We start from the raw sequence: 56,955 nt of genomic DNA on the forward strand, positions 1-56,955 counted from the left end.
AATGCCGCCCTTCTTATTTTTTCGTCTGATAAATCTTACTGCGTCACGAAGCAGCTACCGCCGGCAGTCTTGAAGCGACCGCAAAGTGCATTGGCATCGTCTTTCGAACCTGCCTGGACACGAACACGGTAATAAGTGCCCTTGTTTGGAATATCTGCGCGTTTGATATCCACAGCCCGGCCACCGATCACGCTGCCATAACGCTGTGCCATGTTGGCATAGGACTTCTGTGCCAGTTCAGCAGATGGCTGCGAAGCAATCTGGATGAAATATCCACCACCGGCAGCAGAAGCGACCTGAGGTGCAGCGGCCGCAGGCGCCTGAGCCTGCGCGCGTTGTGGCACGTTGCCAACAATATTGGTTGGCTGTTCAGCTGGACGCGATGGCACGACTGGCGCACGAACTGGCGCTGCTGGTGCCTGAGCCGCAGGTGCTGGCTGCGTAGCCGGTGTGTTTACGACAGGCTCCTGCGGTGCGTTGCCAGCCGCAAGCGCTGCAATTTCATCAGTGTCTGCTGGTGGCGCAATTGGTGCGTCATTGCCTGCCGAGTTTGTTGGGCTTGCGGTATTTGTTGGATTGACTGTGTTGGTTGGCGCTGGTGCTTGAGTCACAGGTGCAGGTTGCTGTGCCTGAACGATTGTGCCATCGGGACGAACGATCATCGTTTCGACTTCACGCGGCTGGATCAGCGGTGCATCCTGACCGGAGTTCGATGGTGCTTCAGCCGTCTGATTTGGCTCAGGGAAATCATTCGCACCCGCATCATTATCCTGCGCACCCAAATCAACCGGCTCTTCACCAGCAGAGATCAAAGCTTTCTGCTCTGGATTGTTCGGCAATGTGCCAGCAACGCGATCATAGACAGCCTTGTCCTGATTGGGGACAGTCGCTCCACCCGGATTTTCCGGCTGCACTTTGATCGGCTGATTATCAGCACGAATCACAACTGGCTCGCCCGAACCGCTTCCACCAAGGAAGTGGTAGCCGATGCCGCCAATAAGCACTGCAATGCCTGCAACACTTGCGAGGATCAGACCACGACGACCACGAACCGGACGATTGCGGTAAGCCTCTGCAGCGCTACCGAGATCGTCTTCGGGCTGCATGGCTGCTCGTGTGCCGAATTCGCCGCTCTCTATCGTCTGGGCGCCCTGTGCTGCCCAATGATTGTAGAAATCATCGCTGCTACCACCGGCATCTGCCACATTAGACTGTGGTGCCGCAGGCTGCGCTGTTGGATTTGCGCGTCCATAAGCGGCCGTAGCTGCAGCGGTTGCCGCACCAAGACCGAGAGCAGCACCAGCCGCCACGCCTGCATTTGGCATGTAGGACGAAGCGCTTTCACGGAAAATATCTTCAAAAGCCTTGTCGGCTTCGCTCTGCGCATCCGTTTTTGTGGCTGTCTCATCAACACCGATAGTGTTGAACACTTCCGCAAATTCGGTTTCCAGATCAGTCAAACCAGCATTTGCTTCTTCTTCGCCATAACTGACTTCCGGCAAATCCAGTGAATGCGTCTGTTCAACCTTGCTATCAGCGACACTCAGCGTTTCAATTTCCGGTGCAGGCGCAACGAAAGCAGAACGTGGGTCCGCGTAATTGGTGAAAGATGGAGCTGCTGGATGCGCCTCTTCTTGATCATAGGTCGCGTGGGCATAGACAGGCTCACCGACCTGTTCGTCTTCAACTTCTGACGCCAAATCGAGATCATCTGCATTGAAGAAGTCTTCTTCACTAAAGAAGTTCGAATCATTTGCAGCGACAGACGACTGCGCGTCGCCTGACGGTTCAAATCCGAAATCATCTTCGCTCAAAGAGATTTCATCAAGGCCTGAGAGATCATCTTCCGTCGCCTCAGCGGCGACAGGCACAAAGGTCTGCTCATTTTCAAGCGAAAAATCATCGTCGAACGAGAAGTCGTCGTCGAGTGCAGCTTCTTCTGGTTCGTAGCCAGCGGTTTCTGCCCGGGCCGGTTCAGACGCAAGAACACCTGTTGTAGCAGCACCGGCAGCGAAGTTGCTCAGCGTGTAATGCGGGTAGATAGGAGCCTGAGTCTGCGATGTGGCTTCGCGCGCATCATATGGCTCAGGCGCAAAGTTCGCCGCCGTTTCTACAGGCTCATAGGCCTGTGGGTCATCAAGCTGAAAGTCGTCAAACACCGGCTCGGAATCACCATGATGAGCAGGCTCAGCATACGACAGCGCTTCTGCGACAGGTTCTTCGTAACGCGGCGTATATGCTGTGAACTGCTGTGGTTCATCCTGATAAACGGCATCGGGTGCGGAGGCAGGCTGTGGTTCATCACCAAACAGCAGGCTTTCCAGCTCATCTTCAAGCGAAAGCGCCTGATGGGCGGGTGCTGCGGCATAGCTGGTTTCGAACGGCTCGGCAGACTGGACTTCCCAATCATTGCCTACAGCTGCGTTCACCGCTGGCTCGCTCGCATATGGATCAACATACGGCACTTCTGACGGCTGGTATGTGGCGGGGCTGTAGTCGACATAGCCCTGCTCCAAAGGCTCATGCGCCGCATTGATGGCGTGAGGCTCGGCATAGCTTGGCTCCACATGGCTTTCTTCATAAGCCGTGCGCGCTTCGGAATAATCATTGTAGTCGAACTGCGGCACAGGTTCAGAGCGATCCGTTTCGACGAAATCAAACGATTCGGTTGGAGCAACCGGTTCATTTGCGTCCATGTGAATATCAAACTCTTCTTCCAGAGCAGACGCGAGATCGTCTTCCTGAAGCTGAGGCTCTGCATTTTGATAGGAATGTGCGTCCTGATATGGCGTTTGCGCCAACGAAGCCAATTGCTGTTCCGGCTCCGCGAAATCGCCGAAATCACCAAGAAGTTCGCGTTCAAGATCAAAAGAGAGCGCGTCGTCACCAGAATCAAAATTTGGCTCAGGACGATACTCACTTCGCGCAACTTTGTTATCAGCAGACGCGCCGAAGTCCATGATCCGTGAAAGTTCCATCAGCGGATCGTCTTCATGCAGCGGACGCTCGCCGTAATTACGGGGATTAGCACTGCTGTCCGTCATGGTGTGTTCCTAACTCAAACCCTGGACGCCGCAAGACGTCTCGATACATTACGTTGTAGCGAGGCAATGTGGGCAAAAGTTGACGGAAGTTTCCTGCGCCTGAAGGAAGATCGACGACTTGCACCCTCGTTGATCTTCCATCTTTTTGACTTGCCGACATCCGCACAACACCTTGGTTGAACTTGCGGATGACGAAACCGTCCTAGCGCATTTCCGTTGGAGCATCCGCACCGATTATTGTTAAACCGGACGTCAGCACATCGGAAACGACCTGTACTAGCCCTAGCCTTGCTAGAGACAATTCTGGATCGTTAACCTTAATAAAACGTAAGTCTGTGTTCTCGGTGCCCTTATTCCACTGAGAATGGAAGGCGCTGGCGAGGTCATAGAGGTAAAAAGCGAGGCGATGTGGCTCCTGATGCGTCGCCGCAGCTTCGATCAGGCGCGGATATTCTGCGAGCTTGCGAACGAGTGCTATTTCACTCTCATCGGTCAGCTTGTCGAAGTGTCCGGCCATCGATACGCGATCAAGATCGCTCAGCCCCAGCTGATCGACTGCCTGACGGAAAACCGAATGGCAACGTGCCGAAGCATATTGCACGTAGAAGATCGGATTGTCCTTGGACTGCTCAGTCACTTTCGCAAAATCGAAGTCGAGCGGCGCATCGTTCTTCCGATAAAGCATCATGAAACGAACCGGATCGCGGCCAACCTCATCCACCACTTCACGCAGCGTGATGAATTCACCCGAACGCTTCGACATACGCACAGGTTCGCCATCGCGGAACAGCTTCACCAGCTGGCAAAGCAGAACGGTGAGCTTTGCTTTGCCGTCAGAAACAGCTCGTGTAACAGCTTCGAGACGCTTGACGTAACCGCCATGATCGGCGCCCAGCACATAAATCATCTCATTGAAGCCGCGATCATACTTGTCTTTGAAGTAAGCAACGTCAGCAGCAAAATAGGTGAATGTGCCGTCAGACTTCATCAGTGGACGATCGATATCATCCCCCACTTCGGTCGAGCGGAACAAGGTCTGTTCACGATCTTCCCATTCTTCCGGCAACTGTCCCTTTGGCGGAGGCAGCTTTCCCTTGTAGACGTGGCCCTTTAGCGTCAGATCATTAATCGCAGCGCGGATGACGCGCGCATGATCGGCATGAAGATTACGCTCGGAATAGAAGACGTCATGATGCACATTCAGCGCTTCCAGGTCGGCGCGGATCATCACCATCATCGCAGCGATGGTGCGTTCTTTTACGATAGCAAAAGCCTCTTCTTCCGGCATTTCGAGAAGCTTGCTGCCAAACTCCTTGGCTAGGGTTTCGCCAACTGGAACGAGATAATCGCCCGGATAAAGGCCTGCTGGAATCTCGCCAATCTCTTCACCAAGTGCTTCGCGGTAACGCAGAATAACCGAACGCGCCAGCACGTCGATCTGTGCACCTGCATCGTTGATATAATATTCTTTGACGACGTCGAAGCCCGCAAATTTCAACAGATTTGCCAGCACGTCACCGACGACCGCGCCACGGCAATGGCCAACATGCATTGGACCTGTCGGGTTCGCTGAAACGTATTCGACGTTGACTTTGGTGCCCGTGCCAAGCTTCGAGCGTCCAAAATCGGTGCCTTCATTGAGCATCGATGCCAATTCGCGCTGCCAATAGGTGTCTTTCAGGCGCAGATTGATGAAGCCCGGACCTGCAACATCAACCGTGGCGACATCCTTGTCGGACTTCAGCGCATCGGCGATCGCAGTGGCAAGTTCACGCGGGTTCTGACCCACAGCTTTGGAAAGCACCATGGCGGCATTGGTGGCAATATCACCATGCGACGCGTCGCGCGGTGGTTCCACACTGATACGCGACAAATCTAGATCGCAGCCATCTTTCGCTTTCAGATCAATATCTTGCAACGTTTTTTTAATACGCGCGTCGAAATCTGCAAAGATATTCATGGTTCGTCCTGTCAGGCTTCCGTCCGGTTATAGTTATGATTTCCGGCGTCGGCTCGTCATAAAAATAGCAAAGATCCCGACGCTTTTAAGCTCCAGGACCCGCTTCGTCCCGACCCGATTAAGCTAAATCGGGTGTATGGTCAAACAATCGTCGGTGTTCTCGCACTGCATAATTGTCAGTCATACCGGCCAGATAGTCGGCGACACGACGAGCACGGCCCGCCTCATCAAGCGTTTCGCACCCCGATTGCCATTCCGCTGGCATGATGGTGGTATCATCAAAACAAATATCGAACAGGTCTTGCACGATTTTATCGGCTGCATGCCTGCGAACAACGACGCTGTCGTGAAAATAGAGGTTCTTGAACAAAAAGCGCTTCAGGACTTTTTCTTCGTCCCTCATCGTATCCGAGAAGCCCACAAGCGCGCGCGGTTGTGCGTGCACATCCTCTAAATTCTGAGGATTGGCAGCAGTGATACGACGCTGAGATTCAGCAATCACGTCTTCGACCATGATGGTGATTTGCCGACGGACCAGTTCATGGCCCGTACGCACAGGATCAAGCGCGGGATAGCGCGTCTTTACCAAATCGAGCAAGCGCTTGGTCAACGGCACTTCGTCGAGACCTTCTAGCGTCAGCAGGCCGGAGCGCAGGCCGTCGTCGATATCATGAGCGTTGTAAGCAATATCGTCTGCGATGGCAGCACATTGCGCCTCAAGGCTCGCAAAGCGCGACAATTCGAGATCATAGCGTTCATTAAAATCGAGGATGGGCAGTGGAACCGGCTCATCTGAATGTGAGGCAAAGGGACCGACCAACGGACCATTATGCTTTACCAGCCCTTCGAGGGTTTCCCACGAGAGGTTTAGCCCGTCAAAATCCGCATAGCGGTGTTCAAGCTTCGTCACAATACGCAGGGACTGCGCGTTATGGTCAAAGCCACCATAGAGCTTCATACGCTCATTGAGCGCTTCTTCGCCGGTATGACCGAACGGCGTATGTCCAAAATCATGCACAAGGGCCACGGCCTCCGCGAGATCTTCATCCAGTCGCAAAGCACGCGCCAGCGCGCGGGCAATCTGCGCCACCTCGATGGTATGGGTCAGACGGGTTCGATAGTGATCGCCTTCATGGGCAATGAAAACCTGCGTCTTATGTTTGAGGCGACGAAAGGCCGTCGAGTGAATGATTCGGTCGCGATCGCGCTGGAAAGGCGTTCGCGTTGCGCTTTCAGGCTCAGGAACCAGCCGTCCACGGGTCAGGGCAGGATTGCAGGCGTAGGGCGCGCGTTCGCGATAACCGAAGCCAATTCCTTCCAGCGATCCAATTCCTTCCGGGGACATTGCGATGCATTCCTCACTGTAATATGATTACGCTAAATTCAGGTGGACATTGACTTCCACACGTTGCGTTCATAGCTATCAGTTAAACATGAAGGCAAGTACGCGTTTGTTGGAAATTCTGGACAATTCCCAATTGGTTCAATCCAGCATAGGCGACAGCAAGCGGAACAAGGCAGATGACAGACATTACCGTTTCTGAATCCGCAGCCAAGCGGATTGCAAAAATTATCAGTTCCGAACCGGGCAAAACCGCACTTCGCGTTTCTGTCGAGGGCGGCGGCTGCTCTGGCTTTTCTTACAAGTATGATCTGGTTGACGATCAATCCGATGATGACATCGTCATCGAAAAGCTTGGCGCCAAGGTACTGATCGACTCGATCTCCGTTCCTTACATGGATGGTTCCCAGATCGATTTCGTCGACGACCTGATGGGACAATCGTTTCAGATCCGCAATCCGAACGCCACGGCATCCTGCGGTTGCGGCACAAGCTTCGCAATCTGATTAATTCCAAAGTTCGAAAAGAAACCGGCTGCATAATGCAGCCGGTTTTGTTTTATCAGGCTTTAAAGCATTTCCAGCAAAAGTGCGAAGCGGCTTTGCGTTGGATAATGCGTAAAAACAAAAATTAAAGCGGCTCCTACGATTCAGTCTGGACTGGAGCCGCTTTAACAGATGAAACCGTCGCATCGATATGGTCGACCAGCGCATCCGGTAAACCAAGACGACCAGCCAGCATATCGAGATATCCACGCTCTGAACGGCTGTCGGGGTCGATGGTCAGACGCGAAGCGGTATAAAGCTCGACCTTCTGTTCTTCAGTCTGAGCAGCGGCTACCAACGCATCGATATCAATCGGATCAGCGAGTTCCTTCTCAAAGAAAGCTTCCGCTTCATCATCAAGGCCTGAAATCTGAACCTTTTCCATGATGCGTGCGCGTTCCGCATCATCGATATGGCCGTCAGCCTTCGCAGCAGCAATCATTGCCTGCACAAGCGTCAGTGCAAAACTGTTGCTCATGGTCGGCGACTGCGGATGAAACGGAGAATCTGCCGGTGGCGGCGGAAGCAATACAGGCTGCCCTGCTGCCTGTGGTTCTGCGGTCTGCGGCGCGGTTTCTGCGGTCTGCGGCGCTTGGCCAGACTTGTAATTCTTGTAGGCGAGATAACCCAGACCAGCGATAGCTGCGATACCGCCTGCTGTCGCTACATTACCGGCGAGCTTGCGTCCGGTCTTTGTACCGAGAATTGCGGCAGCAATTGCGCCAGTAGCCAAGGGGTTTTTCTTGGCCAGATCGGTGGCCTGCCCTGCCTTATCGCGAACGCTTCCAGACATGCCGGGAATTTGTGATCCCAGAAACTGATCGAGAAGCTTTTTGGCGTCGAACATTCAAATCTCCTGTTTGGCTACTGTTGTTGGGAGATAGGAATGCGAAAGCGGCAATACAAATGGCCTTTGAATAATAATCGGACCAATTCGAAATTCTGTGATGGAGCGAGGGCAGCGCTTGCCCTCACCTCGTCTTCCGCCTAATCATTTGTTCATGAAAATCGCGACATGGAACATTAATGGCGTCAAGGCGCGTATCGAAAACCTCCAGCATTGGCTGAAGGAATCGTCGCCTGATATCGCCTGCCTTCAGGAAATCAAGTCGGTGGATGATCTGTTCCCGCGACTAGAGATTGAAGCGCTCGGCTATCACGTCGAAACTCATGGTCAGAAGGGCTTTAACGGGGTCGCTATCCTTTCCAAAAAATCGCCTGATGAAGTCAATCGCGGGTTACCCGGCGATGATAGCGATGAACAGGCGCGCTTCATTGAAGCCGTTTTCTCGACGGAAAAGGGTGTTCTCCGTGTGGTGTCGCTATATTTGCCCAACGGTAATCCGGTAGATACAGAGAAATTCCCTTACAAGCTTTCCTGGATGCAGAGGCTGGAAAACTGGGCGAAGAGCCGACTTGAACTGGAAGAGCCACTTGTTCTCGCTGGCGATTATAACGTCATCCCGGAGCCTAACGACGCGAAAAACCCGCAGCAATGGCTCGGTGACGCGCTGTTTCAGCCGCAATCACGTCAGGCATTCCGTCGGCTTGAAAATATGGGCTTTACCGAAGCAGTTCGTGCGGCGACGGATGAAGACGGCGTCTATACATTCTGGGATTATCAGGCCGGTGCGTGGCAGAAGAACAATGGCATTCGCATCGATCATCTGATGTTGTCGCCGGAAGCGGCAAACCATTTCGTTTCAACAGATATCGAAAAACACGTCAGAGCGTGGGAAAAGCCGTCAGATCATGTGCCTGTGACGGTAACATTGTCCGTCTGATCTTACGATTGGGAGCTTTGTTAAATGCAAAGCTCATTCTTCAGTTGTTAGAGCATTTCCAGCAAAAGTGCGAAGTGGTTTTGCGTTGGATAATGCGTAAAAACAAATAGATAGAGCGGTTCCAACGATTCATTCTTAACTAGAGCTGCTCTAAAAGTCGCCTTTGGCAACATAGTTGCTGGAGAGAGCTATGGCATTGCGGCGGTCAGCTTCACCGGCGATTGAAAAAGCCTGTTCCTGCATATCGCGAATCCAAGTGCAATCCTCCGTCGGGCAACGCTCGAACGCTGCGGTGAGCATGGCAAGGCCGCGAACGGTCTTTCCAGCCTGAAACAGCATATTGCCCAGCATGGCCTGCGCGCTTGCATTCCCCTTCTTGGCTGCAAGCTGGAACCAACGAGCCGCCTGCATTGAATTGCGTTCTCCGCCCTCGCCGTCCAGTAGCATCTTGCCAAGTTCATACTGAGCAGCAGGATCGCCAAAGTTGGATGCAGCCTGCACATAGAGGTTACGTGCGAACTTTGGATCAGAATCAACCGGGGAACCCGGAATACCGCGCCTTACATAGCCTGCGAGTGCGACCAGCGCATCAGCGACATAGGGTTCGTTCTCAGAACCCGGTTCTGCACCGTCGCGGACGATCTTTTCAAAAATCTGATAGGCTTCATAATCGTTCTCTGCAACGCCGTCGCCATCGGCATACATGCGAGCCAGCTTCCACTTGGCACCCTGATGACCACGTTCCGCTGCATAACGCAACGCCTTGATGGCTTCGTCCTTGTGGCCGCTCTTATAGGCAGAGAAACCGAACTTGAAGAGTTCGAACGGGCTCCGTGACTTTTCAGAGTCATCGTTCAGATCAAATGCCGAAGCGCTGTTGCAGACAATGGCCAAGCCAAGTGCCGCAGCGATAAGGGGATATGAAAAACTGCGAATACGCATCACAACGCTGGTCTTTCACATTGGGTAGAAGTTGATGACATAAGTGACAGAGTACATTGTCTTTTCGTCAACACTGCGACCCGATTTTGACGGAATAAAGCTCGGCTATTGCCAGAAACACGAAATGAAAACAGAGCAGTCTTTTCGCTGCTCAAAAACGGATCGTTGTGAAACAATGCGTCTTTCTTCATTTCTTCCTGTCCTGAGGGAACTAACGTTTCCCGGAGTTGTTAATAGCTTTTGCCTTTCCTATCCGGTGACGCTTCTTTGTGGCGGGAAATGGGCAAAATGTGTCTCCCGTCTTTCTAGCCTAAAGCAATGGTAAAGACTGTTGCTGAATCAACACAAAATGAAATGTTGTTGGCCCCAATTAGTTGTGGTGACCCATTGGTGCATGAGCGATGGAATTTCGCAAAGCCGCCGGATGAGTTATGATCTGACGAAGGTCGGGGGCAGCAGATAATGAGCAACAGACGGCGCTATTACCGGCGGCCATATCAGACAGGACAAGGAAGAAGAGGTGGAGCTTTCCGCAGCATCTTCTTAACTTTGCTTATCTTTTCCGCTCTCGTTGCAATTATCGTATCTCTGCCAGTCAACCGTCAGCCCAAAGAATCATTGGCGGGCACCGTCTATGTTATTGACGGCGACACCGTCATTCTCAACAAGGTTCACATCCGCCTTTTGGGTATCGACGCACCGGAGATGGAGCAAAGCTGTCAGACCGGTGAACGCACCTATCTCTGCGGTCGGGAAGCGCGCAATGCGCTGCGCGGCAGAATCAGCGGAGCTACGATTCGCTGCGAAAAAGAAGGGCTTGATAAATACGGGCGAGATCTCGGGCGATGCTATCTTGGTGAGACCGATCTTAACCGTTGGATGGTGGAACAGGGCTGGGCTGTCTCTTATGGCGACTATAGAAGCGAAGAGGTCGTCGCCCGCCGTGAAAAACTTGGGTTATGGGCGGGTAGCTTTGAAGCACCTTACCAATGGCGCAAAGAGCATCAGAAGCCAAATGTAGAGGCGGAAACGGGCCACGAGGCGCCCTCATCCGATGCAATCAGCGATGTGATCAACTATATCAGAGGCTGCGTCTCTGCCCTGTTCAACTCTCTCTGGTCTGGAGCCCAATAGGAATAATGGAAAATCTGGACGAGCTAAGGCACTCGATCCGGGCCTGTCGGATTTGCCGTGACACGCCTCAGTTTCTGCCACCTCTGCCGCACGAACCCAATCCGGTATGTATAATCTCGGATACTGCACGCATTGCGATCTGTGGGCAGGCTCCGGGCATTCGAGTGCATAACAGCTCCCTGCCGTTTAACGACCCTTCCGGTGACCGCTTGAGGCAATGGCTCGGCACAACACGCGAAGAGTTTTACGATCCGGCGCGTTTCGCAATTGTGCCAATGGGTTTCTGCTTTCCTGGTTATGACAAACAGGGCGGTGATCTTCCCCCGCGCCGCGAATGTCGTCAGACTTGGCACGACCGCGTCTTTGCTTCTATGCCGCAACTCGAGTTCATTCTTGTCGTCGGGCAGTATGCACTCGCCTATCATTTGCCCGAATGGCGCAAAACCAGCCTCACAGAAACAGTCCAGAACTGGCGCAGCTTTATGGAAACGCCGAATTCTGCCGGACGAACAGTTTTACCTCTGCCGCACCCATCCTGGCGCAACAGCGGCTGGCTCAAACGGAATCCTTGGTTTGATCAGGAAGTCGTTCCTCTCCTTCGCCAAAAAGTCCGTCACCTGATCGACGTTAGAAAATAAATTTTAGATCCTTTATTTTCATTAGAATAAATTTCCTGTAATTTCGGATGAATGCGAACCATAAGGTATGAAGTTTCATTGATCCGGAAAGTTCGGGAAACGATTTCTAATACCGGGATAAAAAACGTATGGACAGGCTCGACAGAAAAATACTGCGCTTACTGCAGGAAGACGCAACACTGGCGGTAGCAGATGTCGCCAAGAAGGTTGGCCTCTCCACAACCCCTTGCTGGCGCCGCATCCAGAAACTCGAGGAAGACGGCGTCATTAAGCGCCGCGTCGCAATCCTCGACCCTGTACGCGTCAACACACGCGTTACCGTATTCGTATCAGTGCGTACCAGCTCGCACAGCAATGAATGGTTGAAGCGCTTCTCGGAAGTGGTTCAGGAATTCCCTGAGGTCATCGAATTTTACCGCATGAGCGGTGATGTCGATTATCTGCTGCGTATAGCAGTGCCAGATATTGCGGCCTATGACGCGTTTTATAAGCGCCTTATCAGCAAGATCGAAATTCGTGATGTGTCCTCATCCTTTGCTATGGAGCAGATCAAGTACACGACCGAACTGCCGCTCGACTACATGGTTCTGGACAAAGAAAACAATTAAAAGCTTTCATCACAGATGAAAAAGCCCGGAAAATTCCGGGCTTTTTTGTGTTCATTTTGTGGTGCTTGTGACACCAGCTTGTTCAAATGTTGCCATTCCGCTATGGCAAAGCGCCGCGGCCTTGACGATACCAGCGGCCAATGCGGCACCTGTACCTTCACCAAGACGCATCCCAAGATCAAGAAGCGGCTTCTTGCCCATCTTTTCAAGCATCAGTCGATGACCGGGTTCTGCCGACACATGGCCGAAAAGGCAATGGTCGAGCGCTTCAGGATTTGCGGCGTACAGCACGGCAGCAGCCGCACTGGCCACAAAACCATCAACGATCACTGGAATTTTCTCCATGCGCGCGGCAAGAATTGCACCAGCCATAGCAGCAACCTCACGTCCGCCGAGACGACGCAGAACTTCCAGTGGATCTTTAAGATGCGCCTGATGAAGCGTGATAGCAGCACGAACTGCAGCAAGCTTGCGTTCCAAAAGATCACCCGTCGACCCCGTACCCGGCCCAACCCAATCTTCAGCAGTACCGCCGAAGAGTGCTAGGGCAATGGCTGCTGCAATCGTTGTGTTGCCGATGCCCATTTCGCCGATGCAGAGAAGATCAGTGCCGCCGGCAATGCCTTCCATGCCAAACGCCATTGTCGCCGCACAGGTACGTTCATCCATTGCCGGTTCTTCGGTGATGTCTGCGGTCGGATGTTCCAGCGCGAGGTCGAAAACCTTGAGACCAAGATCGTTGGCAATGCATATCTGGTTGATTGCTGCGCCGCCCGCAGCAAAGTTCTCGACCATCTGTGCCGTCACACTTGATGGGAACGGCGTGATGTTTCTGGCAGTCACTCCATGATTGCCTGCAAAGACAGCGACCAGCGGGCGATTGATCTGCGGCACCGATTTGCCAGTCCATGCGGCAAGCCACGCAACAATCTCTTCAAGCTGCCCAAGTGAGCCTGCTGGCTTGGTCAGTGTCGCTTCCCGCGCACGTACAGCCGCTTCTGCACCAAGATCAGGCCCGGGCAGATTGCGGATGAGTTCACGGAAATCGTCAAAAGGAAGGCCACTGGCGCTCATATCGTCTAGTCCAATCAATCAATGGAGGATACAAAACTGTTGTGCTCGTCCTATAAGCACTGACGTAAATTTTCAAATCACCTCTTTGCGCCACACCCTATTGGCGGCAAATATTCCGGCCAGCGGCATTATAGTTCTTAAAGCGGAGCAAGCAGTTGCAGCGAAACAGCTTCATAGGAGATACAATTCGTTCTCTGGGCTTTCTGAGCCGTCTGCCTTTGCCGCATAGCTGGCTTGCAGACGCAGATGAAGGCTTGGGCGATTCGCTGAAAACGAGTATGCGCGCGTTCCCTCTGGCGGGCGCGGTTCTTGGATTTCTGGCTGGCCTCGCCCTTCTGGTATCCGATTATCTGCACCTTCCAGCGATTGTTTCGGGCTTGATCGCCGTCGGCATGCTGGCAGCGATGACCGGTGCGCTGCATGAAGATGGTCTTGGTGATACTGCGGACGGCTTCTTTGGTGCGTCAACGCCTGATCGTCGTCTCGATATCATGAAAGATTCGCGGATTGGTACCTTTGCAGCACTCGCACTCATCATCTGGACCGGTATCAAGGTTTCGCTACTTGCTGCCATTATTGATCGTGCTGGCGCATGTTATGCGGCTCTGGCGCTGATTGGAGCAGAAGCTGCAAGTCGTGCTGCAATCCTCGCTCTCTGGCACGGATCACCGTCTGCACGCCCCGGTGGGCTCGCAGATAATCTGGGCGCACCCAAATGGGAGACATTCGTTTGCGCATGTGCAATCGCGCTGGCGATACTGATGATAACCATCATCCCTGCAGGCGGATTAATGGCTCTCATCAAGGTGCTCATTTTCAACGTCGTGCTTTTATTTGGCTTTGCAAAACTCTGCCTGGTCAAAATTGGCGGACAAACCGGTGATACGCTGGGTGCTGCGCAACAGATCAGTGCCGTCGCAGTGTTACTCGGTCTTGTCACAACGCTTTGACGTGACCACATTGACCTTATGAACGCGGCAACAATTGAATCGCCATGCATTCTGGTATGCGTGATGGACATTCAGACCGGATTTTGTCTCGGCTGCGCCCGCACACTCGATGAAATTGCCGAATGGTCCTCAATGAAGGACGATCAACGACGAGCAATCATGGCGCTTTTACCTGCACGTCATGAAAGACTGGAAAAGAAAGAAAGCTGATGGGGCGTTTGTTCTGGATCGTGATTGCTGCAATTGCAGTTGTCATATTGTTGCTGATGGCGAACGATGACAGCGGAACTACGCTTGGCATTGCGAATGATGCCTTTGGTCAGGCTGCCTATATGGGCATCTGGGGCGTCGTGCTTGCAGCAGGTTTGCTTGGTTCGGGAATCAAGCTGAGTGACTTTGCCCGTAACATGGCCGTGTGGGCGGTCATCATCCTCGGTCTCGTCGCGGCCTATCAGTATCGCTATGAGCTTCAGGATGCGGGCAGTCGCATTACGGCCGGGCTTATTCCCGGCAGCCCTATTTCAGGCCGTGCCGCCGATGGTTCCCTTACCGTAACATTGGCAAAGTCTGCCAACGGGCATTTCGAGGTTAATGGCCGTGTGAATGATGCGCGCGTCCATTTCCTTGTCGATACTGGTGCGTCTTCTGTCGTGCTTTCAAAGGAAGACGCAGAGCGCGCAGGCATCGACACGTCATCGCTCAACTATTCGGTGCCGATCAACACCGCGAACGGAAGAGCTACCGCTGCCAGCATCACCATTGCAAAATTACAGATCGGTGACATTGAACGGCAGAATATCCGTGCAATGGTGACACAGGAAGGACTGATGACCGGCAGTCTGCTCGGTATGAACTTCCTGCAAACGCTGGGCGGGTTCAGCGTTCGCGGCGATCAGCTTATTATGATGGATTAAAGCATTTGAGCCAAAAGCGCGAAGCGGTTTTGCGTGAGACGCGATTCCGACGATTCAGTCTTAACTGAAGCCGCTCTGGAGCGACGCGCATCTAATCGTAACCACTGCATTCGCTCTAGATTTTTTAATTGTCGCATGTTCGCGAACGCTAAATGAATCCATTTAACTGCGACATGCTCTAGGCAGCTTCGCTGCTGGCTTCCATGATAGTCGCATAGGCCTGACGCAGCACATTGCTGTTCGCGCCGGGCTTGGCGGCATCTGTTGACAAGATTTGACGCCAGCGGCGCGCACCTGGCTGCCCCATGAACAATCCAACCATGTGGCGGCTTATGTGTGAAAGCCTGCCGCCATCCGCAATGTGCCGATCAACATAGTCGCACATTGCCTCGATGATTTCGGTCATATCCGTAGGCTTTTCATCATCTCCATAAATGAGATGATCGACGTCCGCGAGCAATGCCGGATTATGATAAGCGGCACGCCCAAGCATGACGCCATCCAGATGATCGAGATGCGATATCGCATCTTCCAGAGTGCTTATACCGCCATTGATACCAATGAATGGCGCATCAAGGCGCTGTTTGAGACGATAGACACGATCATAATCAAGCGGCGGAATATCGCGATTTTCCTTTGGAGACAGCCCTTTCAGCCATGCTTTGCGGGCATGAACCCAAAGCGCATCCGCGCCTGCTTCAAGAACCTGATCTGCAACTGCATCCAGTGCCACTTCCGGGTCCTGATCATCAACGCCTATCCGGCATTTGACTGTGACGGGCACCGAGACAACTTCCTTCATGGCGGCGACGCAACGTGCAACCACTTCCGGTGTCTGCATCAGACAAGCGCCGAATGTGCCGGACTGAACACGGTCAGACGGGCAGCCGACATTGAGATTGATTTCATCATAGCCAAAGCCAGCGCCAATTCGTGCAGCTTCCTGTAGTTTGACCGGATCGGAACCGCCAAGCTGCAAAGCAACGGGATGTTCCGTTGCATCAAATCCCATGAGCCGTTCACGCGGTCCATGGATTGCCGCATCAGCAACGACCATCTCTGTGTAGAGCAAAGCGCGCTTGGAAAATAGGCGGTGAAAATAGCGACAATGGCGATCCGACCAGTCGAGCATCGGCGCAACAGAGAACCGGTGATCTGGATAGTTGTGATTTTTATTTTTTATTTCAGTCATTTAAACAACAATCCTGAGAATGCGATTCATCCAGATGTTTGGCGTTTTATCTGGCTATGGGTTGATACACCCTGCATCAAGTGGCGCAAAAAGCCATAAACGAAGCAAATGATCAAGTTTTGTCGTTTGGGCCAAGGTTTTCAATATAAGAAGCTTGTGTGATTTTTCACGGTATGGCGGACGCAAAAGCAGTCAAAGACAATCATTGTGTTGAATACTGTGACTTTAGCCAATTTTCCGCATTAAGATCAAAACCGAACACGCCCACCTGATTCTGGCTTCCGTTTCTGGCCTTAAAATTCGAGGATCTTCATTTTGACCGACCTATCTCCCTTCAACAAAACATTCGACGCTTTTCTGTTCGATATGGACGGCACAGTGCTGAGTTCCATTGCAGCAACTGAGCGTGTCTGGGGCGAATGGGCAATCCGTCATGGTATTGATCCGGTCACATTTGTTCCAACCATTCATGGCGTGCGTGCTGTCGATACCGTCCGCAGACTGGGCCTGCCACATCTTGATCCAGACACGGAGGCCAAAATCCTGCTTGATGCGGAAATGGCTGATCTGGATGGGATCGTAGCCATTGAAGGTGCGCTCGACTTCCTGAACTCGCTACCGGAAAATCGCTGGGCAATCGTTACCTCGGCACCAATTGAACTGGCGCGGCGTCGTTTGCAGGCCGCAGGCTTGCCAATGCCTAAGACAATTGTTTCCGCTGAAGATGTTGAGCGTGGAAAACCAAGCCCTGAATGCTTCCAGCTCGGTGCAAAGAGGCTCGGCTTCGATCCTCACAATTGTCTTGTGTTTGAAGATGCCCCAGCTGGCATTGTCGCTGGCGAAACCGCTGGTGCGCGCGTCGTTGTCGTAACGGCAACGCACCCGCATTCGCCGGAAACATCGCACAAAAGCATCAACAGCTATCTCGAACTTAAGCTGTCTGTGGACGATGTAACAGGGCAACTTTCACTGGTAGATGCTGAGACCTGAAACAAATAAACGGCGCGTGTCACATCACGCGCCGTCCTTCGCGCCAAACGGTGCGGATGATCGGTACGTGCTCGGCAATCTGCACACGCACCAGATCACCACGCTTCCCAATTGCGATTTCACCACGATCCTGCAGGCCAACGGCTTTTGCCGGATTGCTTGATACCAGCTTGATCGCCTGTGGAAGCGTAATTTGCTCCATGACATCTGCCATGAAGAATGCCGATTGCATCATGCTTGCCGGAATATAATCAGACGAAATAATATCGAGATGACCGGCTTCAGCCAATTCGCGTGCCGAAACATTGCCAGAATGCGAACCACCACGCACCACATTGGGCGCGCCCATCAGAACCGACATGCCCGCTTCCTTGGATGCCTTGGCGGCCAGATGTGTTGTTGGAAATTCAGCAACGCGAATTCCCTGCGTACTTGCTTCTGCAACGTGATCCGCTGTGGCGTCATCGTGGCTGGCCAGAACGATGCCGCGCTCAAGGCAATCACTGGCAATCGCCTTGCGGGTCGGTGCCGAATGTTGCTGTGACTGGCCCATACGCTTTTCGCAATAGCGTATGAATTCTTCTTCGGTCACTCTGAGCTTGCTCATGTAGTAGGATTTGTAGGTTTCAATATCCGTGAACTGCCGCTGTCCCGGTGCATGATCCATCAGTGAAACCAGTTTGACCAGCGGATGCACGCCAAACCGCTCGAATGCACTCAGGCAATCAGGTGCTGAAACCTCGCACCGCAGGTGCAGAAAATGGTCGGCGCGCAAACGTCCTGCCTCACGCCCCTCTGCGATTGCTGATGACAGCTTACGCATATCATCAATACCCGTCTGCGCTTCATCGTCGAAGCCGATCCGCAAAGCATCAAAGACTGTCGTAATGCCGGAAGCGGCAATCTGCGCGTCATGAGCCTGAACCGCAGCAATCGGATTCCAGCGCACTTTCGGGCGTGGCGCATAATGGCCTTCGAGATGGTCAGTGTGCAACTCGACCAGTCCCGGCGTCAAATAGTCCCCTTCCATGTCTTTACCAGACACGGACGAGCCGGATGAAATATCAACGATGACACCATCAGCTATTTTAACAGTACCGCTGATTACTTCGTCAGGCAGAACAATATTTGCATTTTTTAGAACAGTTTCCGTCGTCATTCCTCAAGGCCTTCCCACAGCCCGAGAGGACCGTTTTGACACCTTAGTACCACCGGTCATCGGATGCAGCGAATGAATCTCGAATGGTGCGCCTTTTTCCGGTTCCACAAAGAGCGCAAGATTGGCGATTTCTACCGGATCATCCAGAACAGGCGCAAAAAAGTCGTCAAGCACGCGTTCGACATGCGGCCGCTGCTTTTCATCGACTGGTCCGGTCAGCGTCATATGAAAGCGAAACTCATCGAAAACGTAAGGATAGCCCCAGCGATCAAGGTTCTGGCGCTGCCCTTCGCTCAATCGTTCTGGACGACGCTTGGCAATTTCCGCATCCCGCAATGGCGCGCGAAAACGATCAAACGAAACCACCACGTCATTGGCAAGCTGATTGAGTTCAGCCACAGGCTCTTCCGGCACGAGCGCAAAGAACGGGCCAATACCCTGCAATTTCAGGCGTGGAATGACGAATGGCGCGCTCGAAGATGCGAAATACATCAGCGCGGAAAGCAAATCGCTTTCCTGATAGGTCTCGTCCAATCGGAAAGGCGCTTTCAACGTGCCATGAAAACCATAGCGGCGCGGCTCCTCGGTCAGTGCGGCAATATCTTCGGCCGCAAGCGTGCGAATCGCAGGAACCTTAACCGGCTCTCCACTAAACGCACTTCGCCCAAGCCAGTTGGCGGCAACTTTCAAAAGCGCATCGCCTGAAGGCGGCGTGAAATAAATCGCGTAACGCATAGTGATTCCTCTCTTGGCCGGATCGTTACACGCAGATTGTGGCAAGTCGATAAAGGGTAAGTGACATCTGGATTTTACATCACCGCAAATTCCTATGGAGTACCCTGCACTTCTTCAACGCTCTAAATTATTGAACCTACGCATGGTGCTTTCCAAAAACTGGTTCAGATTTTTGGACCGATACTGTAGGCGTACGTGCGGATAGAAACGAGGAGATAACTATGGGTGGCTTTGCGTCGATCGGTGAGTGCATGATCGAACTGTCCGGCGGTGGCGATGATCAATGGCGCATGGGATATGCCGGCGACACACTGAACACCGCCTGGTACATGCGCGCGCTGAAAGACCAATCGTATCCCGTGGAATATGTCAGCGCATTTGGCGAGGACGATTTCTCGCAGAAGCAACGTGCTTTCCTCACATCAAATGGCATCGGCATTGCGCACAGCCCCATTATCAAGGGCGTCCATCCTGGACTATATGCGATCACGCTCAATGGCGCAGAACGTTCGTTCACCTATTGGCGCAGTGATGCAGCAGCGCGACGCCTCGCAAACGACCGAAATGCCTTAAAAGCCAGCCTGGCTGGCCGCGATATGATCTACTTCTCGGGCATTTCAATTGCCATCGTCTTCCCGGAACATCGCGAAACTCTGTTCGAAATCTTACGTGAATGCCGCGCAGAAGGCGCCCGCATCGCATTTGATCCGAATTTCCGCCATCAGCTCTGGCCTGATCGCGAGGTCGCAAAGAAAGTCATCAGCGAAGCCATGCAGATTGCCGATATCGCGCTGCCGACTTTCCCCGATGAACAGGCGCTCTTTGGCGATGCGACGGCGCAGGCCTGTGCGGAAAGACTTATTGGGCTTGGTGTGAAGGAAATTGTGGTCAAGGACGGCACAGAGCCCGCGCTTGTTATAGCGGACGGCGAGCAAACCCTCATTCCATCCGTCAAAGCCAATGCGGTTGATACGACAGGTGCTGGTGACAGCTTTAACGGTGGTTATCTTGCCGCACGTATTGAAGGCTTATCGCCCGTTGAAGCTGCACGCAAAGCACATGCAGTTGCAGCGCGCGTAGTGGAAATTCGCGGCGCGCTGGCTCCAATGGAACACGCACGCGCCGCTTATCTCAACGAAACTAATCCCGCGTAAACGTAAAATGGCTCGTCTGGGCGTAAACTTCGCCCGGACGTAAGATCGCTTGAGGAACGTAGGAATATTCCAGCGAACCCGGCCAGACCTGCGGCTCCAGACAGAACCCTGCATGCTTGCCGTAAGGCTTGCCCATTAAACCAATGCAATCATTGGCCATTGTATTGCCGGCATAAAACTGAACGCCAGGCTCCGTCGTCTCAACATCAAGGCGAATACCGGACCGCGCACCTTTAACGGACGCACAGGCGCGCAACGGACCGCGTGCCGCCGTCATGCAGAAATTGCTGTCATATTCGACTTGCTTGCCGTCCTCCTTGAAGCGGACTGGACGGAAATCGCGGAAATCATAAGGCGTGTCTTTGACGGGCAGAATGCGCCCATCGGGAATCAGTGCCTCATCGACCGGCATATAGGCATCGGCTTCGATCTTTAACTGGTGATCGAGTATGTCGCCCTCTCCGCCATCATCAAGATTGAAATAGCTGTGATGGAGAAGATTGCACACCGTTGGCTTATCCGTCACTGCTTCAAGACGCACAATCAAAGTACCCTTTGCATTGAGCATATAGGTGCAGCTTACATTGAGATTACCGGGGAACCCCATCTCTCCATCGGCTGCAAGTGTGGCGAGCGTAACGAAATCAGATCCAGAGCCGGTGACTTTCCAGACGCGGTTTCCAAGGCCTTTGCTGCCGCCATGCAGATTATGAATTCCCTGAAAATTTGCCTCGACATCATATGTCTTTCCATCAAGCACAAACCGCGCATTGCGGATGCGATTGGAAAAGCGACCGGCGATTGCGCCTAAATGGGGCGAGTGCGCTGGATAATCGGCAAAATCACGATAGCCAATAACCAATGGCGCATCATGACCTTCCATGCGCAAATCCTGAACAGCTGCGCCCCATGTAATGATCTTCGCTTCGAGCGAACCATTGGCTATTGTAAGCCGATGAACCGCCTGCCCGTCCGGTGCATATCCAAAAATTTCCGATGTCACTTTGTTCGCCCATTTTGATGCGTTTTTGAGAGCCGCATCAAGCCGCATCGGCGCGTGCTGCGCAAGAGCGAATGCAACTAAACCGGAAGTATCTAGTAGTCTGAGCCCGACATTTGCATCCCTCGATACAGGCGTTACAGCGGTTCCAGTTAATATTGAATCGTTGGAACCGCTGTAACTATTTGTTTTTACGCATTCCCGAACGCAAAACGGGTTCCTACTTTTGCTGAAAATGCTTTAAAGAAATGTCGGAATCAAAAAGACCATTAGCAAGCATTTGAATCTAGTGGATTTTTCGAATTTGACGTTTGAAACAGCATTTGTGTCGGTCGGGATTCACACATCAAATCCAATCCACTAGACGCAACATTCTTCAACGCACACTCAAAACAAATCAATATTATTTACCCAAATTATGGGGTAATATCGGGTAATTATAAGTATTATTTATTTTTACATTATATAAATTAGGGATTTCAGAGATGAAGCCTAACTTCAAAAAAGTTATACCCTATATTTTCAGTGAAGAAGGTGGATATGTCGACAATTCACATGACCCCGGCGGCGCTACCAATATGGGAATTACCATAGCGACACTCTCGGCATGGCGGGGGCACCCAATATCTACATCAGATGTGATGGACCTTACACAAGCAGAAGCCACGAAAATCTATCAGCAACAATTCTGGAACAAGATCGATGGTGATGATCTCCCATCGGGCATTGATTACGCGGTATTCGACTTTGCGGTGAACTCAGGGCCAGGCAGGGCGGCGAAAATGCTGCAAGGCATTGTCAATCTGCCAGAAGATGGCGTCATCGGCGTAAAAACCCTTGCCGCACTTTCTGATCACTCGCCTGAGGCGATCATCAACGCACTATGTGATGCGCGCGCCACTTGGCTGAAAGGATTGTCCACAGCTTCGACCTTTGGCACTGGCTGGTTGGCACGCGTCGAGCGTGTCCGATCTCGTGCACTTGCACTTGCCGCGACCCCATCTGTCACCGAGCCTGCGGAACCGAAAGCCGCCTCGCTACCGAAAGCACGGCAATGCGATACGGCTGTCAAAACTGTGCTGAAACATCCCGAAGCGCTTGGTGCTTTGGGCAGTGCCGCATCGGGGCTTGCAGCGGTTGCTTCCGGCAATGGGCCAGTACAATACGCGCTTGCGATTGTCATGCTCGCATGCACCGCTGTCGGGCTTTGGTACTTCATAAAGCGGGTGAGAAGCGAACCCTGAACAATTCTTTTTTGAGCACATTTCAAAAAATTGTAATTCGCTCTATGTTGCGCTTCGCGTGCTGTGCACCTTATATGCGCAATCAGAGTGCGTTTCGATCTGACTTCATCAGATCGACGCGTCTCAATTATTTGTTTTCACGCGCATCTTTTCCGAAAACCGTTTCACACTTTTCGGGATGCGCTCTAAAGTCCGGCGAAGTCTCGGTGATCGTGAAGCTATTATGACTTTCCCTGTCACCGGAAAAACGCTAGATACGCGCAGATACTCAGACGTATGCCTGTAGTGGCATCGCCAAGAATAAAGGAATCGAAACTTGTCCTCTACTTTTGACAAAGTCGCCGACATCATTGCTGAAACAAGTGAAATCGATCGTGATACCATCACGCCCGAAAGCCACACCATTGATGATCTGGGCATCGACAGCCTCGATTTCCTCGACATCGTCTTTGCGATCGACAAAGAATTCGGCATCAAGATTCCGCTTGAACAGTGGACGCAGGAAGTGAACGAAGGCAAAGCGCCGACCGAAGAATACTTCGTTCTGAAGAATCTCTGCGCCAAGATCGACGAACTGGTCGCGGCCAAAAAGGGCTGACCAGCCGCGAAAGCTGACGGTATTGAAGGGTGAACATCCGTGTTCGCCCTGATTCCGTTTCTGGATCACGCACAGCATCCCAAGCACAGCATTTACGGGCAGAACCGAACTATGCAGAGCAATAAAGTCGTCATCACAGGAATTGGCATCATCTCTTCGCTTGGCGAAGGACTGGATGCGCATTGGAATGCTTTCTCAACGGCTGGTTCAGAACCACGCCTCGAAAAAGAAGCCTTTGCGCCGTATACAGTTCATCCGCTTGGTGAAGTCGATTGGGGCTTGCAAATCCCTAAGCGCGGCGACCAGCGCCAGATGGAAACCTGGCAGCGGCTTGGTACCTATGCGGCAGGCCTCGCGCTTGACGATGCGGGCATCAAGGATGACGAAGCATTGTGCGCCAGCATGGACATGATCGTGGGCGCCGGTGGCGGCGAACGCGATATCACTGTCGATATGCAGATTCTCGAAGAAGGCCGCACCAGTAACAACCGCGGTGTAATGCTCAACGAGAAGCTCTCGACAGAGCTGCGCCCTACCCTGTTTCTCGCTCAGCTTTCAAACCTGCTGGCAGGCAATATCTCCATCGTTCATAAAGTGACCGGCTCTTCCCGCACATTCATGGGCGAAGAAGGCTCCGGTATTGCTGCAATTGAGACGGCTGCGGCACGCATTCGTTCGGGTCAGAGCACACATGCGCTGGTCGGCGGTTCATACAATTCCGAACATTTCGACATGATTCTCGGTCACGAGCTTGGCGGATTGCTCAAGCACGACGGTTGGGCTTCACTGTGGGAACGTGATGGTACTGCCGGTGGCGGTATGATCTCCGGTTCCGGCGGTGTATTTCTTGTGCTCGAAAGTGCTGAACATGCTGAAAAGCGTGGCGCGCGCGCTTATGCGGAAATTGCGAGCATCGAAAGCGCCCAAATCCGCCGTGATGCCGATGATCTCGAAAAAACTGTGCGTGAACTGGTGCTTGCTTCCAATGGCGGCAAAGAACCTCAATATGTGGTTTCCGGCTCATCCGGCGCACATGCTGCGACCGCTGCCGAAAAAGCCGCACTGAATGGCGTTTCTTCAGCCTATCGCGGCATTACCGGGCTGACGGGGCATTTGCGCGAAGCTCAGTTCCCCTTGGCGCTGGCGCTCGCAGCCATTTCTGTTTGGAAAGGTGAGGCTTTCGCACCAACAAGCCCGTCTGAAAAGGCGATTGATGGAACAATCAGCGAAGCCATCGTCACCACCATCGGTGCAACTCGCGCTGAAGGTGCCGCAAAGCTGGTGAGAGCATAAGATGACCAAATATACAGACCATCTCGGCCGCCCCATCGTTGCAATTACAGGTGCAGGCGTTGTTTCCTCCCTCGGACAGGGCAAGGAAGATAATTGGGCTGCACTGACCGGCGGACGCTCCGGCATTCATGACATCACCCGCTTTCCGACGGAAAGCCTGAAGACACGCTTCTCCGGTACCGTCGATTTTCTTCCAGAAAGCAATATCGGCTCCTCTGCCCTCTCCGAGGCGCTCGCACGTCTTGCTGGTGAAGAGGCGCTCGCACAGTCCGGTCTTTCCGTGACCAACTTTGGCGGTCCACTTTTCCTTGCAGCACCTCCTGTTGAGCTGGACTGGAAAAGCCGGTTTGCGCTCGATGCAAGCATCAAGGATGAAGGTCCGGCCAGCTATCAGCTTCTGCTCGAAGCCTGCCGTCGTGCGCGTCAGATTGATCTGTTCAATACGACGCAGTTCGGCTATATCGCCGAGCGCCTGTCAGAGGTTTTTGGCACACGCGGCCTGCCAGTTACGCTGTCGACTGCTTGCGCTTCGGGTGCGACCGCAATTCAGCTCGGCGTCGAAGCCATTCGTCGCGGCGAAAGCGATCGTGTTCTTTCGATCGGCACAGACGGTTCGGTATCAGCTGAATCGCTGATCCGCTTCTCGCTGCTGTCAGCGCTTTCGACCCAGAACGACAAACCGGAAAAGGCTTCAAAGCCCTTCTCCAAGGACCGCGACGGTTTTGCGATGGCCGAAGGTTCTGGTGCGCTGGTCATGGAATCACTTGAAAGTGCAGTGGCGCGCGGCGCAAAGGTGCTGGGCATTCTGGCAGGTTGTGGCGAAAAGGCCGACGATTTCCATCGCACCCGTTCCAAGCCGGATGCCTCGCCTGCTATCGGAACCGTGCGTGCAGCACTTGCTGATGCCGGTTTGACTGAAGATCAGATTTCTTATGTCAACGCTCATGGCACCTCGACGCCTGAGAATGACAAAATGGAATATCTTGCTCTTTCAAGCGTATTTGGTGAGCCGATCGCGTCGATCCCGGTTTCATCCAACAAGTCGATGATTGGCCACACGCTGACTGCTGCCGGTGCTATCGAAGCCGTGTTTTCACTGCTGACGATCCAGACCGGCACATTGCCGCCAACTATCAATTACGACAATCCAGACCCGGCAATCCCGCTGGATGTCGTGCCGAATGTGAAGCGCGACGGACAGGTTTCCGCGGTGCTTTCAAACTCATTTGGCTTTGGTGGACAAAATGCCAGCCTTGTTTTGACGGCAAATCCGAATTAATCGGACTAAAAGTTGTATACTCTCGGTAATCCCGGAAAGCCGTATGCTTTCCGGGATTATGTCTTGAAAAGGATAAATTCATGCGCGCCTTGCAGCTTCTTGATGATCGTCGTCTCGAAATGACCGATATCGCTCCGCCTGCCGCACCCGGCAATGGCGAAGTTACGGTCAGGATCAAAGCCGTCGCGCTCAATCATATTGATGTATGGGGCTGGCGCGGCATGGCATTTGCCAAGCGCAAGATGCCACTGGTCATAGGTGCGGAAGCCTCTGGCGTTGTCGATGCAATCGGTCCCGGTGTTTCCAATGTTCTGCCCGGTCAGCTCGTTTCGATCTATGGCGCACGCACTTGCGGTCTCTGCAAGGCCTGCCGCGAAGGCCGCGACAACCTCTGTGAACATGTAGGCGGCGTCCATGGCTTCCATCTTGATGGCTTTGCATGTGAAGCAGTCAATCTGCCAGCACGTCTTCTGGTTCCAGCACCTCCCGGCGTTGACGCAATCGGTGCGGCTGTTGCTCCTGTGACCTTCGGTACGGTCGAGCATATGCTGTTTGACAATGCGAAGCTTCAGCCGGGTGAAACGATTCTGGTTCAGGCCGGGGGTTCCGGCATTGGTTCGGCCGCAATCCAGCTTGCCAAGAAGATGGGCTGCACCGTCATCACTACCGTTGGCTCGGATGACAAGATCGAAAAGGCCAAGGCACTGGGTGCCGATCACGTTATCAATTATCGTGTCGACCGCTTTGAAGGTGTTGTTCGCAAGCTCACCAAAAAGAAGGGCGTCGATGTCGTGTTTGAACATGTCGGCGCAGACACATGGGCAGGCTCAATGCTTTGCATGAAGCGCGGTGGACGTCTTGTGACTTGTGGTTCCACCTCCGGCGTTTCCACGAACATGAACCTGATGATGTTGTTCCAACAACAGCTTAAGCTTCTCGGTTCATTCGGTTGCCGCATGGAGAATATGGCTGACGCCATGCAGAAAATGGCGCAAGGCGTCGTTCATCCGGTCATCGACACGATTGTCGGCTTTGATGATATCGACACTGCTTTGAAGCGCATGGAAGGCCGCGACGTCTTCGGCAAAATCGTGTTGCAGATCGACTAAGCTTTTGATGTTCAAGTTCAAGCTTCTTCTCTTCAAATGGTCGCGTAAGCTCAAGCAGTTCAACTACTGGCTTTGGGCGCAGGCAGTGTTTCTGGCTCTGGCCCTGCTGCGTCTGTTACCTGCTAAAAGTGCGATCCGCTTTTCTGCATGGTTCGCGCGCAAGGTGGGACCGCTGACGCCACGGCACAAGGTTGCGATCAACAATCTTCGTCTGGCCTATCCTGAGAAGAGCGAAGCAGAAATCGAAAAGATCGCCATCGAAATGTGGGATTCGATGGCTCGCCTCTTCGCAGAATATATCTTCCTCGACGCGATCTTCGATTTCGACCCAAATGCTACAGAGCCCGGCCTGATTGAAGTCGAAGGAATTCCGATCTTCGAACGCCTGCGTGATGAGAAGAAACCGCACATCTTCTTCACCGCGCATACCGGCAATTTCGAGCTTCTGCCGATCTGCGCGGGTACATTTGGGCTGGATGTAACGGCCCTCTTCCGCCCGCCAAACAATCCCTATATTGCCAAAACAGTTCTCAAGGCGCGCCGCACCAACATGGGGCATCTCGTGCCATCCAAGGCTGGTGCCGCCTGGTCGCTTGCCCGCGTTCTGGACAGCGGCGGCAACGTCGGCATGCTGGTGGACCAGAAGTTCCAACGCGGCGTTCCCTCGACTTTTTTCGACCGCCCGGTAAAAACCAATCCGCTGCTCGCAAAGCTCGCGCGACAGTATGATTGCGATGTCTATCCGGCGCGCTGCATACGCCTGCCTGGCGGTCGCTATCGGCTCGAACTCAAAGAGCGCATGGAGCTGCCACGCGACGAAAAAGGCGAAATCGATGTTGCCGCGACTGCTCAGCTTCTCAACGACACCGTTGAAGGCTGGGTACGCGAATATCCCGGCCAGTGGATGTGGTTCCACAAGCGTTGGGGCTGACCAACTAAATATGTGCGTTCGGCCCACCTTGGCCGGGCGCATTTTTATTTTATGATGTGAAAACATCCTGCAAGGGAGACAAACATGCGTCCTATCGCTATCGCCCCATCCATTTTGTCCGCTGACTTTGCGCGTCTTGGAGAAGAAGTTGATGCCGTGCTTGAAGCGGGTGCCGACTGGATTCATATCGACGTCATGGACGGTCATTTCGTGCCAAACATCACGTTTGGTCCACCGGTGGTAAAAGCCATTCGTCCGCGCACCAAGGCTTTCTTCGATACGCATCTCATGATTGCGCCTTGCGACCCCTATCTCGAGCACTTCGCTGATGCAGGCTGCGATCTGATCACGATCCATGCCGAAGCTGGCGCGCATACGCACCGCTCGCTTCAGAGCATCCGTGCTTTGGGCAAAAAGGCTGGTCTGGCGCTCAACCCTGCGACCCCTGTCGAGGCTCTGACAAATGTGATCGATGACGTTGACCTCGTTCTCGTCATGACGGTCAATCCGGGCTTTGGTGGTCAGAAGTTCATTGCGCCTATGCTCGACAAGATCAAGCGCGTGCGTGATATGATCGGTGACCGTCCAATCGACATTGAAGTGGATGGTGGCATTACACCTGAAACCGCTGGATCGGTTGTTGCTGCAGGTGCAAATATTCTTGTTGCCGGTTCTGCTGTCTACAAGGGTAACTCGGTAGAAACCTACCGCGCCAACATCGCAGCCATTCGCCAAGCCGCAGAAGCAGCACGCTGAACTATTTTCCCGGGGCGAGTGCGTTGAGCAGAGCCTTGCGCTCTGCTAAACACCGCGCATCCCCTTTACCCAAGACCTGCAGCCCGGCAGACGGGCCGCCAAAACAGGATATGCCCATGATCCCGCGCTATTCCCGACCAGAAATGGTCGCCATCTGGTCTCCCGAAACCAAATTCCGCATCTGGTTCGAAATTGAGGCCTATGCCTGCGAAGCGCTCGCTGAACTGGGCGTAATCCCAAAGGAAGCTGCCAAGACCATTTGGGAAAAGGGTAGCGTTGCAAAGTTCGACGTTGCGCGCATCGATGAAATCGAAGCCGTCACCAAGCATGACGTCATTGCATTTCTGACGCATCTTGCTGAATTCATCGGCCCGGACAGCCGCTTTGTGCATCAGGGTATGACCTCTTCGGACGTGCTCGACACGACGCTGAATGTGCAGCTCGTACGCGCCGCTGATCTGCTTCTCGCAGACATGGACCGCGTGCTTGCAGCGCTCAAAAAGCGTTCTTTCGAGCATAAGGATACCGTTCGTATTGGTCGCAGCCATGGCATTCATGCCGAGCCGACAACAATGGGTCTCACATTTGCACGTTTCTACGCCGAGATGTCGCGTAACCGTGCTCGTCTCGTTGCAGCCCGCGCCGAAATCGCAACCGGTGCGGTGTCGGGTGCTGTTGGCACCTTCGCCAATATCGATCCACGCGTTGAAGAATATGTCTGCGAAAAGCTCGGTCTCGAAGCTGAGCCAGTTTCAACGCAGGTTATCCCGCGCGACCGCCATGCCATGTTCTTTGCAACGCTTGGCGTTATCGCTTCGTCGATTGAAAATGTTGCAATCGAAATCCGTCACATGCAGCGCACAGAAGTTCTGGAAGCGGAAGAGTTCTTCTCTCCCGGCCAGAAAGGTTCGTCGGCAATGCCGCACAAGCGTAACCCTGTTCTGACCGAAAACCTGACCGGTCTCGCCCGTCTGGTTCGTATGTCGGTTGTGCCTGCTATGGAAAACGTTGCTCTCTGGCATGAACGCGATATTTCGCATTCGAGTGTCGAGCGTGCGATTGGTCCGGACACCACCATCACGCTTGATTTCGCGCTGAACCGTCTGGCTGGCGTTATCGAGAAGCTGGTGATCTATCCAGACAACATGCTCAAGAACATGAACAAGTTCCGTGGTCTCGTGCATTCACAGCGCGTGCTTTTGGCTCTTACACAGGCTGGTGTTTCCCGTGAGGATTCCTATCGCCTCGTGCAGCGCAATGCGATGCGTGTCTGGGAACAGGGTGCAGACTTCCTTGAAGAACTGCTGGCCGATCAGGAAGTGCGTGCAGCACTCTCCGAAGAACAGATCCGCGAAAAGTTTGACCTTGGCTATCACACCAAGCATGTCGATACGATTTTCAAGCGCGTTTTCGGCTGAGATTTAGGGTCTAGAGCGCCGTGCGCCCTCTTGGGCGCACAAAGGTCGCTCTAACACTTTATATTTACAGCATAATTTTACCTTAAACTGATTCAAGTTTAAGGAATTATGCTGTAGTCGATTGAATTTGACGTTTGAATCCCAACTGACACATACGCTGTTTCAAACGTCAAACTCGAAAAAAGCCCCATGTTTTTGTAAACATGGGGCTTTTTAATATTTCAATTCAGGCGCTTGTTTTGATCGTATTGATTACATTGCCCCATGGGTCTTCAAAGGCGCGGTTATTGCCGCCTCGCGTATCTTCCATCTCAACCCATCCAAGGCCAGTGCGGTCCTGATCACGTTTACCAGCACCAGAGCTCTGCCAAGCATTTGCGCCGATGTGGTGATGATATCCACCCGTAGACAGAAAAACTGCCTTGTCGCCATAGGTCTGCACGGTATCAAAGCCCAGTTGCTGATGCCAGAAAGCTTCGGCATCCTTTGCATTGCCCACGCGCAAGTGGACATGACCAATGACGGTATTCTGTGGCGCACCGTTCCATTCACCGCCCTCACGATCGATAACATCGAGAAGGTCTTTAACGTCAAGCGCATCGGTACCCATTTTCACGCGATCACCGTTCCACTGCCACGTATTGTGTGGGCGATCGGAATAGATTTCGATGCCGTTCCCTTCCGGATCGGTCAGATAAATTGCTTCACTGACATTGTGGTCGGATGCACCGGCAACGGGCAACTGCTTGTCGATAGCCCGACGCGACCAGCGCGCGAGATCACCACGTGTCGGCAACAGAAATGCCGTGTGATAAAGACCCGCACTGCGTGGATCATCAGGTTTAGCCGCGGAAAACTGTTCGATTTCCATCAGTTCGCGATCACCGGCGCCCAAAACAATGGAAGCGCCACGGCGTGTCATCTCCCGCAAGCCCACAACGTTGCGATAATACTCTGCAAGGCCTTCAGCATCGCGCGCCTTAAGACCAACACGCGCCACACGTACTGGTGTCGTCATTGCGAAGGGCAAAGCTGCGTTTTTTGCAGTGTTGTTGGAAACGACCTTTTCGGTGGTGGCCGTCTTCAGCGTCTCAGTCATTTCATTCTCCTTCGGCGGCATTTCTGCGCGCGCGGAAAGAATATTGCTCATAACGGCTGCGCCTGCAGAACCAAGCATAGTTCTTCTGCTGATGGCCATAGTCGTTACATCCTCTCCGTAGTTATCTTCTCGCCAAAGATCACAATTTGGAGAGCGTTTCACAAGATAGCGATCATCGAACAAGCTGTTCATCATTTGCGTCAGTCATCTTCGAGTACCCGTCTTATACCAAGGCGCTTAATACTTTTCGCGCTATGCAATTAGAGCGTGTCCCGCTTAATCACACCCATGGCGCTCGCTCTAAATTCTTTTAACTGTCGCATGTTCGCGGGAGCTCAAATGAATCCATTTGAGCTCGACACGCTTTAGCAAGCTTGAAGACATGCAAAATCGCCTCTAAATAGGAGGCATGAAAGTCAAAGACACAGATATCCTCATTATCCCCGGCTACACCAATTCCGGCCCCGATCACTGGCAGACCCGTTGGGAGAGCAAACTCTCGACGGCTCGGCGTGTCGAGCAGGCCGAATGGTCGAAACCCGTAAAGGACGATTGGGTCGCACAGCTTGTGAAAGCCGCCAATGAGGCCACAAAGCCTATTGTTCTGGTCGCGCATTCACTGGGTGTCGCGACCGCGCTTCACGCCATGCCGCACATTCAGCATAAGATTGCTGGCGCATTTTTTGTGGCACCACCGGACGTCTCAAATGAAAAGATCCGGCCCAAGCATCTTATGACCTTTGGTCCTTATCCGCGTGATCGTTTGCCTTTTCCGACGATCACAGTCGTCAGTCGCAACGATCCGTTCTCAAGCTTTGAAGCCGCAGAAGAGGTTGTGAAGGATTGGGGCGCGATGTTGATAGATGCAGGTGAATCCGGGCACATCAATTCGGAATCAGGCCACGGCCCATGGCCTGAAGGCTCAATGGTTTTTGCTGAATTCATGACCCAGCTGCAACCTGTAAAACATCACTAATTCAAAAAGTTATAAGTACATCTGATTAAATAGATTCATATCCAGTTTAAAAGCGGCAGATGACAATCCATCTGCCGCTTTTTTCTTATGCGCGAACAGCATCCACAAGCGTCTTGGCACCGAGGCGAATGTAGCCGCCGTCATTTCCTAATGTCAGAAACTGGAAGCCAAGCGGAATATAGCGACGTGCGAATTCTGCCGAAGGCGAGTAAATGCCTGCAAATTTCCCTGCAGCAGCTGCCTTGCGTGCAATGATACTAATCGGCTCGATGATTGCTTCGGAATCCGGATTGGCTTCGCGGCCATTGCTCCAGGCAATTGAGAAGTCGGCAGGACCAACGAATACGCCATCAATACCGCGTACATCGAGAATCGCATCAAGTGCGTCGTATGCATCGCGCGTTTCAATCATCGCGAAAGCCAGCGTGTCCTGATTGGCCGTCACGAGATAGTCATTCGAACCTGGCGCGCCGTAATCGGCATTGGCTCGGAAAACGCCCCACGAACGCTCACCAACCGGCGGATATTTCATCGCTGCTGCAAATCTGCGTGCATCTTCAACCGAGTTGATCATTGGCGCGATTACAGCCTGAGCGCCAAAGTCGAGCGCACGGCTTGCCATATCAAAACGTCCAACCGGAATACGAACGACGGGTGGCTTTCCTGCGTTCAGGATCAACCCAAGACTGCGCAGCACACTTTGCTCATCATGGCCACCGTGCTGCATATCAAGCGTTACAGCCTCAAGAGCACTGTGAGCCAAAACCTCAACTGTCAGTATTTCCGGCAAGGATGACCATGCGGAAAGAACTGTTTCTCCGGCACGAAGACGCGAAGACAAAGACATGCTTATTCCCCTACTCAAGAGCATTTCCTGTTTAGACTGAAACAATGGAAATGTTCTATCTATTTGTTTTTACGCGCATCTTTCTCCGAAAACCGGCTCCCGCTTTTCGGGATACGCTCCAAATGATAAGGGCGAAAATGCGCTTTGCATTTCCGCCCCTGAATATCATTTAGTCCTTTTGGACCTGCTGAATTGCTTCCTCGAGGAAAGCAAACATCTTCTCGCGAATGGTTTCGTCCGTCACTTTCACACTCGCCGCGTCGAAATCAGCACGCAGCTTGCGGAAGACGTCTTCATCACCCGCTTCTTCAAAATCAGCTGCAACAACTTCACGAGCATAGGCATCAGCGTCTGCATCGTGCTTGCCAAGCAATTCTGCGGCCCAGAGACCAAGAATCTTGTTGCGGCGAGCTTCTGCCTTGAAGCGCAACTCCGCATCAAGTGCGAATTTGCTTTCGAAAGCGTTGCGGCGGTCATCCATGCCAGTGGTCATTAATACAGCTCCCAAGACTTTAAGCATTTCCAGCAAAAGCAGTTAAGCTTTTGCATAAGACAATGCAGCAAAACAATTGCTTAGCGCGTGTACTGAGACTTATCCCAAAATTCAACACGCTCTAAGTTATGCGAGATCGTCATCCGTTCTCTTGCCTAAAGCTGGCAAGGGGCGCAAGATTATACAAGAGCCAAACAACACTTTCTTGATTTATCCGGCTCTGAATCACTTAAAACGGGGGAACGGGTACAAAGCAGGATTGTTAAAAGCCCACAATTGCTATACGTAGCCCGCGAGAATAGCGGCAAAAGCCGATCATCACATTTTTGGAAATCCGAGAAAAGCCATGAACCGTCGCCGCCGTATTTACGAGGGCAAGGCCAAGATTCTTTATGAAGGCCCTGAGCCCGGTACGCTTGTCCAATTCTTCAAGGATGACGCAACCGCGTTTAACGCGAAGAAGCATGAAGTTGTTGACGGAAAAGGCGTGTTGAATAACCGCATCTCCGAGCACATTTTCACCCAGCTTAACCGCATTGGAATTCCAACCCACTTTATCCGCCGTCTCAACATGCGTGAGCAGCTGATCAAGGAAGTGGAAATCATTCCGCTTGAGGTTGTTGTGCGTAATGTTGCTGCCGGTTCGCTGTCAAAGCGCCTCGGCCTCGAAGAAGGCACTGTTCTGCCACGCTCGATCATCGAGTTCTATTACAAGGCAGACGCGCTCGACGATCCAATGGTCACCGAAGAGCATATTACAGCTTTCGGTTGGGCAAGCCCTGCGGAAATCGACGACATCATGGCTCTTGCCATTCGCGTCAACGACTTCCTCACCGGCCTGTTCCTTGGCATTGGCATCCAGCTTGTTGACTTCAAGATGGAGTGCGGCCGTCTGTTCGAAGGCGATATGATGCGTATCGTCGTCGCCGACGAAATCTCGCCAGACTCAGCGCGTCTTTGGGATGTCACCACAAATGACAAACTCGACAAAGACCGCTTCCGCCGCGATATGGGCGGGCTGGTTGAGGCCTATCAGGAAGTGGCGCGCCGTCTCGGCATTATGAACGAGAACGAAACGCCTCGTCCTTCCGGCCCTACGCTTGTGAAGTAAAATCCGCACAGCCCGGCAACTCGCGTTCCGGGCTGTTTTCATTGTTGTTACGCGAGAGCGTTTACTGTTTTAACTGAACCATGCGAAACGCTCTAAGTAATTTTGTTTGTCGCATTATCCTACGCAAAACCGCTTCGCACTTTTGCTGGAAATGCTCTAGATCAGCAGGTACTACTCAGTGATCAAGGCACGCGTCACCGTTACACTGAAAAACGGCGTTCTCGACCCACAGGGCAAAGCCATTGTAGGCGCGCTCGGTAGCCTGGGTTTCGAAGGCATCAATTCTGCCCGTCAGGGCAAAGTCTTCGATCTCGAACTCGAAGGCTCGGACAAGGCAAAAGCTGAAGCCGATCTCAAGGCCATGTGCGAGAAGCTGCTCGCCAACACGGTTATTGAAGATTACGCGATCGTCATTGGCTGACAGGCTGCGGATTCAGATTATTTCTTGCGCGCCTTCAGAACAGCTGATGAGCGGTTTTGAAGGGCACTCAAATTCAAAGAGACGTAAAACGCCATGAAAGCAGCAGTCGTTCTTCTTCCCGGCCTTAATCGTGACCGCGATATGATTGCGGCCATAACAAAGATTTCTGGTCAGGCGCCTGTAACCGTCTGGCAGACTGATACCAGCATCCCCGACGATGTTGATCTGATCCTCATCCCAGGTGGCTTCTCCTACGGCGATTACCTGCGTTGTGGTGCAATTGCAGCCCGCATGCCCATTATGCAAGCTATTCGCGAAAAGGCCGATAAGGGCATAATGGTCATCGGCGTTTGTAACGGCTTCCAGATTCTCGTCGAAGCCGGAATGCTGCCGGGCGCTTTGATGCGCAACACTTCGCTGAAGTTCGTCTGCCGTGAAGTGAAGCTTGAAATCAGCAACGCCAATACCGCCTTCACACGTGGTTATCAGCCCGGCCAGATCATCCGTTGCCCTGTCGCCCATCATGACGGCAACTACTTCGCTGATGACGAAACGCTCAAGCGTATCGAAGGTGAAGGTCAGGTTGTATTCCGTTATGCGGACGGGACAAATCCAAACGGCTCGGTCAACGATATCGCAGGCATCGTCAATGCGCGCGGCAACGTCCTTGGCATGATGCCTCATCCTGAAAACCTGATTGAAGGTGCACATGGCGGAGATGATGGCCGCGCACTTTTTGCAGGCGCTCTCGGTATCGCTGCCTAAGCGATTAGCCGCTGATAAACAGATCAAATGGCCTTCGTTGCAAAACGGCGGCCATTTTTTATTGCCTTAAATCGGACGGTTCAATTGAGCTGGCAAATGAGAACTCCGTTCTCAGGGCCTAGCCTTGCACAAAAATTCATGGCAGCTTGATCGTCAGATACTTCCTGAATAAACCGAATCGGGGAACGATATCGATGCAGCTATATTCACGCCCACTCTCCCCCTATTCCGCTTTTGTACGTGGTGTTCTTTATCTCAAGGAACTACCGTTCAAACCTATTAACCTTCCCTATCCGTTTCCAGAAGACTTCATTCATGTGACGCCTTTAAAGCGTGTTCCGGTGCTGATAACCGGCTCTGGAGAGACACTATTTGAAGCAGCCGTTATCGCCGAATATCTGGAAGACCATTTTCCAGAAACGCCTGTTCTGCCCGGTAGTCCCCGGGAGCGTGCGCTCATTCGGCTTTTGGCACGCGTGACTGAACTCGAAGTGCTCGGGCCAGCGATGAAGCTGTTCATTCTGCTCAGCAAGCCTGAGAAGGACGACGCCACCATTGATCGACTGTTCACCAAGCTTCGTACAGGTTTAAGTGTGGTTGAATCACGGCTCACCGATCAAGCTTTTGCGCTTAGCGATGCGCCAACGCTCGCCGATGCGTGGCTGGTGCCTGTGCGGTTTCTCATGGAACCGCTGAAGAAGCTTTCTGGAAAATCAGATTTGCTGGAAGCTTACCCAAAATTCGACACATATGCGGTGAAAGCAAAGCAGGATCCGGTGTTCGAACTTATCTGGAATGAAATGAATGACGGGTTGAAGGCTTTCATGCCGCAGCTTGCCTGAGTTATCCCAACCAATACTAAGCGCATTCTTTAAACATGCGCTTTAACTATTTGTTCTTGCGCATTTACCTCCCACAAAACCGCTTCGCGCTCTTGCAGGAAATGCCTTAATATCTTGTTTCTACGCGTTTATCGGCCAGCCAAACCCTTGATGGCTCTGCTGAAAACGTTCTGATGGAGTCTTCCTTGAAGAATAAGACCATTGCGCTTGTAGCACTTCCAGCGCTTGCACTGTTTGCAGCTTGTACGCCGAAGCCTGCACCCGGCCCCGTTTCTATCGATTCCAATAAGGCAGCACTTCCGACCATGGAGCGCATAGCACTTGGGGCAAACAGCTGCTGGTTCAAATCCAAGGATAAGGATTTCCGCGGCTATACACTTGCACCGGAACTCAACTCGTTTACCGGGCGTCCACGTTTTCTGGTGGTGTCTTCGCGCAATTTGGCAGGACGGCCACTGCTTGTTGTCCAAGCCCAAGGCAACCCTGCCCGCATTGAGGCTTTTGGTCCGATGATGCAACAGGCGCATGGCGGCCGCATTGCCAAGGACATCAATCGCTGGGCGTCCGGTCAGAAGGACTGCTGATCCATTTTATCAGCCTACAGCATAATTCCTTAAACCTGAATCAGTTTAAGGAATTATGCTGTAAATATAGAGTGTTAGAGCGACCTTTGTGCGCCCAAGAAGGCGCACGGCGCTCTAGAGCGGGTCGCGCTTAATCGCACCCATGGCGCTCGCTCTAGATTCTTTTAACTATCGCATGTTCGTGGCAGCTCAAATGAATCCATTTGAGCGCGACATGCTTTAATCAGCATGTCCTTACGCCCAGAACCGGTTCCCAGTTTTGGATGCATGCTTTAGCGGATATGGAAGCGCACCTTGCGCGCTTCCTTGTGAGCCGCACCCCGCGTTATGCCAATATCCCGGAGTTGTTCATCCGTCAGGTCCATCAACTGAATGCGACTGCGGCGCAGCATGAGACGTAGAGAACACCAATCAACGAAACTCTGCCAGATCGGGCGCGGTGTATAAGAAACAACGCTTTCCCTGCCTTGCATTGTATCAATTGTATCTATTTCATCATGCTTGACTGACACATAGGTCATAGCACACTGCCTTCATTTCTGGGCTTCATCACTATTTTGCACCAATCAGGCGCCTGTGAAGTAAATACAATTGACTCAAATATCGATACAATGCTTATATTGTGACCATGACAAATTGGCTCCCAGACCTCACCGATAAATCCGGCCCTCTCTACCTTCAACTGGCTGATGCCATTGAAGAAGCAATTGTAGATGGCGCGCTGCCAGCCGGACAGAAATTGCCACCGCAACGTAATCTCGCCTATGATCTCAAGGTGACAATCGGCACAATTGGACGAGCCTATGCTCTCGCGCATGAGCGAGGACTTGTAACCGGTGAAGTCGGCCGCGGTACGTATGTACTGGGCAATCAAGATCGCAAGAATGCACCTCCGGCCTATTCAAGCGATGGCATCGCCGGTACGCGCGTTCAGGATGCTCCCCTCGATAAGGGGCGTTTCGATACGACTGCTGCACCCGATGTTGGGCAGAACGCCGTGCTTGAGCCGCTTATCGCGTCCGTTATCCGCAATTTCCCACATGAGGTCGTCAATTACACGCGGCATTTCCCGCAACATTGGCTGGAAGCCGGGCGACAATGGCTCAATCAGGAAAACGCGCCCGCCGATGCGAGTAACATCGTGATTACCAATGGCGCTCATGCGGGAGCAATCGCTGCAATCACGGCTTTTACCGCCCCCGGCGACCGGATCGTTTTTGAAGACCTCACCTATACGCAGGTCAGTCGTTCCGTGCGGATTACGGGGCGGCGCATCGCCATTGCTGCGAGTGACGAATATGGCATGATCCCTGAAGAGTTCGAGCGGGTCTGCAATCAACAGCACCCGGCAATGGCATTTCTGATGCCAAGCATTCACAATCCAACGCTCGCAACCATGCCCTATGAGCGTAGGTTAGCTATTGCCAGTATCGCAGCACGTCATAATGTCTGGCTTATCGAAGATGACACCTACGGGGTCATGACGCGATCAAACATACCGAAAATCGCTGATATTGCGCCGGAACGCACTTTCTTGCTGGGCAGTCTTTCAAAGGCTGTGACTGCCGGCTTGCGTTGCGGATGGGTCGCCTGCCCTCCGCATTGCGCGCAGCGTTTGCGCGTCACGCACAAGCTGATGACGGGAGGCGTTTCGTTTCTGCTTGCTGAAACCACCGCTCAAATGGTGCTTTCCGGTCAAGCGACAGCTCTTCTGGACAAATGCTCTGCTGAAATCGAATGGCGGGAGCAACTGGCCCGCAAAATCTTTGCCGGTTATGACTTTGTTTCTTCGCCGCACGTGCCAATCCTGTGGTTGAAGCTGCCAGAACCCTGGCTCACGAGCACATTCAAAGCAGCCGCATATGAAAACGGCCTGTTGATCGATGACGAAGACGAGTTCAAAGCTGGACGCATTGATCGGACATACCACCGGGTTCGCATTGCGTTTTCTTCGCCAACAGACCGTGCTCTGGTGGAAAATGGCTTCACAACTTTGCGCCAACTGCTGGAAAATGAACAAGCAGGCTATGAAGGCAGCATTTGAGCCGGGAAATCGGCATTTTCCTGTCGCGCTTCTGACAGAGTTAGGTTAAAGAGGCCCCTTGAAACCTTAGGTGTCCGCCCTTCGGCAGAAGTTTTCGGGTACCGCAGCCTGCCACGGGGTCCCTCAGCTCAATGACTATTTCCAATAAGCGCGACATCACGCCGGAACTTATCTCTGCCCACGGCCTCAAGCCGGACGAATATCAGCGTATCCTCGACCTGATCGGACGCGAACCAAGCTTCACGGAGCTCGGCATTTTCTCGGCCATGTGGAATGAACATTGTTCCTACAAGTCGTCGAAGAAGTGGCTGCGTACACTCCCGACAACCGGCCCTCGTGTTATTCAGGGCCCCGGCGAAAATGCCGGTGTTGTGGACATTGGCGATGGCGATTGCGTCGTCTTCAAGATGGAAAGCCATAACCACCCATCTTACATCGAGCCTTATCAGGGCGCGGCAACTGGCGTTGGCGGTATTTTACGTGACGTGTTCACAATGGGTGCTCGCCCGGTGGCAGCAATGAACGCACTGCGCTTTGGCGAACCTGATCATCCAAAGACCCGCCATCTTGTTTCCGGCGTTGTTTCCGGCGTTGGCGGCTACGGCAATGCTTTCGGCGTTCCGACCGTTGGCGGCGAAGTGAACTTCGACAAGCGCTATAACGGCAATATTCTCGTCAATGCATTTGCTGCAGGCCTTGCCAAACACGACGGCATCTTCCTGTCCGAAGCCAAAGGCGTTGGCCTGCCGGTTGTCTATCTTGGGGCCAAGACAGGTCGTGATGGCGTTGGTGGCGCTACTATGGCATCGGCAGAGTTCGATGAATCCATTGAAGAAAAGCGTCCTACTGTTCAGGTTGGCGATCCATTTACTGAAAAGTGCCTTCTGGAAGCCTGCCTTGAGCTGATGGCTTCGGGCGCAGTTATCGCCATTCAGGATATGGGTGCCGCTGGCCTCACCTGCTCGGCTGTTGAAATGGGTGCCAAGGGCGATCTTGGTATCGAACTCATTCTCGACCACGTTCCTGTACGTGAAGTAAACATGACAGCTTATGAAATGATGCTGTCCGAAAGCCAGGAGCGTATGCTCATGGTTCTCAAGCCGGAAATGGAAGAAGAAGCGCAGGCAATCTTCCGCAAATGGGGCCTCGATTTCGCAATTGTCGGCAAGACCACCGACGATCTGCGGTTCCGCGTCATCCATCAGGGCGAAGAAGTTGCCAACCTGCCGATCAAGGAACTTGGCGACGAGGCTCCTGAATATGATCGCCCATGGATGGAACCGGGCAAACATGCTCCTCTGCCAGCAAGCAATGTGCCTCAGGTTGAAGACTATTCTGAAGCCCTGTTGAAGCTTATCGGTTCGCCTGATGGCTCATCGCGTCGTTGGGTTTATGAGCAGTACGACACACTCATTCAGGGTAATTCTTTGCAGCTCCCGGGTGGCGACGCAGGCGTGATCCGTGTTGAAGGTCACGACACCAAGGCTCTCGCCTTCTCGTCGGACGTCACACCGCGCTATTGCGAAGCCGATCCGTTTGAAGGCGGCAAGCAGGCCGTTGCCGAATGCTGGCGCAATATCACTGCGACCGGTGCCGAGCCACTGGCTTCAACCGATAATCTCAACTTCGGCAATCCCGAAAAGCCGGAAATCATGGGTCAGCTGGTCAAGGCTATCGAAGGCATTGGCGAAGCCTGCCGTGCGCTTGATTTCCCGATCGTTTCTGGCAACGTATCGCTCTACAATGAAACCAATGGTCAGGCGATCCTGCCAACACCAACCATCGCTGGCGTTGGTCTGATCCCTGATTGGTCACAAATGGCCAAGATAGGCGGCATGCAGGACGGCGATACGCTGGTACTTTTGGGCGCCGACGGCACGCATCTCGGCCAGTCCGTCTACCTGCGAGATCTGTTTGACCGCGCTGATGGCCCTCCTCCGCCTGTTAATCTTGCGTTTGAAAAGCGCAACGGCGAATTTGTCCGTTCGGCGATCCGCAATGGTCAGGTAACTGCTTGTCACGATTTGTCCGATGGCGGCCTTGCAATTGCAATTGCTGAAATGGCAATCAAATCAGGCAAGGGCGCTGTGCTTGACGCAGGTGACGGCCTGCCTCATGCGGCTCTCTTCGGTGAAGATCAGGCGCGCTATGTTATTGCCGCAACGCCAGAAATGGCAAAGCTCATTGCATTGAATGCCGAAGGTGCCGGGATTCCATTCCGCGTACTGGGCACAGTCGGTGGCGATCGCTTGCAATTCACAGGAACCGTGGACGTTGCTGTTGCTGATCTCAACCAGGCTTTTGAAGGTTGGTTCCCAGGCTTCATGAGCGGTGAAGCGGCAGTCGACAACTAAACCTTATAGGACAGAACCATCACCAATGAACGCCCGGCTGGGGACACCTTGCCGGGCGTTTGCTTGCCGACAATTTAAGCCTTCGCTTTTCGCGTTATCCGAAGCAATACCGCTGCGCACTTTTGCTGGAAATGCTGTAGACAGTTCAATGTTGACGTATCACGATGATACGTTACGATTCGATGTACCTATTTGTTCTTCGCATTATCCAACGCAAAACCGCTATGCACGTTTGTTGGGAATGCTATAAAAAGCCAGAAATGGCGGGAGTTTTTGCATGGCTATGGACGCTCATGAGATCGAAAAACTGATACGCGAAGGGATTCCCGGCGCAAAGGTTACGATCCGCGACCTTGCCGGAGATGGAGATCATTATGCTGCCGAAGTGGTCGCGGAAAGCTTCCGTGGCAAGTCGCGCGTTCAGCAGCATCAGATGGTTTATGACGCTCTAAAGGGTAATATGGGCGGCGTACTTCATGCGCTCGCCCTTCAGACCAGCATACCGGAATAACTGAAATACACCGCCTCTGATTATTACGCTTGCGGGACAAACTATCTGGGCATGGAAACGTGCAAGAGCAGCATCGGAATTAACAATTAGAGGCGGTGATTTTCTTCCTGCGGCAAGATGTTGCCCCCAATCTAGCCCGAATTCGCGCTAATTTGACTTGCTTTCACCTCTAGAGGGTGATTACCAAAGCTCAGCTTACTATATTGAGGTAGAACCTCTCCCTACGCGGGCCGGGATTTGAACCGGCATCCTGAAAGGAATTGAAATGACCGGAATCAACGATTTTATCGACAATGAAGTGAAGACCAACGATATCGTGCTGTTCATGAAGGGCACGCCAGGCTTCCCACAGTGTGGTTTTTCCGGTCAGGTCGTACAGATTCTTGACTATCTCGGAGTCGACTATAAAGGCGTTAACGTGCTCGCTTCCGACGATATCCGTCAGGGCATCAAGGATTATTCCAACTGGCCAACCGTCCCTCAGCTCTATGTCAAGGGCGAGTTCATTGGTGGCTGCGATATCGTACGCGAAATGTTCCAGTCAAACGAATTGCAGACACTTTTTGCTGACAAGGGTATTGCCACCAAGGCTGCTTGAGGATTAATTACCCCTCATACGGCTTTTGCCTCCGTTTTATTCTAAAAGGCGCCGATTAGTGGCGCCTTTTATATTGGCCTGATATTCAGGCTAAGCGGGTCTCGCCCGCCAGACTTGTTTAAGAAATCTCCGATCTCACGCCGCCTGTTCTGCAAGTGGCACATAATTATGCCAAGGAATACCAGTCATGCCGCTAGACATCAGGAACGGTTCGCCGGACCAGAAAGCATCCATGCGCGGACGCACCGAATTTATTGCTCTTATCGCTGCAATCATGGCAATCAATGCGCTTGCGGTTGATATCATGCTGCCCGGTCTGCCGCAGATTGGAGCTAGCCTTGGGGTTCTCACTGAAAACCACGCGCAGTTTGTCATCACGGCCTATCTGTTGGGCTTTGGCGTATCGCAGCTGTTTTACGGCCCACTGAGCGACCGCTTCGGTCGACGACTGCCGCTATTTGGTGGCTTGGCGATCTATATTCTCGCAGCTCTCGGAGCTGCGGTTGCAACCGATTTTACAACGCTCATTGTCTTGCGCGTGCTACAGGGGCTGGGTGCCGCAGCAACACGTGTCATTGCCGTTTCCGTCGTGCGTGATCGCTTTGCCGGACGCCAGATGGCTGAAGTCATGTCGCTTGTCATGATGGTTTTCATGATCCTGCCAGTCATAGCGCCGGCCACGGGACAGCTGATCATGTTGTTTGGCGAATGGCACCTGATCTTCCTCTCGATGGCGATAATGGCCGCGGTTGTCGCCGTCTGGGCCTATATCCGCCTGCCTGAAACCCTGCCCGTTGATCATCGCCGTCCGCTTACAGTGAAGAGTGTTATTGGAGGTTTCGGTATTGTTCTCTCCAACCGTGTTGCTCTTTTCTACATGTTCGGCACGTCATTCATTCTCGGCGCGTTGTTTGGCTACATCAATTCCGCGCAGCAGATTTTCGTCGGCATATACCAGCTCGGCACGATGTTCCCACTGGCTTTTGCTGCCGTGGCAATGACGCTTGCACTCGCCTCATTCCTTAATTCGCGCCTTGTCGGGCGTTACGGAATGCGCCGAATTTCGCAGACAATGTTGCTGGTATTCGTCGGCTTTAGCCTACTTTGGGTTGTGCTTTCAGTAGTGTTTAGTGGCCCTGTGCCGTTCTGGATTCTGATGGCGATCTACATGACTATCATGTTCTCGTTCAGCCTGGTTGTATCAAATTTTAACGCCCTCGCCATGGAGCCACTCGGTGAAGTGGCTGGCACGGCATCCTCCGTTCTGGGTTTTGCACAGACGGTGATCGGTGCAGCACTTGGCGCAGTCATCGGTCAGGCATTTGACGGAACGACGACGCCTGTTGCAGCAGGTTACTGTGTGTTGGGCTTCATTGCATTCATCTGCGTTTTGATTGCGGAGCGTGGTAAAATGTTCAAACCGCACAACAAACCGATCTGATTATCAATTAAAAAGCCCGCCAATTGGCGGGCTTTTCCTTATTCAGCCCAAAGGGCTGTCTGAATTGCTTTCCAGCTTTCCTTGTCAGGCGCGACGAGTATCCCGCCGCCTGTATGTGACGGCAGATACGGGCTTTCATCCCAGCGCGCGAGATATCCGCCTGCTTCCTGATGAATGAGCGCACCAGGTAAATGATCCCATGGCATCAGCTTGTTATAGACCGCAAAATGCGCGCCACCGGTCGCGATAATGCGATATTCATGTGCGGCACAGCGATAGCCGATTTGTGACAGGAACTTCGTGTGATTGCGCGCAAGACGCGACCGTGTCGGCTCGGCTGTATATTGCCAGGAAACCGATCCCGTCATCTGCGATATATCCGCAGCTTCTGCCACGCGCACGGGACTCGTGGAACCATCTAGGTAGCGGATATGACTACCACCGCCTTTTGCGGCCAGTATCCAGTCCTTGCCAACCGGATCATAAATAATACCGGCAACCGTTTCACCCTTCGACACAACTGCCAACATCACACCAAACAGCGGAACGCCTGATGCGAAGTTAAAGGTGCCGTCAACCGGATCAATGGTGAATGCAAGTTCCGCATCGCCGAGGCCATTCAACAGCGTTTCATCGTCGGAACAAGCTTCTTCGCCAACAATCAAAGCGCCGGGAAAGCGTTCATTGAGACGTGCTGTGATATAGCGTTCTGCGTTTACATCGGCTTCGGTCACGAGGTCTGCCGGAGAGGTCTTCTGGCGAATATCACCCTGCCCCAACTGCCGAAAGCGCGGCATGATTTCTTCGTTTGCGGCGTCTGCGAGAAGGTCAGCCAACCAATCGATCTGATTTTCATCAAACTTCACTGTCATTCTCCATATCACCACCCGCCGTCAGGCCAGCGAAATCAAACAGGTTGCGATCAAGCAGATGGCTTGGGCGCACGTTAGTCATGGCGCGGATCATCGTATCCTTGCGGCCAGGCATACGCTTTTCAATGTCGGTCAGCATCGCCTTCATTGCATTGCGTTGAAGACCTTCCTGACTGCCGCACAGATCGCACGGAATGATCGGAAACTCCATCGCCGTGGCAAACTTTTCGAGATCTTCCTCAGCTACGTACGCAAGCGGACGGAACACCATCAGATCGCCATCGTCGTTGAGAAGCTTTGGTGGCATGGCCGCGAGACGACCACCATGAAACAAGTTCATGAAGAAGGTTTCGAGAATATCTTCTCGATGATGACCGAGAACGATTGCAGAGCAGCCCTCTTCACGCGCGACGCGATAAAGATTGCCACGACGCAATCGCGAGCAAAGCGAGCAATAGGTGCTCGTTGCAGGCAGCTTCTCAGTCACAATCGAATAAGTATCCTTATATTCGATGCGGTGTTCGATGCCGTAATTGTTCAGAAATTCAGGCAGAATATGTTTTGGAAAATTCGGTTGCCCCTGATCCAGATTGACCGCCAGCAATTCCACCGGCAGCAAGCCACGCCATTTAAGATCGAGCAGCAAAGCAAGCAGACCGTAAGAATCCTTGCCGCCTGAGAGGCACACCATCCAGCGCTCACCGGGCTTTACCATGGCGAAGTCATCAACAGCCTGACGTGTCAGCCGCAACAGGCGCTTGCGCAGCTTGTTGAATTCGACCGACGTCGGCACATCACGAAAAAGCGGATGACAACCGTCAGCTCCGGCATCTTCAGCAATGTTTGGATCGAAAGCGTTCATAGTGCTTCCTACGAATGAGAGAAATTTAGACCTACATACAAAAAAGCCGCCCTTGGGGGAACCAAGGGCGGCCATTTATTTCTGCAGACTGAGCTAGAGGCTCAGAATTAACGCGAATAGAATTCGACGACGAGGTTTGGTTCCATCTGAACTGCGTATGGAACGTCACCCAGAACTGGAACGCGTGCGAAGGTTGCAACCATCTTGTTGTGATCGACTTCAACGTAGTCAGGAACGTCGCGTTCTGCGAGCGAAACTGCTTCGAGAACAATAACGAGCTGCTTCGACTTTTCACGAACTTCAACAACGTCACCAGCCTTGAGGCGGAACGACTGAATGTTGACGCGGCGACCGTTCACGTTCACGTGGCCGTGGTTGATGAACTGGCGTGCAGCGAAGATCGTTGGAACGAACTTTGCGCGGTACACAACCGCATCCAGACGCGATTCGAGCAGGCCGATGAGGTTTTCACCGGTATCGCCCTTGCGGCGAGCTGCTTCGTCATAGGTCTTGCGGAACTGCTTTTCCGAGATATCGCCGTAGAAGCCCTTGAGCTTCTGCTTTGCACGGAGCTGTACACCGAAGTCGGACAGCTTGCCCTTACGGCGCTGACCGTGCTGGCCTGGGCCATATTCACGACGGTTCACAGGGGACTTCGGACGGCCCCAGATGTTTTCGCCAAGACGGCGATCAATTTTGTACTTAGCGGATTCGCGCTTGCTCATCGCATTTCCTTTAAAAAGTTGGTGCGCCTTGCGGCACAGATAGGAAACGCGCCCTCCTCTGCCCTTGTTTTACAAGGACTGACAGAATGAAGCGCGCAGCTGCGATCTTCATCCACGGGACACGTCAAATGAAACGCCGGAGTGTTTAGGCTCCAGCGATGGCGGCTTTTAGTCATGGAGGTGTCATCTTGTCAAGGCTGAAGCCCTGATTTTCGGCCATTTCAGCCGTTTATCGCGCATCCAGAAAAGTGTGAAGCCATTTTCGGGTACATACGCGTTGATATCCCCCCGAAGACTAAATGCAACGATCTGCCATCAAGTGTGAAGGAACGACAAGCCCTCCTTCGACATTAGGCCATAGCGCTCGCTATCAAAAGAGGTGAACATGGCCGTTTCTTTCTCTTTCTTTCAAAAGATTATTATCACCTGTCTCGTCGCCGTCGCTATCACGATACTCCCCGGTGAAAACATGACCGGACCTACAACGGCAAATGCACAGAACCTCATTGAAAGGGTGTTGAGCGGTAACGCCAAGCAGTCGTCTGCCAAAAAACACTCAAAGAAAAAACGCAATACGAAGCGCCAGCAATCAAAGGCCCCCTCTTCGACCCAGAGCAAGGCGTTACCATCCTCCAACATAGTTCCGGTGCCAACGCCTGCCCCGGCACGTGAAGAGACAAAAGAGCCTGCACCAGTGGTGCCTGTGCCTGCGCCCGCCGATGCAACGCCATTGCCTGAGAAAAAACCCGAACAACCTATGAAACAATCCAAGCCCGTTGATGAACAGCCTGAGCCAAAAAAGGCCGAACGTATCTATCAGGTATCGTGTCCAGCATTGATGGCAGGCGACGTGGAGGGGAAGCTTTTGCCACCGATCGAAGATGGCTCGCAATGCAGGGCGCTTTCGCCGCTCTCACTCACTGCTATTGGCAAAAATGAACCTGTAAAATTTGCAAATGCAGTCACGACAAACTGCGCCATGGCCGTCACACTCGCTGAATGGTCTACAAACGTCAAAGATGCCGCTAAAAAAGTGTATGGCGATAGCGTCAAGATCACCGAAATTGGCACTGGATCGGATTATCAATGTCGCAACGTTAATGGCGCATCCACCGGCCGTGTTTCTGAGCATGCATTCGCCAATGCGCTCGATATCATGTCGTTCAAATTCTCGGACGGGTCTAAAACTGAACTCGAAAGCGGCTGGAACGGATCAGAAAAAGACAAAGCGTTCTGGCGTGCTGTGCATGGCGCAAGTTGCAAGCTTTTCATGACCGTGATCGGACCAGATGGGGATGCGGCACATCTTACAAACATGCATCTGGATCAGGGTTGCCACGGCAAATCCTGCCTTGCTCGAATCTGCCAATAAGATATTCTCGAGCTGGTATGATATTGAATCGAGTGTGGTTTACGGATTTGAAGTTCCTAAACGTGGATGCAACACAAATGATGGGAACTTCAAATCCACCACACTAGACGGGGGACATCATTAAAAAGCCCAAACTGCCTTTCTAATAGCATCGTCATTATCGATTTTGCTCACTGCACTTTTGCGCGGTGACCTTTCAAAGGAAACGATCCATGAAATCGACCAAAATTATACTTTCGGCAATTTTTACTCTTGGCATCGCGGGCGCGGCTCATGCAGACGCTGTACCGAAACGCTCCAAGGATTTCACTGGCAACTACCAGACCCTCGTGAAAGACCAGCAAGCGTCGCCACAAGTGGCTGATTGCATCGCCAGCGCCTATGATTACGTTAAGAAGAGCAAGAAATATGATCGTCTCGGCTTCACCAAGGACGATATCGCTGCTGCCACAACCAATGACAAATCATCGAAGTTCAGCGCGAAAGACGCGAGCAAGGTTTCTGCCGTTATTTCAGTACCCGGAGAAGCCCGCACCAAAAGCGGCGGCACACAATGGGATACGATCACCCTGCGCTGTGGCATAACTGGCGGTAAGCTTAAGGCAATTGAATTGGCACCCGGAAAAGGCGCGTAATAAGCGCTGGTTGCTCCGGCTATCAGAGCAGCTGATGTTAATCAGTTGCTCTTTTTGTCTGAGACGTGTTCTGGCAGGCCTTTATGTTTGGTCTCAGCAAACTCTTCGAGCTCTTTCTCGGTCATCGATTCGTACATTTCTTTTGAAGCGCCGATCAGCTCGCTTTTCTTGATCTCGCCACGCTTGGCGGCAAGAGCGGCACCTGCAGCTTTTTGCTGAGCCTGTGATTTTGCTGGCATTGTTCTTACTCCCTTTGCTGGGAGAGTAACGAATGCGCCGGTATCAGGTTCCCTATTCTTCGACACCGCCATCAAAGCGTGAACGAGCTTCGCGCATTTCCTTACGATTCTTGACCGCCCACTGGCCAAGAACATCAATCGGCACCGCCAGCGAGTGGCCAAGCTCGGTCAGCGAATATTCAACCTCTGGCGGCGACGTTGGACGGACATGGCGCGCCACAAGCCCATCACGCTCAAGCGAACGCAAGGTGACAGTAAGCATCCGCTGGGAAATCCCTTCAATAGCACGACGCAATGCATTGAAACGCATCGACCCCGTTTGCAAATTGAAAACAACGAGGATGCTCCACGTATCACCGACCCGGTCGAGAACTTCGCGGATAGGACATAAGCCTTCGCCATCGGGGTCAGACTGAAACGCAGCCGTCGATGACAATAGCGGCGCTTTAGCATCCGGGCGTGTGTTGATCGTCATTCTATCTCCTTGGGCAAACTTCTGGCGCTTCATTCTCGACTGATCGCCCTTGCCAGCGGCGCGGTTACTTCCATGTACCCTAATCATGAAAAAGTGCGTTCTTCACAAGGCTCGTCGTATCGACTACCTAGTTACCATAAAGAACCTGATTATTAAATATCACTTCTCCAGTTGGAACTGAAAGGAAACTGTCATGGCTAAAATCGCACTGATCGGCGCTACGGGTTTTGTTGGCACTGCCGTTCTCAAGGAAGCCGCATCGCGCGGCCATAGCGTAACCGCGCTCGTCCGCAATACGGATAAGGTTGCGAAACTCGATAATGTTACTGCGGTGAAGGCGGACATATTCGACACCGATACGCTCGCAAAGCAGATTGCAGGGCATGACATCGTCATTTCTGCGTTCAATCCCGGCTGGGCGGACGCCAACATCCGTGAAAACCACATCAAGGGTAGCCGTTCCATCAATGAAGCTGCCAAAAAAGCAGGTGTTAAGCGTCTCATCGCAGTAGGCGGAGCCGGTAGTCTCGCGATCAAGGGCCACCAGCTTGTGGATTCCCCTGAGTTCCCTGCCGAATGGAAAGAAGGCGCACTAGGTGCACGTCAGGCATTGAATGAGTTGCGCGAAGAGAAGGACCTGGACTGGACCTTTGTCTCTCCTGCAATCATCCTCCAGCCCGGCGAACGCACAGGCAAATATCGCCTTGGTGCAGACGAGCCTGTTTTTGACGACAAGGGCGAAAGCAAAATCTCCGTAGAAGATCTGGCCGTTGCAATCGTGGATGAAGCAGAACAAGGCAAGCAAATTCGGAAGCGCTTCACCGCAGCATACTAAAACCATCTATTTCCGGGCGGGCAACCGCCCGGTTTCCTCAAGGTAACCCAATCACCTTTCAGTGCGTTCTTAACAAGCAGCATGAGTCATCTTAACTAGGTTGCGACAGCCAACGAATTGATGGAACGCCATGGAACTCGGTATTTATACATTCGGCGATATCGGGCCTGATCTCGAAACCAATCGCCTCCTTTCGCCGCAACAGCGGCTCAACAATCTTATTGAAGAAATCGAGCTTGCCGATCTGGTGGGTCTTGATGTTTTCGGTGTGGGCGAGCATCACCGCCCAGACTATGCCGTTTCTGCGCCACCAATTGTGTTGGCAGCAGCCGCATCGCGCACCAAAAACATCAAACTGACCAGTGCCGTGACGGTTCTCTCGTCCGATGATCCGGTACGCGTTTATCAGCAGTTCTCGACGCTTGATCTCATCTCCAATGGTCGCGCCGAAATCATGGCCGGACGCGGGTCGTTTATCGAATCCTTCCCGCTGTTTGGATATGATCTCGACGATTACGACACGCTTTTTGCTGAAAAACTCGACCTCCTCCTCAATATCCGGGAGAATGAACGCGTAGACTGGACCGGAACTACGCGCCCCGCAATTGATGGACGCGGTGTCTATCCCCGTGCCTTCCCGGGCTCTTTGCCAGTATGGCTTGCGGTTGGTGGGACGCCTGCCTCGGTGGGTCGCGCAGCGCTTCTTGGCTTACCGTTGGCAATTGCCATTATTGGCGGATACCCGGAACGCTTTTCACAGCTGACCGATTTCTATCGCGAGGCTGGCCTCAAGGCCGGTCATACCCCTGAAAAGCTCAAAGTTGGAATAAACTCACACGGCTATATTGCTGAAAACTCTCAACAAGCTGGCAATGAGTTTTTCGACCCTTACTCTCATGTGATGAGCAAAATCGGGCAGGAACGCGGCTGGCCACCAACCACTCGAGAACAATTTGATGCCATGTGCCAGCCGCGCGGTTCGCTGCTTGTCGGTAGCCCTCAGCAGGTGATCGATAAAATTCTAACCCAGCACAGCTATTTCAAACATGATCGTTTCTTGTTGCAGACCGCCCTTGGTAACCTGCCGCATAAGCATACAATGAAATCGATAGAGTTGTTCGGGACCAAGGTTGCGCCAGAAATACGCAAAGCATTGAACCTGAAAGCATCTGCATAAAGAAAAAACCGGCCAATCACCATTGGCCGGTTTTTCATTAAAGCGCGTTTCGATCTGATTGGATCAGATCGGCGCTCTAATTATCTGTTTTAACGCGCATCTTTGTCCGAAAACCGTTTCACACTTTTCGGGACGCGCTCTAAACCAGTTCGACTTCCACGACACCGGGAATTGCCTTCATGGCGCTGGCGATTTGTGGACTGACGCGATAGCGGTGCGGAAGTTCGATCTCGACTTCGCGCTGGCCTTCTTCCTTGATCACGATAAGGCTCACCTGACCGTCACCACGCGTGTTGAAATGCGGCACGATACTTTTAACCGCCTCTGCAGAGCGCAGATAAAGCCTCAATGCCTTCTGCATCCGACACGCTTCATCTTCGAGAGACTGGACCGTCTGGATGCGCAGACCAATGCCTTCTGGACGGTTTTCAGCAGCAACAGTTATCACCACCGATTTGCCGCTTTCGAGAAGATCGCGATACTGCGCAAGACCTTCCGAAAAGAGCACGGCTTCAAACTGACCACTGGCATCCGAAAGCTGCACGATACCCATCTTGTTGCCAGTGCGAGTCTTGCGTTCCTGACGGGTCGTGACAGTGCCTGCCAGACGCCCGGCATTTGCACCGCGCTTCACAGCAGCCGAAAAATCGGCCCAGCTCTGAACGCGCATACGGTCGAGAACCTGACGATATTCATCCAGCGGATGAGCGGACAGGTAAAAGCCTACCGCCTGAAATTCACGATGGAGCTTTTCTGACGGCAGCCAGGGTGCTGCCTGTGGCAGGATCAATTGTTCTTTCGGTGCTCCCGAAAGGCCGAAAATATCTGACTGGCCACTTGCTGCATTTTCCTGCGTGCGCTGTGCAAAGCCCATGATGCGGTCCATGCCGGCGCTCATAGCGGCTCGATCACGCCCGAAGCAATCCAGCGCGCCTGCATTGATCAGGCTTTCCGTCACACGTCGATTGACGATTTTCGGATCGATCCGCTCGCAAAAATCCTCGAGACTTTCAAAAGGCTTCTCAGCCCGTACGTTGACGATGTGGTCTACAGCCGCTTCGCCAACGCCCTTGATCGCCGCCAGCGAATAGAAAATCTTTCTTTCGCCCACCTCAAATGTGCGGAAGGAAGTCATGACGGATGGTGTCACGACATCGATACCCAGACGATTGGCCTCGCGCCGGAAGTCATTGAGCTTGTCGGCGTTGGACATATCGTAGGTCATAGACGCGGCGAGAAACTCGACCGGATAATGCGCCTTCATGTAGGCGGTCTGATAAGACACGATAGCGTATGCTGCGGCGTGAGACTTATTGAAGCCATAGTCGGCGAACTTGGCCAACAGGTCGAAGATCATATTCGCCTGCGCCTTATCGACACCGCCTGCAATCGCCCCTTCGACGAAACGAACGCGCTGCTTGTCCATCTCCACGCGGATCTTCTTACCCATGGCGCGACGCAGAAGGTCAGCTTCACCGAGCGAGTAGCCCGAAAGCACCTGCGCGATCTGCATTACCTGCTCCTGATAAACGATAACGCCTTGCGTTTCCTTGATCAGGCCATCAATTTTCGGGTGAATAGAGGCGATTTCCTCCTCACCATTCTTACGCGCATTATAGGTCGGGATATTCTCCATCGGACCCGGACGATATAGGGCCACAAGCGCGATGATGTCTTCAATGCGGTCGGGACGCATGCCGAGCAGCGCCTTGCGCATGCCCGCACTTTCCACCTGAAACACACCGACCGTCTCCCCGCGCGAAAGCATTTCATAGGTCAGTTCATCATCAAGAGGCAGGCGCGTAAGGTCGATTTCAATGCCTTTACGGGCGACAAGCTTAACCGCTGTTTCCAGCACAGTGAGCGTTTTCAGGCCAAGAAAGTCGAACTTGACCAGCCCCGCTTGCTCAACCCACTTCATGTTGAACTGCGTAACCGGCATATCCGAGCGCGGATCGCGATACATTGGCACGAGTTCAGAAAGCGGACGATCACCAATCACGATACCGGCGGCGTGCGTTGAGGCGTGTCGGTAAAGACCTTCCAGTTTCAGCGCCATATCGAGAAGACGGCCAACGACCGGTTCTTTTTCGCGCTCCTCGTTGATCTTCGGCTCTGTCTCAATAGCCTGCGCCAGAGAAACTGGGTTGGCAGGATTTTGCGGTACCAGCTTACAAAGACGATCCACCTGCCCGTAAGGCATCTCGAGAACGCGGCCCACGTCGCGCAGCACAGCGCGCGCCTGAAGCGTTCCGAAAGTTATAATCTGTGCGACCTGATCGCGCCCGTATTTCTCCTGCACGTAGCGAATGACTTCTTCGCGACGTTCCTGACAGAAGTCGATATCGAAATCGGGCATCGATACGCGGTCTGGATTGAGAAACCGCTCAAACAGCAGCGAGAAACGCAGCGGATCAACGTCAGTAATGGTCAATGCATAAGCGACAAGAGAACCGGCACCCGAACCACGCCCTGGCCCAACGGGAATGCCATGCGACTTCGCCCATTTAATAAAGTCCGCAACGATTAGGAAGTAACCCGGGAACTTCATGCGGGTGATAATGCCAATCTCGTAATCGAGACGTTCGGAATATTGTTCTTCCGTATATCCTTCAGCAAGACCAGCTGTTTCGAGCCGCATCTTCAAGCCTTCACGCGCCTGTCGGGCCAGCTCCTCTGCTTCGGCCTCAATAGCTGCTTCCGGATCGTCAGATTCGCCAGTAAAGCGCGGGAGAATTGGCTGGCGTGTCTGTGTGAACCAGCTGCAACGCTCTGCAATTTCAATCGTATTTTCGAGCGCTTCCGGCAGATCGGCAAACAGAGCCGTCATTTCGGTGCGGCTTTTAAGATGATGGTCGGGCGTCAGACGGCGGCGATCATCATTGGAAAGGATTTGTCCCTCAGCAATAGCGAGCAGCGCATCATGCGCCTCAAAGTCCTCCGCCTTGAGGAAGAAGGCTTCATTGGTTGCCACAAGCGGCAAGTCCATCGCATAGGCGAGTTCAACGGTCTTCGCCTCAAGCCCGCGGTCATAGCCTGATTGACGCTGCAATTCGACATATAGCCGATTGCCAAAAGCTTCTTTCAAGAAAGTTAGACGCGCTTCTGCACGGTCCGGGCGATCTGCAGCAAAAGCCCGTCCGATTGGACCGAGCTGTCCACCCGAAAGCACGATGACGTCATCGGACAAGCCGGACAGCCAGCTTGCATCAATGTGAACCGGATCGCCCGATGGGGTATCGAGGAATGCACGGCTGACGAGCCTTACGATATTGGCATAGCCCTCTTCGGTCGAAGCGAGCAAAACGATAGGCGCCAAATCAAGGACCAGTCGGCGATTGGCACTACGGCTATTATCGTTGTGATCGCCGAACCCTACGTCCAGTTGGCACCCGATAATTGGCTGCAAGCCATCTTTCGAAGCCTTCTGGGCGAATTCCAGAGCGCCAAAAAGATTATTGGTGTCGGTTATCGCGATGGCCGGTGCTTCATCGGCAATCGCCTGTTTGATGATCTTGCCGACGGGCAGAGCACCTTCGAGCAAGGAATAGGCAGAATGTACCCGCAAATGAACGAAACGAGGTGACGACTTGCCCTCGCCCGCTGCAATGCTTGCTGTATCACTCATTCTATTTCCCCGATCTATGCAGAGCTGATAGCACCGCCATAACATGATAGCGAAATCATGTTCCGGCGCAAACCGAGCACGTCTCAGTGAATGAGAGCTGCACCCGGTAACGGGCGACTCTTATCGCCCACTACGCCAGTTTCGGGGAATACGGCAACGATGTCCAGAGCGACGGTCGTTACAATCAACGGGGTTCACAAGAGAACCCTTATCACGTTTTCAGATTACACTTACCCAGATGGCGAAAGTGGCAACGAACAGGCTGACGGAGACGAAAGACAAAACGTCGTAGACGAGATCGGTCATTGGAATAACTCCTCTTTGTTCACGTATGTTTATTTTTTGTTCCATTTTTGTTCTAATGTCAACACCTGCCTTAATGGCCACGTGTATTTAAGGTTTATGAAAAATAAACGTGCAATCGCCGGCAGCGTGGCTGTCGGCGTTGAACAAATGAGATATGTGGGAAATTGCTTTGATACCGCACGGCAGAAACGCTTCCCGCCTCGCCATATGCTTACAGCGGCTCCAGTTGAGATCGAATTGTTGGAACCACTGTTACTATTTGTTTGTACGCATTTACCTCACGCAATACCGCTTCGCACTTTTGGCTCAAACGCTATGATCAGACGTCGACGACCTTGCCTTCGCGAAGCGTCACGCGACGATCCATACGGCGGGCCAGTTCGTGGTTATGCGTCGCGATTAATGCTGCAAGCCCCGACTGGCGCACAAGAGCCTCCAGAGCACCGAAGACATAAGACGATGTCGTCGGATCAAGATTGCCCGTTGGCTCATCAGCCAACAGCACCAGAGGCGCATTGGCAACTGCACGCGCAATCGCGACGCGCTGCTGCTCACCACCGGAAAGCTCTGACGGACGATGGGACGCGCGCTTGCCGATCTTCATATAGTCGAGCAGCTGCTGTGCCCGTGCTGATGCTGCCTTCTGCGGCAAGCCACGGATCATTTGCGGCATCATCACGTTTTCGAGTGCTGAGAATTCCGGCAACAGATGATGGAACTGATACACGAAGCCAACATCGTTTCGGCGGATAGCCGTGCGTTCATCTTCAGAAAGCGTGCTGCACGAGCGACCATCCAGAATAACGTCGCCGCTGTCCGGACGCTCCAGCAGACCCGCAGTATGCAGCAAAGTCGACTTGCCCGCACCAGATGGTGCAACGAGCGCCACCATCTCACCACGACGCAAAGTGAAACTCGCATCCTTCAGGATAACCAGTTCACGATCGACTTCCTTATAGGCCCGGCTCACATTTTCCAGGCGCAGAATGACTTCAGCCGCCATTATTCATACCTCAGTGCTTCGACCGGATCGAGTTTGGCAGCGCGCCAGGCCGGAAAAATGGTGGCAATAAAGGAAAGGATCAAGGCCATCGCAATGACGGAAACTGTTTCACCGACGTCCATCTTTGCTGGAAGCGTACTCAAGAAATACAGTTCCGGATTGAACAATGTCGTGCCCGAAAGCCATGAGAAGAACTGTCGAATCCTCTCGACATTAAGACATACCACGACACCTAAAACCACACCGGCAAGAGTACCGGTCACACCAATCGCCGCACCAGTCATCAGGAATATACGCATGACCGCGCCACGCGTTGCTCCCATGGTTCTGAGGATCGCAATATCCCGCCCCTTGTCCTTCACCAGCATGATAAGGCCGGAGATAATATTGAGCGCAGCAACAAGCACGATCAAGGTCAGGATCATGAACATAACATTGCGTTCGACCTGTAGTGCCGAGAAGAAAGTCTGGTTGCGCTGACGCCAATCAACCAGAGAAATCTGCCTTGCCGCCACCTCCTCGACAGGCGCGCGCATCGCATCAACCTTGTCAGGATTGTCGACAAATATCTCTAGTGATTGCACCTTGCCTTCCTGATTGAAGAAAAGCTGCGCCTCTGAAAGCGGCATCATCACAATTGACGCATCATATTCCGACATGCCGATCTCAAAGATTGCGGCAATCGGATAGGCCTTCACGCGTGGATTGACACCAAAAGGCGTGACGTCACCATCGGGCGAGATAACGCGCAGTGAATCGCCAATAGAAAGGCCCAGATTTTCAGCCATACGGGTACCGATTGCCACGCCGCCGCTCTGATCGAAGCCCTTCAAGGTGCCCTGTTTTACGTTCGTGGAAACCAGCTTGAGCTTGTCCAGATCCTCTTCCCGAAGTCCGCGCACCAATGCACCGGTGCCAGCTCCGATGTTGCCCTGAACGAGAGCCTG

55 protein-coding genes (1 of these 55 cut by a window edge) are annotated in these 56,955 nt (G+C 52.9%); 33 read left to right on the forward strand and 22 right to left on the reverse strand.

Features of this window, described 5'->3' with window-relative positions:
• Positions 1-35 precede the first annotated feature (35 nt).
• The 3 genes from QBD00_RS12805 to QBD00_RS12815 all read right to left on the reverse strand — a co-directional run bounded on the left by QBD00_RS12805 (position 36) and on the right by QBD00_RS12815 (position 6,349).
• On the reverse strand, positions 36-3,044 hold the full coding sequence (locus QBD00_RS12805; RefSeq protein ID WP_318579697.1) for an SPOR domain-containing protein: 3,009 nt from the start codon (positions 3,042-3,044) through the stop codon (positions 36-38).
• Between the two features lie 202 nt (positions 3,045-3,246).
• Positions 3,247-5,004 carry an arginine--tRNA ligase gene (gene argS / locus QBD00_RS12810; protein WP_318579698.1) on the reverse strand — a complete coding sequence of 586 codons (1,758 nt, stop codon included), beginning with the start codon at positions 5,002-5,004 and terminating at the stop codon, positions 3,247-3,249.
• A gap of 118 nt (positions 5,005-5,122) precedes the next feature.
• Complete coding sequence (locus QBD00_RS12815) at positions 5,123-6,349, reverse strand: deoxyguanosinetriphosphate triphosphohydrolase (protein ID WP_095446495.1); 1,227 nt, start codon at positions 6,347-6,349, stop codon at positions 5,123-5,125.
• 176 nt (positions 6,350-6,525) lie between these two features.
• On the opposite strand from QBD00_RS12815, the gene erpA reads away from it, so the two are divergent.
• A complete protein-coding gene (erpA, locus tag QBD00_RS12820; protein WP_024896593.1) occupies positions 6,526-6,852 on the forward strand; it encodes an iron-sulfur cluster insertion protein ErpA in 327 nt (108 codons plus the stop codon).
• A gap of 136 nt (positions 6,853-6,988) precedes the next feature.
• On the opposite strand, the gene QBD00_RS12830 is transcribed toward erpA, so the two are convergent.
• Entirely contained in the window at positions 6,989-7,738 is a 750-nt protein-coding gene (locus QBD00_RS12830; RefSeq protein WP_264231739.1) for a tellurite resistance TerB family protein, read from the reverse strand.
• 154 nt (positions 7,739-7,892) lie between these two features.
• Here QBD00_RS12830 and xth point away from each other — a divergent pair, with 154 nt between their 5' ends.
• The gene (gene xth, locus QBD00_RS12835) at positions 7,893-8,675 is read left to right on the forward strand and encodes an exodeoxyribonuclease III (protein ID WP_264231740.1); all 783 of its coding nucleotides are present in this window, start codon (positions 7,893-7,895) and stop codon (positions 8,673-8,675) included.
• Positions 8,676-8,825: 150 nt separating this feature from the next.
• On the opposite strand, the gene QBD00_RS12840 is transcribed toward xth, so the two are convergent.
• Entirely contained in the window at positions 8,826-9,617 is a 792-nt protein-coding gene (locus tag QBD00_RS12840; protein WP_095446493.1) for a tetratricopeptide repeat protein, read from the reverse strand.
• Positions 9,618-10,079: 462 nt separating this feature from the next.
• On the opposite strand from QBD00_RS12840, the gene QBD00_RS12845 reads away from it, so the two are divergent.
• The 3 genes from QBD00_RS12845 (at position 10,080) to QBD00_RS12855 (ending at position 11,997) form a co-directional block, all read left to right on the forward strand.
• A complete protein-coding gene (locus QBD00_RS12845; RefSeq protein WP_318579699.1) occupies positions 10,080-10,751 on the forward strand; it encodes a thermonuclease family protein in 672 nt (223 codons plus the stop codon).
• A complete protein-coding gene (locus tag QBD00_RS12850; RefSeq protein WP_095447881.1) occupies positions 10,748-11,389 on the forward strand; it encodes a uracil-DNA glycosylase family protein in 642 nt (213 codons plus the stop codon). The genes QBD00_RS12845 and QBD00_RS12850 overlap by 4 nt, the downstream gene beginning before the upstream one ends.
• Before the next feature lie 128 nt (positions 11,390-11,517).
• Positions 11,518-11,997, forward strand: a complete 480-nt coding sequence (locus QBD00_RS12855; protein ID WP_095446491.1) for an Lrp/AsnC family transcriptional regulator — start codon at positions 11,518-11,520, stop codon at positions 11,995-11,997.
• Between the two features lie 51 nt (positions 11,998-12,048).
• Here QBD00_RS12855 and cobT read toward each other — a convergent pair whose 3' ends face one another.
• A complete protein-coding gene (gene cobT, locus QBD00_RS12860; protein ID WP_318579700.1) occupies positions 12,049-13,071 on the reverse strand; it encodes a nicotinate-nucleotide--dimethylbenzimidazole phosphoribosyltransferase in 1,023 nt (340 codons plus the stop codon).
• A gap of 155 nt (positions 13,072-13,226) precedes the next feature.
• Between cobT and QBD00_RS12865 the strand changes: the two genes are divergently transcribed.
• From QBD00_RS12865 to QBD00_RS12875, 3 genes are read left to right on the forward strand one after another with little or no spacing between them, the layout of a single operon-like run.
• Positions 13,227-14,021 carry an adenosylcobinamide-GDP ribazoletransferase gene (locus tag QBD00_RS12865; protein ID WP_318579701.1) on the forward strand — a complete coding sequence of 265 codons (795 nt, stop codon included), beginning with the start codon at positions 13,227-13,229 and terminating at the stop codon, positions 14,019-14,021.
• A gap of 18 nt (positions 14,022-14,039) precedes the next feature.
• The gene (locus tag QBD00_RS12870; protein WP_095446488.1) at positions 14,040-14,231 is read left to right on the forward strand and encodes a DUF1289 domain-containing protein; all 192 of its coding nucleotides are present in this window, start codon (positions 14,040-14,042) and stop codon (positions 14,229-14,231) included.
• Positions 14,231-14,935 (forward strand): TIGR02281 family clan AA aspartic protease, encoded by a 705-nt coding sequence (locus tag QBD00_RS12875; RefSeq protein ID WP_318579702.1) that lies wholly within the window; start codon positions 14,231-14,233, stop codon positions 14,933-14,935. The genes QBD00_RS12870 and QBD00_RS12875 overlap by 1 nt, the downstream gene beginning before the upstream one ends.
• Before the next feature lie 178 nt (positions 14,936-15,113).
• Here QBD00_RS12875 and dusA read toward each other — a convergent pair whose 3' ends face one another.
• Positions 15,114-16,127 carry a tRNA dihydrouridine(20/20a) synthase DusA gene (dusA, locus tag QBD00_RS12880; protein WP_318579703.1) on the reverse strand — a complete coding sequence of 338 codons (1,014 nt, stop codon included), beginning with the start codon at positions 16,125-16,127 and terminating at the stop codon, positions 15,114-15,116.
• Positions 16,128-16,442: 315 nt separating this feature from the next.
• Between dusA and QBD00_RS12885 the strand changes: the two genes are divergently transcribed.
• A complete protein-coding gene (locus QBD00_RS12885) occupies positions 16,443-17,117 on the forward strand; it encodes an HAD family hydrolase (protein ID WP_318579704.1) in 675 nt (224 codons plus the stop codon).
• A gap of 19 nt (positions 17,118-17,136) precedes the next feature.
• Here the strand turns inward: QBD00_RS12885 and QBD00_RS12890 are convergent, their stop codons facing one another.
• Positions 17,137-18,276: an alpha-D-ribose 1-methylphosphonate 5-triphosphate diphosphatase gene (locus tag QBD00_RS12890; protein ID WP_318579705.1), complete on the reverse strand. Its 1,140-nt coding sequence runs from the start codon at positions 18,274-18,276 to the stop codon at positions 17,137-17,139.
• 3 nt (positions 18,277-18,279) lie between these two features.
• A complete protein-coding gene (locus QBD00_RS12895) occupies positions 18,280-19,011 on the reverse strand; it encodes a DUF1045 domain-containing protein (RefSeq protein ID WP_095446483.1) in 732 nt (243 codons plus the stop codon).
• Between the two features lie 221 nt (positions 19,012-19,232).
• On the opposite strand from QBD00_RS12895, the gene QBD00_RS12900 reads away from it, so the two are divergent.
• The gene (locus QBD00_RS12900; RefSeq protein ID WP_095446482.1) at positions 19,233-20,165 is read left to right on the forward strand and encodes a sugar kinase; all 933 of its coding nucleotides are present in this window, start codon (positions 19,233-19,235) and stop codon (positions 20,163-20,165) included.
• Here QBD00_RS12900 and QBD00_RS12905 read toward each other — a convergent pair.
• Entirely contained in the window at positions 20,152-21,168 is a 1,017-nt protein-coding gene (locus tag QBD00_RS12905) for an aldose epimerase family protein (protein ID WP_318579706.1), read from the reverse strand. The two genes, QBD00_RS12900 and QBD00_RS12905, sit on opposite strands and share 14 nt — an antisense overlap.
• A gap of 482 nt (positions 21,169-21,650) precedes the next feature.
• Here QBD00_RS12905 and QBD00_RS12910 point away from each other — a divergent pair, with 482 nt between their 5' ends.
• The 8 genes from QBD00_RS12910 to purB all read left to right on the forward strand — a co-directional run bounded on the left by QBD00_RS12910 (position 21,651) and on the right by purB (position 29,793).
• Positions 21,651-22,409, forward strand: coding sequence for a glycoside hydrolase family 108 protein (locus tag QBD00_RS12910; RefSeq protein WP_318579707.1), 759 nt, complete (start codon positions 21,651-21,653; stop codon positions 22,407-22,409).
• Between the two features lie 316 nt (positions 22,410-22,725).
• On the forward strand, positions 22,726-23,007 hold the full coding sequence (locus QBD00_RS12915) for an acyl carrier protein (protein WP_094506999.1): 282 nt from the start codon (positions 22,726-22,728) through the stop codon (positions 23,005-23,007).
• 111 nt (positions 23,008-23,118) lie between these two features.
• A complete protein-coding gene (locus QBD00_RS12920; RefSeq protein ID WP_264231805.1) occupies positions 23,119-24,300 on the forward strand; it encodes a beta-ketoacyl-ACP synthase in 1,182 nt (393 codons plus the stop codon).
• Between the two features lies 1 nt (position 24,301).
• A complete protein-coding gene (locus QBD00_RS12925; protein ID WP_318579708.1) occupies positions 24,302-25,579 on the forward strand; it encodes a beta-ketoacyl-ACP synthase in 1,278 nt (425 codons plus the stop codon).
• A gap of 80 nt (positions 25,580-25,659) precedes the next feature.
• Positions 25,660-26,688 carry a zinc-binding dehydrogenase gene (locus tag QBD00_RS12930; RefSeq protein WP_095446478.1) on the forward strand — a complete coding sequence of 343 codons (1,029 nt, stop codon included), beginning with the start codon at positions 25,660-25,662 and terminating at the stop codon, positions 26,686-26,688.
• 4 nt (positions 26,689-26,692) lie between these two features.
• Positions 26,693-27,619: a lipid A biosynthesis lauroyl acyltransferase gene (locus QBD00_RS12935; protein WP_318579709.1), complete on the forward strand. Its 927-nt coding sequence runs from the start codon at positions 26,693-26,695 to the stop codon at positions 27,617-27,619.
• Positions 27,620-27,703: 84 nt separating this feature from the next.
• A complete protein-coding gene (gene rpe / locus QBD00_RS12940; RefSeq protein ID WP_318579710.1) occupies positions 27,704-28,375 on the forward strand; it encodes a ribulose-phosphate 3-epimerase in 672 nt (223 codons plus the stop codon).
• A 116-nt stretch (positions 28,376-28,491) separates the two neighbouring features.
• Positions 28,492-29,793, forward strand: coding sequence for an adenylosuccinate lyase (gene purB, locus QBD00_RS12945; RefSeq protein ID WP_095446475.1), 1,302 nt, complete (start codon positions 28,492-28,494; stop codon positions 29,791-29,793).
• Between the two features lie 226 nt (positions 29,794-30,019).
• On the opposite strand, the gene QBD00_RS12950 is transcribed toward purB, so the two are convergent.
• A complete protein-coding gene (locus QBD00_RS12950) occupies positions 30,020-30,991 on the reverse strand; it encodes a VOC family protein (protein WP_318579711.1) in 972 nt (323 codons plus the stop codon).
• 310 nt (positions 30,992-31,301) lie between these two features.
• Between QBD00_RS12950 and QBD00_RS12955 the strand changes: the two genes are divergently transcribed.
• On the forward strand, positions 31,302-31,868 hold the full coding sequence (locus QBD00_RS12955) for an alpha/beta hydrolase (RefSeq protein ID WP_318579712.1): 567 nt from the start codon (positions 31,302-31,304) through the stop codon (positions 31,866-31,868).
• 85 nt (positions 31,869-31,953) lie between these two features.
• On the opposite strand, the gene QBD00_RS12960 is transcribed toward QBD00_RS12955, so the two are convergent.
• Positions 31,954-32,721 carry an HpcH/HpaI aldolase family protein gene (locus QBD00_RS12960; protein WP_264231817.1) on the reverse strand — a complete coding sequence of 256 codons (768 nt, stop codon included), beginning with the start codon at positions 32,719-32,721 and terminating at the stop codon, positions 31,954-31,956.
• A 163-nt stretch (positions 32,722-32,884) separates the two neighbouring features.
• Entirely contained in the window at positions 32,885-33,208 is a 324-nt protein-coding gene (locus QBD00_RS12965; protein WP_095446472.1) for a DUF1476 domain-containing protein, read from the reverse strand.
• A 346-nt stretch (positions 33,209-33,554) separates the two neighbouring features.
• Here QBD00_RS12965 and purC point away from each other — a divergent pair, with 346 nt between their 5' ends.
• The 5 genes from purC (at position 33,555) to QBD00_RS12990 (ending at position 36,931) form a co-directional block, all read left to right on the forward strand.
• A complete protein-coding gene (gene purC, locus QBD00_RS12970; protein WP_095446471.1) occupies positions 33,555-34,319 on the forward strand; it encodes a phosphoribosylaminoimidazolesuccinocarboxamide synthase in 765 nt (254 codons plus the stop codon).
• Positions 34,320-34,497: 178 nt separating this feature from the next.
• The gene (purS, locus tag QBD00_RS12975) at positions 34,498-34,740 is read left to right on the forward strand and encodes a phosphoribosylformylglycinamidine synthase subunit PurS (protein ID WP_094576949.1); all 243 of its coding nucleotides are present in this window, start codon (positions 34,498-34,500) and stop codon (positions 34,738-34,740) included.
• Between the two features lie 93 nt (positions 34,741-34,833).
• Positions 34,834-35,505 (forward strand): phosphoribosylformylglycinamidine synthase subunit PurQ, encoded by a 672-nt coding sequence (gene purQ / locus QBD00_RS12980; protein ID WP_151096058.1) that lies wholly within the window; start codon positions 34,834-34,836, stop codon positions 35,503-35,505.
• A gap of 194 nt (positions 35,506-35,699) precedes the next feature.
• On the forward strand, positions 35,700-36,347 hold the full coding sequence (locus QBD00_RS12985) for a glutathione S-transferase family protein (RefSeq protein ID WP_318579713.1): 648 nt from the start codon (positions 35,700-35,702) through the stop codon (positions 36,345-36,347).
• A gap of 185 nt (positions 36,348-36,532) precedes the next feature.
• Positions 36,533-36,931 (forward strand): hypothetical protein, encoded by a 399-nt coding sequence (locus tag QBD00_RS12990; RefSeq protein ID WP_095447878.1) that lies wholly within the window; start codon positions 36,533-36,535, stop codon positions 36,929-36,931.
• A 272-nt stretch (positions 36,932-37,203) separates the two neighbouring features.
• Here QBD00_RS12990 and QBD00_RS12995 read toward each other — a convergent pair whose 3' ends face one another.
• Positions 37,204-37,452 carry a DUF1127 domain-containing protein gene (locus QBD00_RS12995; protein WP_095446468.1) on the reverse strand — a complete coding sequence of 83 codons (249 nt, stop codon included), beginning with the start codon at positions 37,450-37,452 and terminating at the stop codon, positions 37,204-37,206.
• 107 nt (positions 37,453-37,559) lie between these two features.
• On the opposite strand from QBD00_RS12995, the gene QBD00_RS13000 reads away from it, so the two are divergent.
• The 5 genes from QBD00_RS13000 to QBD00_RS13020 all read left to right on the forward strand — a co-directional run bounded on the left by QBD00_RS13000 (position 37,560) and on the right by QBD00_RS13020 (position 43,879).
• The gene (locus QBD00_RS13000) at positions 37,560-38,975 is read left to right on the forward strand and encodes a PLP-dependent aminotransferase family protein (protein ID WP_264232831.1); all 1,416 of its coding nucleotides are present in this window, start codon (positions 37,560-37,562) and stop codon (positions 38,973-38,975) included.
• A gap of 131 nt (positions 38,976-39,106) precedes the next feature.
• Positions 39,107-41,329 (forward strand): phosphoribosylformylglycinamidine synthase subunit PurL, encoded by a 2,223-nt coding sequence (gene purL, locus QBD00_RS13005; RefSeq protein ID WP_318579714.1) that lies wholly within the window; start codon positions 39,107-39,109, stop codon positions 41,327-41,329.
• A gap of 277 nt (positions 41,330-41,606) precedes the next feature.
• On the forward strand, positions 41,607-41,840 hold the full coding sequence (locus tag QBD00_RS13010; protein ID WP_134153339.1) for a BolA/IbaG family iron-sulfur metabolism protein: 234 nt from the start codon (positions 41,607-41,609) through the stop codon (positions 41,838-41,840).
• A gap of 265 nt (positions 41,841-42,105) precedes the next feature.
• Positions 42,106-42,438, forward strand: coding sequence for a Grx4 family monothiol glutaredoxin (gene grxD, locus QBD00_RS13015; RefSeq protein WP_095446464.1), 333 nt, complete (start codon positions 42,106-42,108; stop codon positions 42,436-42,438).
• Positions 42,439-42,625: 187 nt separating this feature from the next.
• Positions 42,626-43,879 carry a multidrug effflux MFS transporter gene (locus QBD00_RS13020; protein WP_095446463.1) on the forward strand — a complete coding sequence of 418 codons (1,254 nt, stop codon included), beginning with the start codon at positions 42,626-42,628 and terminating at the stop codon, positions 43,877-43,879.
• A gap of 38 nt (positions 43,880-43,917) precedes the next feature.
• Here QBD00_RS13020 and QBD00_RS13025 read toward each other — a convergent pair whose 3' ends face one another.
• The 3 genes from QBD00_RS13025 to rpsD all read right to left on the reverse strand — a co-directional run bounded on the left by QBD00_RS13025 (position 43,918) and on the right by rpsD (position 46,338).
• Positions 43,918-44,751: an inositol monophosphatase family protein gene (locus tag QBD00_RS13025; RefSeq protein ID WP_412535023.1), complete on the reverse strand. Its 834-nt coding sequence runs from the start codon at positions 44,749-44,751 to the stop codon at positions 43,918-43,920.
• Entirely contained in the window at positions 44,735-45,613 is an 879-nt protein-coding gene (gene ttcA, locus QBD00_RS13030; protein ID WP_318579716.1) for a tRNA 2-thiocytidine(32) synthetase TtcA, read from the reverse strand. The genes QBD00_RS13025 and ttcA overlap by 17 nt, the downstream gene beginning before the upstream one ends.
• 107 nt (positions 45,614-45,720) lie before the next feature.
• Positions 45,721-46,338, reverse strand: coding sequence for a 30S ribosomal protein S4 (gene rpsD / locus QBD00_RS13035; RefSeq protein ID WP_024897500.1), 618 nt, complete (start codon positions 46,336-46,338; stop codon positions 45,721-45,723).
• Between the two features lie 385 nt (positions 46,339-46,723).
• Between rpsD and QBD00_RS13040 the strand changes: the two genes are divergently transcribed.
• Positions 46,724-47,710: an extensin family protein gene (locus tag QBD00_RS13040; protein WP_412535024.1), complete on the forward strand. Its 987-nt coding sequence runs from the start codon at positions 46,724-46,726 to the stop codon at positions 47,708-47,710.
• A gap of 212 nt (positions 47,711-47,922) precedes the next feature.
• On the forward strand, positions 47,923-48,345 hold the full coding sequence (bspC, locus tag QBD00_RS13045) for a type IV secretion system effector BspC (protein ID WP_095446459.1): 423 nt from the start codon (positions 47,923-47,925) through the stop codon (positions 48,343-48,345).
• Between the two features lie 41 nt (positions 48,346-48,386).
• Here the strand turns inward: bspC and QBD00_RS13050 are convergent, their stop codons facing one another.
• Together QBD00_RS13050 and QBD00_RS13055 are read right to left on the reverse strand one after the other, a co-directional pair.
• The gene (locus QBD00_RS13050) at positions 48,387-48,584 is read right to left on the reverse strand and encodes a DUF3008 family protein (RefSeq protein WP_094576906.1); all 198 of its coding nucleotides are present in this window, start codon (positions 48,582-48,584) and stop codon (positions 48,387-48,389) included.
• Between the two features lie 52 nt (positions 48,585-48,636).
• Positions 48,637-49,059: a winged helix-turn-helix transcriptional regulator gene (locus QBD00_RS13055; RefSeq protein ID WP_095446458.1), complete on the reverse strand. Its 423-nt coding sequence runs from the start codon at positions 49,057-49,059 to the stop codon at positions 48,637-48,639.
• A 193-nt stretch (positions 49,060-49,252) separates the two neighbouring features.
• Between QBD00_RS13055 and QBD00_RS13060 the strand changes: the two genes are divergently transcribed.
• Both QBD00_RS13060 and QBD00_RS13065 read left to right on the forward strand, forming a co-directional pair.
• Positions 49,253-49,894, forward strand: a complete 642-nt coding sequence (locus tag QBD00_RS13060) for an NAD(P)-dependent oxidoreductase (RefSeq protein WP_318579717.1) — start codon at positions 49,253-49,255, stop codon at positions 49,892-49,894.
• Between the two features lie 130 nt (positions 49,895-50,024).
• The gene (locus QBD00_RS13065) at positions 50,025-51,071 is read left to right on the forward strand and encodes an LLM class flavin-dependent oxidoreductase (RefSeq protein WP_318579718.1); all 1,047 of its coding nucleotides are present in this window, start codon (positions 50,025-50,027) and stop codon (positions 51,069-51,071) included.
• Between the two features lie 139 nt (positions 51,072-51,210).
• Here the strand turns inward: QBD00_RS13065 and dnaE are convergent, their stop codons facing one another.
• The 3 genes from dnaE to QBD00_RS13080 all read right to left on the reverse strand — a co-directional run.
• Positions 51,211-54,699, reverse strand: a complete 3,489-nt coding sequence (gene dnaE, locus QBD00_RS13070) for a DNA polymerase III subunit alpha (protein ID WP_318579719.1) — start codon at positions 54,697-54,699, stop codon at positions 51,211-51,213.
• Positions 54,700-55,324: 625 nt separating this feature from the next.
• Positions 55,325-56,008: an ABC transporter ATP-binding protein gene (locus QBD00_RS13075; protein ID WP_095446453.1), complete on the reverse strand. Its 684-nt coding sequence runs from the start codon at positions 56,006-56,008 to the stop codon at positions 55,325-55,327.
• Positions 56,008-56,955 carry the 3' portion of a lipoprotein-releasing ABC transporter permease subunit gene (locus tag QBD00_RS13080; RefSeq protein ID WP_095446452.1) on the reverse strand. Its footprint extends 369 nt past the window's final position, so 948 of the gene's 1,317 nt are visible here — the last part of the coding sequence; its start codon lies beyond the right edge, outside the window; it ends in the stop codon at positions 56,008-56,010. Before QBD00_RS13080 ends, QBD00_RS13075 begins: the two co-directional genes overlap by 1 nt.

Origin of the sequence: Ochrobactrum sp. AN78 (assembly GCF_029909885.1) — a bacterium.
Taxonomy (GTDB): domain Bacteria; phylum Pseudomonadota; class Alphaproteobacteria; order Rhizobiales; family Rhizobiaceae; genus Brucella; species Brucella quorumnocens.

Excerpts from the sequence above, each read along its gene's own strand:
- dusA (WP_318579703.1), bottom strand. The coding sequence starts at position 16,127 with ATGACTGAAATAAAAAATAAAAATCACAACTATCCAGATCACCGGTTC.
- QBD00_RS12995 (WP_095446468.1), bottom strand. The coding sequence starts at position 37,452 with ATGACCTATGTGTCAGTCAAGCATGATGAAATAGATACAATTGATACA.
- QBD00_RS12830 (WP_264231739.1), bottom strand. The coding sequence starts at position 7,738 with ATGTTCGACGCCAAAAAGCTTCTCGATCAGTTTCTGGGATCACAAATT.
- ttcA (WP_318579716.1), bottom strand. The coding sequence starts at position 45,613 with ATGAACGCTTTCGATCCAAACATTGCTGAAGATGCCGGAGCTGACGGT.
- bspC (WP_095446459.1), top strand. The coding sequence starts at position 47,923 with ATGAAATCGACCAAAATTATACTTTCGGCAATTTTTACTCTTGGCATC.
- argS (WP_318579698.1), bottom strand. The coding sequence starts at position 5,004 with ATGAATATCTTTGCAGATTTCGACGCGCGTATTAAAAAAACGTTGCAA.
- rpsD (WP_024897500.1), bottom strand. The coding sequence starts at position 46,338 with ATGAGCAAGCGCGAATCCGCTAAGTACAAAATTGATCGCCGTCTTGGC.
- QBD00_RS13020 (WP_095446463.1), top strand. The coding sequence starts at position 42,626 with ATGCCGCTAGACATCAGGAACGGTTCGCCGGACCAGAAAGCATCCATG.
- QBD00_RS12930 (WP_095446478.1), top strand. The coding sequence starts at position 25,660 with ATGCGCGCCTTGCAGCTTCTTGATGATCGTCGTCTCGAAATGACCGAT.
- QBD00_RS12955 (WP_318579712.1), top strand. The coding sequence starts at position 31,302 with ATGAAAGTCAAAGACACAGATATCCTCATTATCCCCGGCTACACCAAT.
- QBD00_RS12840 (WP_095446493.1), bottom strand. The coding sequence starts at position 9,617 with ATGCGTATTCGCAGTTTTTCATATCCCCTTATCGCTGCGGCACTTGGC.
- QBD00_RS12890 (WP_318579705.1), bottom strand. The coding sequence starts at position 18,276 with ATGACGACGGAAACTGTTCTAAAAAATGCAAATATTGTTCTGCCTGAC.
- QBD00_RS13065 (WP_318579718.1), top strand. The coding sequence starts at position 50,025 with ATGGAACTCGGTATTTATACATTCGGCGATATCGGGCCTGATCTCGAA.
- QBD00_RS13055 (WP_095446458.1), bottom strand. The coding sequence starts at position 49,059 with ATGACGATCAACACACGCCCGGATGCTAAAGCGCCGCTATTGTCATCG.
- erpA (WP_024896593.1), top strand. The coding sequence starts at position 6,526 with ATGACAGACATTACCGTTTCTGAATCCGCAGCCAAGCGGATTGCAAAA.
- QBD00_RS12870 (WP_095446488.1), top strand. The coding sequence starts at position 14,040 with ATGAACGCGGCAACAATTGAATCGCCATGCATTCTGGTATGCGTGATG.
- QBD00_RS12910 (WP_318579707.1), top strand. The coding sequence starts at position 21,651 with ATGAAGCCTAACTTCAAAAAAGTTATACCCTATATTTTCAGTGAAGAA.
- QBD00_RS12965 (WP_095446472.1), bottom strand. The coding sequence starts at position 33,208 with ATGACCACTGGCATGGATGACCGCCGCAACGCTTTCGAAAGCAAATTC.
- QBD00_RS13000 (WP_264232831.1), top strand. The coding sequence starts at position 37,560 with ATGACAAATTGGCTCCCAGACCTCACCGATAAATCCGGCCCTCTCTAC.
- QBD00_RS12815 (WP_095446495.1), bottom strand. The coding sequence starts at position 6,349 with ATGTCCCCGGAAGGAATTGGATCGCTGGAAGGAATTGGCTTCGGTTAT.
- cobT (WP_318579700.1), bottom strand. The coding sequence starts at position 13,071 with ATGAGCGCCAGTGGCCTTCCTTTTGACGATTTCCGTGAACTCATCCGC.
- QBD00_RS13010 (WP_134153339.1), top strand. The coding sequence starts at position 41,607 with ATGGCTATGGACGCTCATGAGATCGAAAAACTGATACGCGAAGGGATT.
- QBD00_RS13040 (WP_412535024.1), top strand. The coding sequence starts at position 46,724 with ATGGCCGTTTCTTTCTCTTTCTTTCAAAAGATTATTATCACCTGTCTC.
- QBD00_RS13025 (WP_412535023.1), bottom strand. The coding sequence starts at position 44,751 with ATGACAGTGAAGTTTGATGAAAATCAGATCGATTGGTTGGCTGACCTT.
- QBD00_RS12925 (WP_318579708.1), top strand. The coding sequence starts at position 24,302 with ATGACCAAATATACAGACCATCTCGGCCGCCCCATCGTTGCAATTACA.
- QBD00_RS12855 (WP_095446491.1), top strand. The coding sequence starts at position 11,518 with ATGGACAGGCTCGACAGAAAAATACTGCGCTTACTGCAGGAAGACGCA.
- rpe (WP_318579710.1), top strand. The coding sequence starts at position 27,704 with ATGCGTCCTATCGCTATCGCCCCATCCATTTTGTCCGCTGACTTTGCG.
- QBD00_RS12920 (WP_264231805.1), top strand. The coding sequence starts at position 23,119 with ATGCAGAGCAATAAAGTCGTCATCACAGGAATTGGCATCATCTCTTCG.
- purQ (WP_151096058.1), top strand. The coding sequence starts at position 34,834 with ATGAAAGCAGCAGTCGTTCTTCTTCCCGGCCTTAATCGTGACCGCGAT.
- purC (WP_095446471.1), top strand. The coding sequence starts at position 33,555 with ATGAACCGTCGCCGCCGTATTTACGAGGGCAAGGCCAAGATTCTTTAT.
- xth (WP_264231740.1), top strand. The coding sequence starts at position 7,893 with ATGAAAATCGCGACATGGAACATTAATGGCGTCAAGGCGCGTATCGAA.
- QBD00_RS12950 (WP_318579711.1), bottom strand. The coding sequence starts at position 30,991 with ATGGCCATCAGCAGAAGAACTATGCTTGGTTCTGCAGGCGCAGCCGTT.
- QBD00_RS12900 (WP_095446482.1), top strand. The coding sequence starts at position 19,233 with ATGGGTGGCTTTGCGTCGATCGGTGAGTGCATGATCGAACTGTCCGGC.
- purL (WP_318579714.1), top strand. The coding sequence starts at position 39,107 with ATGACTATTTCCAATAAGCGCGACATCACGCCGGAACTTATCTCTGCC.
- dnaE (WP_318579719.1), bottom strand. The coding sequence starts at position 54,699 with ATGAGTGATACAGCAAGCATTGCAGCGGGCGAGGGCAAGTCGTCACCT.
- QBD00_RS13060 (WP_318579717.1), top strand. The coding sequence starts at position 49,253 with ATGGCTAAAATCGCACTGATCGGCGCTACGGGTTTTGTTGGCACTGCC.
- grxD (WP_095446464.1), top strand. The coding sequence starts at position 42,106 with ATGACCGGAATCAACGATTTTATCGACAATGAAGTGAAGACCAACGAT.
- QBD00_RS12895 (WP_095446483.1), bottom strand. The coding sequence starts at position 19,011 with ATGCGTTACGCGATTTATTTCACGCCGCCTTCAGGCGATGCGCTTTTG.
- QBD00_RS13075 (WP_095446453.1), bottom strand. The coding sequence starts at position 56,008 with ATGGCGGCTGAAGTCATTCTGCGCCTGGAAAATGTGAGCCGGGCCTAT.
- QBD00_RS12985 (WP_318579713.1), top strand. The coding sequence starts at position 35,700 with ATGCAGCTATATTCACGCCCACTCTCCCCCTATTCCGCTTTTGTACGT.
- QBD00_RS12805 (WP_318579697.1), bottom strand. The coding sequence starts at position 3,044 with ATGACGGACAGCAGTGCTAATCCCCGTAATTACGGCGAGCGTCCGCTG.
- QBD00_RS12875 (WP_318579702.1), top strand. The coding sequence starts at position 14,231 with ATGGGGCGTTTGTTCTGGATCGTGATTGCTGCAATTGCAGTTGTCATA.
- QBD00_RS12845 (WP_318579699.1), top strand. The coding sequence starts at position 10,080 with ATGAGCAACAGACGGCGCTATTACCGGCGGCCATATCAGACAGGACAA.
- QBD00_RS13050 (WP_094576906.1), bottom strand. The coding sequence starts at position 48,584 with ATGCCAGCAAAATCACAGGCTCAGCAAAAAGCTGCAGGTGCCGCTCTT.
- purB (WP_095446475.1), top strand. The coding sequence starts at position 28,492 with ATGATCCCGCGCTATTCCCGACCAGAAATGGTCGCCATCTGGTCTCCC.